The 46,833-nt window shown below is 72.2% G+C and carries 50 protein-coding genes and 1 riboswitch (1 of these 51 running past the window's edge); of the genes, 23 read left to right on the top strand and 27 right to left on the bottom strand.

The features are described from left to right. The first annotated feature begins 217 nt into the window (after positions 1-217). Both ACFQS7_RS20345 and ACFQS7_RS20340 read left to right on the top strand, forming a co-directional pair. Entirely contained in the window at positions 218-1,438 is a 1,221-nt protein-coding gene (locus ACFQS7_RS20345) for an ABC transporter substrate-binding protein (RefSeq protein ID WP_380068959.1), read from the top strand. Continuing rightward, positions 1,435-2,373, top strand: coding sequence for an NAD(P)-dependent oxidoreductase (locus ACFQS7_RS20340; protein WP_380068958.1), 939 nt, complete (start codon positions 1,435-1,437; stop codon positions 2,371-2,373). Before ACFQS7_RS20345 ends, ACFQS7_RS20340 begins: the two co-directional genes overlap by 4 nt. An 83-nt stretch (positions 2,374-2,456) precedes the next feature. Here the strand turns inward: ACFQS7_RS20340 and ACFQS7_RS20335 are convergent, their stop codons facing one another. After that, entirely contained in the window at positions 2,457-2,789 is a 333-nt protein-coding gene (locus ACFQS7_RS20335) for a YdhR family protein (RefSeq protein ID WP_380068957.1), read from the bottom strand. A gap of 11 nt (positions 2,790-2,800) precedes the next feature. Further along, a complete protein-coding gene (locus tag ACFQS7_RS20330; RefSeq protein WP_380068956.1) occupies positions 2,801-3,055 on the bottom strand; it encodes a VOC family protein in 255 nt (84 codons plus the stop codon). Between the two features lie 232 nt (positions 3,056-3,287). On the opposite strand from ACFQS7_RS20330, the gene ACFQS7_RS20325 reads away from it, so the two are divergent. From ACFQS7_RS20325 to ACFQS7_RS20315, 3 genes are read left to right on the top strand one after another with little or no spacing between them, the layout of a single operon-like run. Continuing rightward, positions 3,288-4,040: a DUF2786 domain-containing protein gene (locus tag ACFQS7_RS20325; protein ID WP_380068955.1), complete on the top strand. Its 753-nt coding sequence runs from the start codon at positions 3,288-3,290 to the stop codon at positions 4,038-4,040. Then, complete coding sequence (locus ACFQS7_RS20320) at positions 4,037-4,471, top strand: hypothetical protein (RefSeq protein WP_380068954.1); 435 nt, start codon at positions 4,037-4,039, stop codon at positions 4,469-4,471. The genes ACFQS7_RS20325 and ACFQS7_RS20320 overlap by 4 nt, the downstream gene beginning before the upstream one ends. A 42-nt stretch (positions 4,472-4,513) precedes the next feature. Then, positions 4,514-5,578 (top strand): ketopantoate reductase family protein, encoded by a 1,065-nt coding sequence (locus tag ACFQS7_RS20315; RefSeq protein WP_380068953.1) that lies wholly within the window; start codon positions 4,514-4,516, stop codon positions 5,576-5,578. Positions 5,579-5,885: 307 nt separating this feature from the next. Here ACFQS7_RS20315 and ACFQS7_RS20310 read toward each other — a convergent pair whose 3' ends face one another. From ACFQS7_RS20310 to ACFQS7_RS20280, 7 genes are all read right to left on the bottom strand, one after another. Beyond that, positions 5,886-6,335: a host attachment protein gene (locus ACFQS7_RS20310; protein ID WP_380068952.1), complete on the bottom strand. Its 450-nt coding sequence runs from the start codon at positions 6,333-6,335 to the stop codon at positions 5,886-5,888. Continuing rightward, positions 6,335-8,767: a phosphoenolpyruvate synthase gene (gene ppsA, locus ACFQS7_RS20305; RefSeq protein ID WP_380068951.1), complete on the bottom strand. Its 2,433-nt coding sequence runs from the start codon at positions 8,765-8,767 to the stop codon at positions 6,335-6,337. The genes ACFQS7_RS20310 and ppsA overlap by 1 nt, the downstream gene beginning before the upstream one ends. After that, positions 8,764-9,840, bottom strand: coding sequence for an NAD(P)-dependent alcohol dehydrogenase (locus ACFQS7_RS20300; protein ID WP_380068950.1), 1,077 nt, complete (start codon positions 9,838-9,840; stop codon positions 8,764-8,766). The genes ppsA and ACFQS7_RS20300 overlap by 4 nt, the downstream gene beginning before the upstream one ends. 374 nt (positions 9,841-10,214) lie before the next feature. Further along, complete coding sequence (locus ACFQS7_RS20295; RefSeq protein ID WP_380068949.1) at positions 10,215-10,856, bottom strand: ABC transporter permease; 642 nt, start codon at positions 10,854-10,856, stop codon at positions 10,215-10,217. Between the two features lie 393 nt (positions 10,857-11,249). After that, positions 11,250-12,137 (bottom strand): prephenate/arogenate dehydrogenase family protein, encoded by an 888-nt coding sequence (locus ACFQS7_RS20290; protein WP_380068948.1) that lies wholly within the window; start codon positions 12,135-12,137, stop codon positions 11,250-11,252. Continuing rightward, on the bottom strand, positions 12,130-13,224 hold the full coding sequence (hisC, locus tag ACFQS7_RS20285) for a histidinol-phosphate transaminase (protein ID WP_380068947.1): 1,095 nt from the start codon (positions 13,222-13,224) through the stop codon (positions 12,130-12,132). The genes ACFQS7_RS20290 and hisC overlap by 8 nt, the downstream gene beginning before the upstream one ends. Next, positions 13,224-14,069: a chorismate mutase gene (locus tag ACFQS7_RS20280; protein ID WP_380068946.1), complete on the bottom strand. Its 846-nt coding sequence runs from the start codon at positions 14,067-14,069 to the stop codon at positions 13,224-13,226. The genes hisC and ACFQS7_RS20280 overlap by 1 nt, the downstream gene beginning before the upstream one ends. A gap of 126 nt (positions 14,070-14,195) precedes the next feature. Here ACFQS7_RS20280 and ACFQS7_RS20275 point away from each other — a divergent pair, with 126 nt between their 5' ends. From ACFQS7_RS20275 to metW, 3 genes are all read left to right on the top strand, one after another. After that, entirely contained in the window at positions 14,196-15,350 is a 1,155-nt protein-coding gene (locus ACFQS7_RS20275; RefSeq protein WP_380068945.1) for a homoserine O-acetyltransferase, read from the top strand. 2 nt (positions 15,351-15,352) lie between these two features. After that, complete coding sequence (locus ACFQS7_RS20270) at positions 15,353-15,829, top strand: ankyrin repeat domain-containing protein (protein ID WP_380068944.1); 477 nt, start codon at positions 15,353-15,355, stop codon at positions 15,827-15,829. 94 nt (positions 15,830-15,923) lie between these two features. Beyond that, a complete protein-coding gene (gene metW / locus ACFQS7_RS20265; RefSeq protein ID WP_380068962.1) occupies positions 15,924-16,523 on the top strand; it encodes a methionine biosynthesis protein MetW in 600 nt (199 codons plus the stop codon). 69 nt (positions 16,524-16,592) lie between these two features. Here the strand turns inward: metW and ACFQS7_RS20260 are convergent, their stop codons facing one another. Further along, positions 16,593-16,823, bottom strand: a complete 231-nt coding sequence (locus ACFQS7_RS20260) for a hypothetical protein (protein ID WP_380068943.1) — start codon at positions 16,821-16,823, stop codon at positions 16,593-16,595. A 191-nt stretch (positions 16,824-17,014) separates the two neighbouring features. Further along, positions 17,015-17,683, bottom strand: a complete 669-nt coding sequence (locus ACFQS7_RS20255; RefSeq protein WP_380068942.1) for an SDR family NAD(P)-dependent oxidoreductase — start codon at positions 17,681-17,683, stop codon at positions 17,015-17,017. A 109-nt stretch (positions 17,684-17,792) separates the two neighbouring features. On the opposite strand from ACFQS7_RS20255, the gene ACFQS7_RS20250 reads away from it, so the two are divergent. Then, the gene (locus ACFQS7_RS20250; RefSeq protein WP_380068941.1) at positions 17,793-18,032 is read left to right on the top strand and encodes a hypothetical protein; all 240 of its coding nucleotides are present in this window, start codon (positions 17,793-17,795) and stop codon (positions 18,030-18,032) included. A 22-nt stretch (positions 18,033-18,054) separates the two neighbouring features. Here the strand turns inward: ACFQS7_RS20250 and ACFQS7_RS20245 are convergent, their stop codons facing one another. The 3 genes from ACFQS7_RS20245 to ACFQS7_RS20235 form a co-directional block, all read right to left on the bottom strand. Then, on the bottom strand, positions 18,055-18,465 hold the full coding sequence (locus ACFQS7_RS20245; protein WP_380068940.1) for a hypothetical protein: 411 nt from the start codon (positions 18,463-18,465) through the stop codon (positions 18,055-18,057). Then, positions 18,441-19,091, bottom strand: a complete 651-nt coding sequence (locus ACFQS7_RS20240) for a chemotaxis protein CheB (protein WP_380068939.1) — start codon at positions 19,089-19,091, stop codon at positions 18,441-18,443. The genes ACFQS7_RS20245 and ACFQS7_RS20240 overlap by 25 nt, the downstream gene beginning before the upstream one ends. A 111-nt stretch (positions 19,092-19,202) precedes the next feature. Next, positions 19,203-20,333, bottom strand: a complete 1,131-nt coding sequence (locus tag ACFQS7_RS20235; protein ID WP_380068938.1) for a M20 family metallopeptidase — start codon at positions 20,331-20,333, stop codon at positions 19,203-19,205. Between the two features lie 90 nt (positions 20,334-20,423). Between ACFQS7_RS20235 and ACFQS7_RS20230 the strand changes: the two genes are divergently transcribed. Continuing rightward, entirely contained in the window at positions 20,424-20,894 is a 471-nt protein-coding gene (locus ACFQS7_RS20230) for a MaoC family dehydratase (protein ID WP_380068937.1), read from the top strand. Then, entirely contained in the window at positions 20,891-21,877 is a 987-nt protein-coding gene (locus tag ACFQS7_RS20225) for a bifunctional riboflavin kinase/FAD synthetase (protein ID WP_380068936.1), read from the top strand. The genes ACFQS7_RS20230 and ACFQS7_RS20225 overlap by 4 nt, the downstream gene beginning before the upstream one ends. 102 nt (positions 21,878-21,979) lie before the next feature. Here ACFQS7_RS20225 and ACFQS7_RS20220 read toward each other — a convergent pair whose 3' ends face one another. Together ACFQS7_RS20220 and ACFQS7_RS20215 are read right to left on the bottom strand one after the other, a co-directional pair. Next, entirely contained in the window at positions 21,980-22,462 is a 483-nt protein-coding gene (locus ACFQS7_RS20220; RefSeq protein ID WP_380068935.1) for a GAF domain-containing protein, read from the bottom strand. Further along, positions 22,455-23,435 carry a Bug family tripartite tricarboxylate transporter substrate binding protein gene (locus ACFQS7_RS20215; protein WP_380068934.1) on the bottom strand — a complete coding sequence of 327 codons (981 nt, stop codon included), beginning with the start codon at positions 23,433-23,435 and terminating at the stop codon, positions 22,455-22,457. The genes ACFQS7_RS20220 and ACFQS7_RS20215 overlap by 8 nt, the downstream gene beginning before the upstream one ends. A 147-nt stretch (positions 23,436-23,582) precedes the next feature. Then, positions 23,583-23,661, top strand: a riboswitch (SAM riboswitch). Between the two features lie 61 nt (positions 23,662-23,722). Between ACFQS7_RS20215 and metZ the strand changes: the two genes are divergently transcribed. Further along, complete coding sequence (gene metZ / locus ACFQS7_RS20210; protein WP_380068933.1) at positions 23,723-24,943, top strand: O-succinylhomoserine sulfhydrylase; 1,221 nt, start codon at positions 23,723-23,725, stop codon at positions 24,941-24,943. Positions 24,944-25,070: 127 nt separating this feature from the next. Next, positions 25,071-25,487 (top strand): Co2+/Mg2+ efflux protein ApaG, encoded by a 417-nt coding sequence (apaG, locus tag ACFQS7_RS20205; RefSeq protein ID WP_380068932.1) that lies wholly within the window; start codon positions 25,071-25,073, stop codon positions 25,485-25,487. Between the two features lie 68 nt (positions 25,488-25,555). Here apaG and ACFQS7_RS20200 read toward each other — a convergent pair whose 3' ends face one another. From ACFQS7_RS20200 to ACFQS7_RS20180, 5 genes are read right to left on the bottom strand one after another with little or no spacing between them, the layout of a single operon-like run. Beyond that, entirely contained in the window at positions 25,556-26,176 is a 621-nt protein-coding gene (locus ACFQS7_RS20200; protein WP_380068931.1) for a hypothetical protein, read from the bottom strand. Then, positions 26,173-27,195: an MlaD family protein gene (locus tag ACFQS7_RS20195; protein WP_380068930.1), complete on the bottom strand. Its 1,023-nt coding sequence runs from the start codon at positions 27,193-27,195 to the stop codon at positions 26,173-26,175. The genes ACFQS7_RS20200 and ACFQS7_RS20195 overlap by 4 nt, the downstream gene beginning before the upstream one ends. Before the next feature lie 46 nt (positions 27,196-27,241). Next, positions 27,242-28,009, bottom strand: a complete 768-nt coding sequence (locus tag ACFQS7_RS20190) for an ABC transporter ATP-binding protein (RefSeq protein ID WP_380068929.1) — start codon at positions 28,007-28,009, stop codon at positions 27,242-27,244. A gap of 3 nt (positions 28,010-28,012) precedes the next feature. Continuing rightward, positions 28,013-29,143, bottom strand: a complete 1,131-nt coding sequence (locus ACFQS7_RS20185; protein WP_380068928.1) for an ABC transporter permease — start codon at positions 29,141-29,143, stop codon at positions 28,013-28,015. After that, a complete protein-coding gene (locus tag ACFQS7_RS20180; RefSeq protein ID WP_380068927.1) occupies positions 29,140-29,922 on the bottom strand; it encodes a TrmH family RNA methyltransferase in 783 nt (260 codons plus the stop codon). The genes ACFQS7_RS20185 and ACFQS7_RS20180 overlap by 4 nt, the downstream gene beginning before the upstream one ends. 63 nt (positions 29,923-29,985) lie before the next feature. On the opposite strand from ACFQS7_RS20180, the gene ACFQS7_RS20175 reads away from it, so the two are divergent. Next, on the top strand, positions 29,986-30,444 hold the full coding sequence (locus ACFQS7_RS20175) for a DUF3237 domain-containing protein (RefSeq protein ID WP_380068926.1): 459 nt from the start codon (positions 29,986-29,988) through the stop codon (positions 30,442-30,444). 9 nt (positions 30,445-30,453) lie between these two features. On the opposite strand, the gene ACFQS7_RS20170 is transcribed toward ACFQS7_RS20175, so the two are convergent. The 3 genes from ACFQS7_RS20170 to ACFQS7_RS20160 all read right to left on the bottom strand — a co-directional run bounded on the left by ACFQS7_RS20170 (position 30,454) and on the right by ACFQS7_RS20160 (position 34,494). Further along, a complete protein-coding gene (locus tag ACFQS7_RS20170) occupies positions 30,454-31,425 on the bottom strand; it encodes a Bug family tripartite tricarboxylate transporter substrate binding protein (RefSeq protein ID WP_380068925.1) in 972 nt (323 codons plus the stop codon). Between the two features lie 216 nt (positions 31,426-31,641). Beyond that, the gene (locus ACFQS7_RS20165) at positions 31,642-32,574 is read right to left on the bottom strand and encodes an NAD(P)-dependent oxidoreductase (RefSeq protein ID WP_380068924.1); all 933 of its coding nucleotides are present in this window, start codon (positions 32,572-32,574) and stop codon (positions 31,642-31,644) included. Positions 32,575-32,826: 252 nt separating this feature from the next. Continuing rightward, a complete protein-coding gene (locus tag ACFQS7_RS20160; protein WP_380068923.1) occupies positions 32,827-34,494 on the bottom strand; it encodes a stimulus-sensing domain-containing protein in 1,668 nt (555 codons plus the stop codon). Between the two features lie 574 nt (positions 34,495-35,068). On the opposite strand from ACFQS7_RS20160, the gene ACFQS7_RS20155 reads away from it, so the two are divergent. Beyond that, positions 35,069-35,254, top strand: coding sequence for a hypothetical protein (locus ACFQS7_RS20155; protein WP_380068922.1), 186 nt, complete (start codon positions 35,069-35,071; stop codon positions 35,252-35,254). 39 nt (positions 35,255-35,293) lie between these two features. Here the strand turns inward: ACFQS7_RS20155 and ACFQS7_RS20150 are convergent, their stop codons facing one another. Further along, positions 35,294-35,995, bottom strand: a complete 702-nt coding sequence (locus ACFQS7_RS20150; protein ID WP_380068921.1) for a response regulator transcription factor — start codon at positions 35,993-35,995, stop codon at positions 35,294-35,296. Positions 35,996-36,090: 95 nt separating this feature from the next. Here ACFQS7_RS20150 and ACFQS7_RS20145 point away from each other — a divergent pair, with 95 nt between their 5' ends. From ACFQS7_RS20145 to ACFQS7_RS20135, 3 genes are all read left to right on the top strand, one after another. Continuing rightward, positions 36,091-36,816: a HugZ family protein gene (locus ACFQS7_RS20145; RefSeq protein ID WP_380068920.1), complete on the top strand. Its 726-nt coding sequence runs from the start codon at positions 36,091-36,093 to the stop codon at positions 36,814-36,816. 147 nt (positions 36,817-36,963) lie between these two features. Further along, a complete protein-coding gene (locus tag ACFQS7_RS20140; RefSeq protein WP_380068919.1) occupies positions 36,964-38,559 on the top strand; it encodes a phosphoenolpyruvate carboxykinase in 1,596 nt (531 codons plus the stop codon). Then, positions 38,559-38,972, top strand: a complete 414-nt coding sequence (locus ACFQS7_RS20135; protein WP_380068918.1) for a DUF2237 family protein — start codon at positions 38,559-38,561, stop codon at positions 38,970-38,972. Before ACFQS7_RS20140 ends, ACFQS7_RS20135 begins: the two co-directional genes overlap by 1 nt. Positions 38,973-39,119: 147 nt before the next feature. Here ACFQS7_RS20135 and ACFQS7_RS20130 read toward each other — a convergent pair whose 3' ends face one another. Next, positions 39,120-40,610: a SulP family inorganic anion transporter gene (locus ACFQS7_RS20130; RefSeq protein ID WP_380068917.1), complete on the bottom strand. Its 1,491-nt coding sequence runs from the start codon at positions 40,608-40,610 to the stop codon at positions 39,120-39,122. A 186-nt stretch (positions 40,611-40,796) separates the two neighbouring features. After that, a complete protein-coding gene (locus ACFQS7_RS20125) occupies positions 40,797-41,639 on the bottom strand; it encodes a prephenate dehydratase (RefSeq protein WP_380068916.1) in 843 nt (280 codons plus the stop codon). A gap of 74 nt (positions 41,640-41,713) precedes the next feature. On the opposite strand from ACFQS7_RS20125, the gene hisN reads away from it, so the two are divergent. The 5 genes from hisN to ACFQS7_RS20100 all read left to right on the top strand — a co-directional run. After that, entirely contained in the window at positions 41,714-42,487 is a 774-nt protein-coding gene (hisN, locus tag ACFQS7_RS20120) for a histidinol-phosphatase (RefSeq protein ID WP_380068915.1), read from the top strand. A 48-nt stretch (positions 42,488-42,535) separates the two neighbouring features. Beyond that, positions 42,536-44,422 carry an extracellular solute-binding protein gene (locus tag ACFQS7_RS20115; protein WP_380068914.1) on the top strand — a complete coding sequence of 629 codons (1,887 nt, stop codon included), beginning with the start codon at positions 42,536-42,538 and terminating at the stop codon, positions 44,420-44,422. A 4-nt stretch (positions 44,423-44,426) separates the two neighbouring features. Further along, the gene (locus ACFQS7_RS20110) at positions 44,427-45,533 is read left to right on the top strand and encodes a microcin C ABC transporter permease YejB (RefSeq protein ID WP_380068913.1); all 1,107 of its coding nucleotides are present in this window, start codon (positions 44,427-44,429) and stop codon (positions 45,531-45,533) included. Continuing rightward, positions 45,530-46,561 carry an ABC transporter permease gene (locus tag ACFQS7_RS20105; protein WP_380068912.1) on the top strand — a complete coding sequence of 344 codons (1,032 nt, stop codon included), beginning with the start codon at positions 45,530-45,532 and terminating at the stop codon, positions 46,559-46,561. The genes ACFQS7_RS20110 and ACFQS7_RS20105 overlap by 4 nt, the downstream gene beginning before the upstream one ends. A gap of 148 nt (positions 46,562-46,709) precedes the next feature. Further along, positions 46,710-46,833 carry the start of an ABC transporter ATP-binding protein gene (locus ACFQS7_RS20100; RefSeq protein WP_380068911.1) on the top strand. Its footprint extends 1,505 nt past the window's final position, so the window shows 124 of its 1,629 coding nt (coding positions 1-124); its start codon is at positions 46,710-46,712; its stop codon lies off the right edge, out of view.

Below are 46,833 nucleotides of genomic sequence, written 5' to 3'. Positions count from 1 at the left end.
CGAGGCGGACGTGCGCACCGTAGTCGCCACAGCCCGCCTCGCGCCGAACACCAGCGTCTTTGGCGCCATCCTGACGACTGTCACGGCCTGACCGCTACGTCGCAGAAGTCAGGGGGTGGGTAATTACGTGGCCCGGCCCTATCCAGCGGCCGTTGCGGTGCTAGTCTGCCGCGGCAAGGCGTGCAGCACGACGCGCCCATCGGTCCTGGAGGAACACATGTCCAAGTTCAGGGGCGCGGCCGCCGCGCTCGCCATCCTGCTCGCGCCCGGCATCGCCCCAAATCCCGCCCTGGGGCAGGTCTCCGACGAGGTCGTCCGCATCGGCGTGCTCACCGACCTGTCCGGCCCCTATGCCGATTTCGCCGGGCCGGGCTCGGTGCTCGCCACCCGCATGGCGATCGAGGACCATGGCGGGAAGGCGCTCGGCAAGCCGGTCGAGGTGGTCAACGGCGACCACCAGAACAAGCCGGATGTCGGCGGCTCGCTGGCGCGGCGCTGGATCGACACCGACCGCGTCGACATGATCATCGACATGCCGAACTCCTCCGTGGCGCTGGCCGTGCAGCAGGTCGGCCGGGAGCGCAACCGGATCATCATCAACTCCTCGGCCTCGACCACGGAACTGACGGGGCGGCAGTGCTCCCCCGTCGGGTTCCACTGGACCTCCGACAGCTATGCGCTGTCGTCCGGCACCACCCGCGCCGTGATGCAGCAGGGCGGCAAGTCCTGGTACTACCTGACGGTGGACTACGAGGGCGGCTACGCGCTCGAGCGCGGCTCGGAAGGCGTGGTGAAGGCCGAGGGCGGCACCGCGCTGGGCCGGGCGCGGCACCCGCTGAACTCCTCCGACTTCTCCTCCTTCCTGCTGCAGGCGCAGGCATCCAAGGCGCAGGTGGTGGCGCTGGCCAATGCCGGCACCGACACCATCAACGCCATCAAGCAGGCCGGCGAATTCGGCCTGACCAAGGGCGGCCAGCGGCTGGTCGGCATGTTCGTCAACGTCAACGACGTCAAGGCGCTCGGCCTGCAGACCGCGCAGGGCGTGGTGACGGTGGAGGCCTGGTACTGGGACCAGTCCGACGAGACCCGCGCCTTCGCCAAGCGCTTCGCCGAGCGCAACCGCGGCACGGTGCCGAGCCAGTACCAGGCCGGCATCTACAGCGCGGTGCGGCACTACCTGAAGGCCATCGAGGCCGCCGGCACGGATGAGGCGATGGCGGTCGCCGCCAAGATGCGCGCGCTGCCGGTCAACGACGTCTTCACCAAGGACGGCGTCGTCCGCGCCGATGGGCGGCACGTGCACGACCTCTATCTGGTCGAGGTGAAGAAGCCGGCGGAATCGACCGGCCCCTGGGACCTCTACAAGGTGCTGGCGACGGTGCCGGCGGCGCAGGCCTTCAAGCCGCTCGATCCCGCCTGCCCGCTGGTGAAGCAATGAGCAGCGCCGCGGACCCGCGGAGCGGCTTGACCACACTCGGCTTCGTCGGCCTCGGCGCCATGGGGGCGCCGATGGTCCGGCGGCTGCTCGGCGCCGGCCACCGGGTGCTGGTGCACGACCTGAACGCGGTGGCGGTCGCCGCCGCCGTCTCGGCCGGGGCGGAGGGGCGGGGCAGCCCCGCCGCCGTGGCCATGGAAGCGCAGGTGGTGCTGGTCAGCCTGCCGACGCCGGACGTGGTCCGGGCGGTGGCCCTCGGCGCCGGCGGCCTGGCCGAGGGCGGCGCGCTGCAGGTCTATGTCGACCTGTCCACCACCGGGGCGCAGGTGGCGGTGCAGGTGGCCGCGGGCCTGGCCGCGCGTGGCGTGGTGGCGCTCGACGCGCCGGTCTCGGGCGGCGTCGCCGGGGCGGAGGCCGGGACGCTCTCGGTCATGGCGGCCGGCGACCCGGCGGCCTTCGAGCGCGTCCGCCCGGTGCTGCAGGCGATCGGGTCCAACACCGTGCTGGTCGGCGAGAAGGTCGGGCTCGGCCAGACCCTGAAGCTGGTGAACAACCTGCTGGCCGCGACCACCTGGGCCGCGGCCTGCGAGGCGCTGGCGATGGGCGCCAAGGCCGGGCTCGACCCCGAGCTGATGGTCGGCGTGATCAACAAGTCCTCCGGCCGCAGCTTCCCGACCGAGCGCTTCGCCGCCGGCCCGGTGCTGACCCGGCGCTTCGACTTCGGCTTCCGGATGGAGCTGATGGCCAAGGACATGCGGCTGGCCCTGCAGGAGGCCGAGGCGCTGGGCCTGGTGATGCCGACCAGCCGCGCGGCGCAGATGCTGTACGGGCTGGCGATGGCCGGCGGCGGCGGCAAGGGCGACGTGACCAAACTCGCCCGCGTCACCGAGGGCTGGGCGGAGGTGGAGATCGCCGCCAGCCGACGCAACGAAGGCTAGGAACGTCGGCACCCGCCGCGCGGCAGGTGCCAAGCCCACAAGAATAGAGGTGGGGTCTGGGGCGGATACCTCCGCCCCAGCCTTCACTCCGCCGCCAGCTTGCCGAAGTCGATCGGCGCCCGGGTGATCTCGCTCATCCGCTGCCGCACGGCGAAGACCCGCACCGAGACATCCGAGAAATCCGGGTTCGCCTTGATCCGTGCCGCGATCGGCCCGTTCGCATAGGCCTCCGCCGAGGCCTGGTCGGCGAAGAGGTAGATGCCGCCCGCCAGCCGTTCGGCGTCGCCGTCCAGCCAGATCTTCCAGAGCAGCCCGGGCACCTCGAGGAAGGGCTTCGCCCGGTCGTCGGTGTAGCGCGCCTCCCATTCGGCCTTCGCCATCTCCGGCCGGCGGTAGTTGATCTGGACGATGTGCATGGCGTGTCTCCTCAGGCCGGCGTCCGCTCCAGCAGCTCGATGGCGATGTTCTGCGGCCCCTCGATGAAGCAGATGCGCACGCCGGGGCGGGCCTGCTTCGGCTCCATGGTGAATTTCACGCCCTTGGCCTTCAGCTCCGCCACCGCCGCGTCCAGCCCCTGCACCGCCAGGCCGAAATGGTCGATCCCGTTGTAGGGCGACAGGGGCGGCGCCGCGACGCGGCTGTCGGAGGCCGAGATGAACAGGTCGAGCCCGCCGAGCGTCATGTCGATGCGCGGCGCCCTCGACGCGGCGGGCGACCTCGGCGCCGAGCTTGTCCTGGAACCAGGCGGCGGTCGCCTCCAGGTCGGGGCTGCGCAGGTGGATGTGGTCGAAGCCGTAGCGGGCCATGGGGTTCCTCCGTCGGTCTTTCGCCGAAGCCTAGGCCCGAAGCCCGCCGGCTGGACAGGGGGCACCGCCCCTTGACCACCGGCGCCCGGCCCGGGCACCACTCGCGCCATGGACCAGCAGACCGAACTCGCCAAGGTGAAGGGCCGCATCCGGGCGCTGGCCGCCCGGACCGTGGAGCGCGGCTGCTCCGAGGCCGAGGCGCTCGCCGCCGCCGCCAAGGTGGGCGAGCTGCTGGAGGTCTACGGGCTGTCCATGTCCGAGGTCGCGCTGCGCGAGGAAGATTGCATCCAGCACCGCGTGACCGTCCCCGGCCCGCAGCGCCTGGCGCTGCGCTGGCTCTACCCCGCTTTGCTGCGCTTCACCGACTGCCGCGGCTGGACCGACGGGCGGGCCGATTTCGTGCTCTATGGGCTCGAGCCCGACGTGCAGATGGCGGAATACCTGCTGCGCGTCGCGGAAGCTGCGCTCGCCTACGAGGAAGCCCGCTACCGCGCCACCGCCGACTACCTGCGCAGCCGCGCCACCCCGCAGACCCGGCTCCGCAGCTTCCGCTACGGCTTCGCCGACCGGCTCGGCAAGCGGCTGGAGGAGATGACCGCCACCCGGGCCGCGGCGGCCGAGGCGCGCCGCGAGGCCGCGCCTGCGAGCCAGGCATCCGCCTCCACCGCGCTGGTCCTGGCCAAGGAGAAGAAGGTCGAGGAAGGCTTCCGTGGCCTCGGCGTGCGGCTGAGGACGGTCTATTCCACCGCCACGGTGCGCGACCGCGGCGCCTATGGCCGCGGCCAGGCGGCCGGCGGCCGGGTCGGACTGGAACGGCCGGTGGGCGCCGGGCCGGGCGCCAGGGCCCTGCCGCGAAAATGAGCCGGGGCGACGCCGCTGCGCGGCGGCTCTATGCCTGGGAGGATGCCGAGGTCGGGCCACGCGACACCTCCCGCGTCCCCTTCGCCCGGCTGCAGGCCCTGGTGGACCATGTCTGGGCGGCCGAGGGGCTGCGCTTCCCGCCGCGCATCCGTCCGCTGCCCCGCCAGGCCCGCCGCACCGTGGCGCGCGCCACCCGCCTGGCGATCGAGGCGCCGGCCGAACTGCCCACCTGGGTGCTGCTGCACGAGCTGGCGCACAGCCTGACCAGCACGGCCGAGGGCGGCAGCGACGGCCACGGGCCGCGCTTCGTCGGCCTCTATGTGCATCTGCTGGTGCGCCACGCGCGGATGCCGGAGGCGGCGCTGGTGGCCTCGCTGCGCGCCGCCGGCATCGCCTTCGATCCCGCCGCCCGGCCGGCGTTCCTCGATTGAGCCGCCCGCGCTAACCTGGCGCCGCAGCGGGAGAGAAGCGGGATGCGTCCAAGAATCGCCTTCGTCGGGGCCGGCGCGGTCGGCGGCTATCTCGGCGGCCACCTCGCCCGGCTCGGCCACGACGTCACGCTGATCGACGCCTGGCCGGCGCATGTCGAGGCGATCCGCGCCCAGGGCCTGAAGCTCACCGGCATCGAGGACAGCCAGAACGTCACCGTCCAGGTGCCCGCGCTGCACCTGTCCGACGTGCAGTCGCTGTCCAAGGGCCCGCCGATCGACATCGCCTTCGTCTCGGTGAAGTCCTACGACACCACCTGGGCGACCCAGCTCATCGCGCCGCACCTGGCCCCGGGCGGCTTCGTCGCCAGCCTGCAGAACTGCATCAACGAACCCGCCATCGCCGCCGTGGTCGGCTGGGGCCGCACCATCGGCGTCATCGCCGGCACCTATTCGGGCGAGCTGGTCGCCCCCGGCGAGGTGATGCGCACCGTCCCACTCGGCGGCACCCAGCGCGTGGTCTATGCGGTGGGCGAGGCGCATGGCCGCCTCACCGCCCGCGTCGAGCAGGTCCGCGCGCTGATCGCCGCCATCGACAGCGTTGCCGCCACCACCAACCTCTGGGGCGAGCGCTGGTCGAAGCTGTGTGTCAACGTGATGCGCAACGGCGTCAGCGCCGCCTCCGGCCTCTCCGGCAACGAATGCGACCGCGACGGGCGCATCCGCCGCTTCTCCATCCGGCTCGGCGCCGAGGCCGTGCGGATCGGCCAGGCGCTGGGCTATGCGCTGGAGCCGATCCAGAAGATCGCGCCCGAGGTCCTGGCCGCGGCCGGCGCCGGCGATGCCGCGGCGCTGGACCAGGCGGAAGGCACCATCCTGGCGACGCTGGCCGCCGGCCAGCGCAGCGCCAAGCAAAGGCCGTCCATGGGCCAGGACATGATGAAGGGCCGGCAGACCGAGATCGACCAGATCAACGGCTTCGTCGTCGCCGAAGGCGCCAAGGCAGGGCTGGCGGCGCCGGCCAATGCGGCGCTGACGGCGATGGTGAAGCGGGTCGAGCGCGGCGAGGTCGCGGCGCGGGCGGAGAACATCACGGGGATCAACGCGTAGGCCGGAGGAAGTCGCGGGGGCGGCCACGCCACAACGCGAGCGCACAGCGCGCGGCGAGGGTGGCCGCATCCGCCGGGCAGTGGTGCCGAAGGCACCCTGCCCTTCAGCCACGCCGCCGAGCGGCCGCTGCCTGGCATTGACCTTGGCAGGACGTCGTGGCTGTCCGTCGGCGGCGACCCGCCCGCCTGGCCAGGAGCTCGATCGCCTCCGGCTGGCCCTGCACGGGGAACACCCCGCCGCGGACCGGCGCGCGGGCGGCGACCCAGGCCTTTGGCGCCATCCCCGATCCCTTCATCCCCGCGCCCGCTCAGGCCGGCCGGTGCTCCGGCAGGCGGGCGACGATCTCGGCGAGCGGCGCCTTGGCCAGGTCGAGGTCCAGGCTGCCCCGCAGCCGCTGCCGCGTGGCATCGCCGAGCGCCTCGCGGAGATGGCCGAGGAAGGCGGGCGGCGCCACCAGGATCAGGCGGGCGAAGCGCCTCGCCCCGGCCGCGGCCTCGAGCCGATCGGCCAGGTCGCGCGCGAAGGCCACCTTGCGCGCCGCGTGCGCATCCTGCCGTGGCTCGATCGCATGGCGGGCGCCGCCGACGCTCTCCTGCGTGCGGCCGGGACGCTCGGTTCCCAGCGCATGCGAGGGCGGATCGAAGACCTGCTGCGCCTCGGCCTCGAGTTCCTGCCACTGCTCGGCCAGCGAGAGCCGCTCGAGCACGCGCGCCCGCTGGCCGTCGGCCACCAGCACCCAGGCGATTTCCTGTCGCATCACCCTTGTCCCTCGTTCTCCGGTAGGGGGTGGCCGGACCGTCCCTGTGGCAGGCGCGCCTCGGCCTCCGCGACGCGACGCAACGTCGCGGCGAAGCTGTCCGGGTTGAGCGACATGGAATCGATCCCCTGCTCGACCAGGAATTCCGCGAAGTCCGGATGGTTGCTCGGCGCCTCGCCGCAGATCCCGACCTTCGCACCACAGGCCTGGGCCCGGCGGATCACGTCCGCGATCATGCGCTTCACCGCCGGGTCGCGCTCGTCGAACAGCCCGGCCAGCTCGGCCGAATCGCGGTCCACCCCGAGCACCAGCTGCGTCAGGTCGTTCGACCCGATGGAGAAGCCGTCGAAGCGGGCGGCGAATTCCTCCGCCAGGATCACGTTGGCGGGGATCTCGCACATCACATAGACCTGCAGCCCTGCCTCGCCACGCCGCAGACCGTGCCCGGCCATGATGGCCAGGACCTGGTCCGCTTCCCGCAGCGTGCGGCAGAACGGCACCATGACGATGATGTTGTCGAGGCCGATCTCCTCCCGCGCCTTGCGGATGGCGCGGCATTCCAGCACGAAGCCGTCGCGGTACCGGTCGGAATAGTAGCGCGAGGCGCCGCGCAGCCCGAGCATCGGGTTCTCCTCCACCGGCTCGAAGGCGGCGCCGCCGATCAGGTGGGCATATTCGTTGCTCTTGAAGTCGCTCAGCCGCAGGATCACCGGCCGCGGGTGGAAGGGGGCGGCGATGCGCGCCACGCCGCGCGCCAGCGTATCGACGAAGTAGGAGGCCTTGTCGGGGAAGCCGCGCGTCAGCGCCTCGATCTGCCGCCGCGCCTCGCGGTCCCGCACCTGGTCGAACCGCAGCAGCGCCATCGGGTGCGCCTTGATGAGGTTGCCGACGATGAACTCCATCCGCGCCAGCCCGACGCCCTGTGCCGGCAGCCGCCACCAGCGGAAGGCGGCGGCGGGACTGGCCAGGTTCAGCATCATCGCCGTACGCGTCTTCGGCAGGCTGTCGAGGTCGATATCGGTCGCGGCGAAGGGCAGCGCGCCGTCATAGACCTGCCCCGCATCGCCCTCGGCGCAGGACAGCGTCACCACCTGCCCATCGCGCAGCAGGCCGGTGGCGTCCTGCGTGCCGACCACCGCCGGCAGGCCGAGCTCGCGGCTGACGATCGCCGCATGGCTGGTGGCGCCGCCATGGTCGGTGACGATGCCGGCGGCCCGCTTCATCAACGGCACCCAGTCCGGATCGGTCGCCTCGGCGACCAGCACGGCGCCCTGCGGGAAGCCCTCGATATCGGCCGCGTCGCGGACGACGCGGACCGGGCCGCTGGCGATCGCCTCGCCCACCGCGGCGCCGCGCAGGATCGGCTTGCCCTTCGCCTGCAGGCGCCAGCTGCGCAGCACCGCGGCGTGCCGCGTGCCATGCACCGTCTCCGGCCGGGCCTGGACGATGAACAGCGCGCCGGTCTCGCCGTCGCGGGCCCATTCCAGGTCCATCGGCCGGCCGTAATGCCGCTCGACCGCCACCGCCCAGCGGGCCAGCTGCAGGATCTCGGCATCCTGCAGCACGAAGGCCTCGCGCTCGCGCCGGCTGGTGTCGACCAGGGCGGTCCGGGCGGTACCGCCGCTGGCATGGACCATCTTGCGCGCCTTGCCGCCGAGCGCCTTCTCGAGGATCGGCACGCGCCGCGGGTCGCCGAGCGGCGGCTTGAAGACCAGGTAGCGATCCGGATCGACCGAGCCCTGCACGATCGGCTCGCCGAGGCCCCAGACGGCGCTGATGACCACGACGCCGGGGAAGCCGCTCTCGGTATCGATCGAGAACATGATGCCGGAGCCGCCGAGGTCGGCCCGCACCATCGCCTGCACGCCGATCGACAGCGCCACCTTCAGGTGGTCGAAGCCCTGCATGTCGCGGTAGCTGATCGCCCGGTCGGTGAAGAGCGAAGCATAGCAGTGCCGGCAGGCGTCCAGCAGCGCCGCCTCGCCGACGACGTTGAGGAAGGTTTCCTGCTGTCCGGCGAAGCTGGCATCCGGCAGGTCCTCGGCGGTTGCGCTGCTGCGCACCGCGACCGCCGGGTCCGCGACGCCTTGGCGCGCGGCCAGCATGCGGTAGGCCGCCCGGATCTGCTCCGCCAGGGCCGCGGGGATGCCGGCGTCGAGGATCAGCCGGCGGATCGCCGCCCCCGTCTCCGCCAGGCTTGCCGCGCCGCGCCGCAGCGCGTCGAGCCGCGCCTGCATCGCGCCGCCGATGCCGCTGCCGGCCACCAGCGCGCGCCAGGCGGCGGCCGTGGTGGCGAAGCCCGGCGGCACCCGCACGCCGGCGCCGGACAGCGCGCGCACCATCTCGCCCAGCGAGGCATTCTTGCCGCCGACGCGCGGCACGTCGGCGGCGCCGACCTCTTCGAGCCAGAGGATGCCGGGATCGCCGCTCATGGCACGATCGCCACCTTCAGCACGCCGTCGCGCTGCTGGCCGAACAGTTCATAGGCCTCGGCAATGTCCCGCAGCCGGAAGTGGTGGGTGACCAGCGGCCGCAGGTCGACCCGGTTGCCCTCGATCGCCGCCATCAGCCGCCGCATGCGCTCCTTGCCACCGGGGCAGAGCGTGGTGACGATGCCGAGGTCGCCGAGCCCGGCGGCGAAGGCATCGAGCGGGATGTGCAGGTCGGTCGAGTAGACGCCGAGGGAGGAAAGCCGGCCACCCGGCCGCAGCACCCGCAGCGCCGCCTCGAAGGTCTGCTGCAGGCCGAGCGCCTCGATCGAGACATCGACGCCGCGGCCATCGGTCAGCCGGCGGATCGCCTCGACGGGATCCTCCTTCGAGAAGTTCACGACATGGTCGGCACCGAGTTGCCGCGCCATCGCCAGCCGCTCCGGCACGCGGTCGACGGCGATGATGCTGGTCGCGCCCATCAGCTTCGCCCCGGCGGTGGCGCAGAGGCCGATCGGTCCCTGGGCGAAGACCGCGACGCTGTCGCCGATGCGGATGCGGCCGCTCTCGGCGCCGCCGAAGCCGGTCGACATGATGTCGGGGCACATCAGCACCTGCTCGTCGGTCAGCCGGTCGGCGACCGGCGCCAGGTTGGCCATGGCGTCCGGCACCAGCAGGTACTCCGCCTGGCAGCCATCGATCGTGTTGCCGAAGCGCCAGCCGCCGAGCGGCTTCCAGCCATGCGCGGTGCCGGCGCCGTCCTGCGCGCCGCAGCCGCAGAGGCAGGCGTTGCTGTGGCCGGAGGGGGTGATGGCGCCGGCGATCACCCGCTGGCCCTCGCCGTAGCCCTGCACCGCGCTGCCGAGGCGCTCGATCACCCCGACCGGCTCGTGGCCGATGGTGAGGCCGGGCGCGACGGGGTATTCGCCTTTCAGGATGTGGATGTCGGTGCCGCAGATCGTGGTGGTGGTGATCCGCAGCAGCGCGTCCAGGGGGCCGATCTCGGGCACCGGCTTCTCGCGCAACGCGATCCGTCCCTTCTCGACGAACACCGCAGCCTGCATGGTCCGTGGCATGGCGTTCTCCTCCGTGGCGGCAGCACAGCCTGGCCAGGCCGGGAGTGCCTTGCGCGACCTCAAGCTGCGCGGCGCGGCCTGCATCACAAAGCCGTTCTCGATAGGGTGGATGTGGCCGCGGATCCCGCTGCGGCAGGACTGGCGCGCAGCGCTTCCCGGCCGCGCGCAACGGACGCCGCAGCGGCGACGGCTGGCCGTGATGCGCGACCCCTGCCCGCGTCACGTCGGTGGCTGGACCAAGGCCGCCTCGGCCCTGCGACGGGGCCCGCCGCAGGGGATCGCACCAGCGCCGCATGCAGGCAGCGTCGGGAGGCGAGCCCGTCGCGCCGTGCGACGACCTGATGCGAGATGAAGCCGGAACGCCGCGGCGATCCCTATCCGACGGCCCGGGCCATGGCGATGCGGAACCGCGGCAGCGCCGCCGCCATCACGAGCGCACCGATCGCGCCGGTGGCGAGGAACTGCGGCCAGATGATATCGAGCCCGGCACCACGATAGAGGATGGCCTGTGCGAAGGCGACGACATGGGTCGAGGGAAAGGCGCTCATGATGATCTGCAGCGCGGGCGGCATGCTTTCGAAGGGCGGGTTGCCGCCCGACAGGATGCTCATCGGCAGGACCAACAGGATGAACAGCAGGCCGAGCTGGGGCATGGAACGCGCGACCGTGCCGAGCCGAAGCCCGACCGCCGTGGCGAAGAACAAATGGAGCGCGACGCCGAGCAGGAAGGCGGGGATGGACCCGGCGATCGGCATGCCGACGGCCTGGTGGACCACGAACCAGAGGGACAGGCCGGTGGCGACGGTGATGACCAGCCCGTTCGCCCGCGGCTTGGCGAGGGCGATCTCCGGCGGCGAGACCGGCATGACCAACAGGTGGTCCAGCGTGCCATGCTCGCGCTCGCGGATCACCGCCGCGCCGGCCGGCAGCACCGCCAGCATCGTGACGTCGTTGATCAATCCCACGACGCCGACGAACCAGCGCGACGGGATCGCCGAGCGCGCCGGCCGCCGCATCCAGCGCCGCCTCGAGGATGCAGCCATCGTCCGCGCCGCCGACATCGGGGGGCCAGGACGGCGGCGTGCCGCTGACGGGCCCGCCGTGCGGCCACTACCGCGTCCTGCTGGCGCCTGGCGCCGACGGCAGGTATCGGGGCGCCGACATCCAGGCCGGGCTGCGCACGGCCTGTCGCCAGATCGACCTCGGGATCGTCAAGCGATCCGCGTTGCGTCAGTTCGTCGGGCTGCCGAAACGCCGGATCGTCGAGCGCACCATCGCCTGGCGCAATCGCTGCCGAGGATCGGCCGGAGCACCGGGAGTGCCTGGACCGCCGCGCGCCTGGCCTCCTGCGACGGACCCTGGGCGGAAGGGGAGCGACCCGTCAGGTCCAGGACAGCGCAGCTGCCATGCTAGGCCTGCTTCCGCTCGATCAGCCCGCGCCGGATCCGCCGCCCCCGCCGGATGCGGTCCTCGATGAAATCCGCCTGGCCGTAGCGCACGGCGCGCGCCAGCGCGTGGCTGTCCTCGGTGAACCGCGCGAGCATCTCCAGCAGCGCGTCGCGGTTGTTCAGGAAGATGTCGCGCCACATGTCGACGTCGCTCGACGCGATGCGGGTGAAGTCGCGGAAGCCCGAGGCCGCGAAGCGCAGCACCGCCTCCCGCGTCTCCTCCGCCAGGTCGTCCGCCGTGCCGCAGATGGTGAAGGCGATCAGATGCGGCAGGTGGCTGACGATCGCCACCACCTTGTCATGCGTCTCGGCATCCATGCGCTCGACCATCGAGCCGCAGCGGCGCCAGAACTCGGCGATCCGCTCGACCGACGCCGCATCGCCGCCCGGCACCGGGGTGACGATGACGTAGCGGTGCTCGAACAGCTCGGCGAAGCCGGCATCGGGGCCACTGTGCTCGGTGCCCGCCATCGGATGCGCCGGCACCAGCTGCACGCCCGCCGGCAGCAGCGGCTTCAGGTCGCGGATGACGCTGCCCTTGGTCGAGCCCGCATCGCTCAGGATGCAGCCCGGCGCCAGATGCGGCGCGATCTGCCGCATCACCCCGGCATAGGCGCCGACGGGGACGGACAGGATGACGCAATCGGCGCCCTCGACCGCGCGGCCCGCATCGGCTTCCACCACGTCGGCGAAGCCCAGCTCCTGCACCCGCGCCAGCGTCTCCGGCCGGCGGGTATGGGCGACGATGGTGCGGGCGATGCCGCCCTTGGCCTTGGCCGCCCGGGCGATCGAACTGCCGATCAGCCCGACGCCGATGAGGCAAAGCCGCTCGAAGAGGAATTCAGCCATCCGTGCCGCGCAGGAAGGCGCCCAGCGCGTCCAGCACCATGCCGCATTCCTCGGCATTGCCGATGGTGATGCGCAAGGCTTGCGGCAGGCTGTAGGAGCCCATGGCGCGCACGATCAGGCCGCGCGCCTTCAGCGCCGCATCCGCCGCCCGGGCTTTCTCGGCGGTGCCGAAATCCGCCAGGATGAAGTTGCCCTCGCTCGGGGTGACGGTGAGCCCCAGGGCCCGCAGCCCGTCGCTGACCTTGGCGCGCCAGGCGTCGTTGTGCGCGACCGAGGCCTCGACCCAGCCCGGCTCGGCCAGCGCCGCGATGCCGGCGACCATGGCGGGGGCGTTCACGTTGAACGGCCCGCGCACCCGGTTGAGGATGTCGGCGACATGCGGCGGCGCGTAAGCCCAGCCGAGCCGCACGCCGCCCAGGCCGAAGACCTTGCTGAAGGTCCGCGTCATCACCGTGTTGGTGCCGGCCTCGACCAGCGCGACGCCCGGGTCGTAGTCCGGCCGGGTGACGTACTCGGCATAGGCGCTGTCCAGCACCAGCAGCACGTCCTCGCGCAGGCCGGCGCGCAGCCGGTTGACCTCGGCGGCCGGCAGCATGGTGCCGGTCGGGTTGTTCGGGTTGGCCAGGAACATCAGCTTCGTGCGCGGCCCGACCGCGGCCAGCATGGCGTCGACGTCGGCCGTCAGGTTCTTCTCCGGCACCTTGATCACCTGGCAGCCGGCATAGCGGCCGGCGATGTCGTACATGACGAAGCCATGCGCGCTCATCACCAGCTCGGTGCCCTCGCCGCCATAGGACAGGATCAGCGCGCCGATCAGCTCGTCCGACCCGTTGCCGCAGACGATCTTCGCCGGGTCGAGCCCGAAGCGGGCGCCGATCGCCTCGCGCAGCGCGCGGGCGCCGCCATCGGGGTAGCGGTGCAGCTCGGTCGCCAGCTTCGCATAGGCCGCCTGCACGCCCGGCGGCACGCCGAAGGCGCCCTCGTTCGAGGACAGCTTGACGATACGGTTGACGCCGGGAATCTTCGATTCGCCGCCGACATAGGGCTCGATCGAGAGGATCGAAGGGCGGGGCATCAGGGCAGGCATCAGCCTTGGTCTCCTCTCTCGGGCACCGCGTAGAAACCCAGCGGCAGGGCACGGTCGAAGGGCAGGGCGGCGAGCCGCGGATCGCCCTCCGCCACCACGCCATCCACCTCGGCCAGGGCCCGCACCACGCCGCCGTCGCGCCGGGTCAGCAGGCTGCGGGGGGTCAGGCCGGCGGCGGCCAGCGCCCCCATGATCTGCGCCCGGCCCCGGTCATCCGCCAGTTCCAGCCGCAGCAGCGACCGGTCGGCGCCGCTCGGGTCGGCGGCACCCGGGGTCACGGCATAGGCTTCCGGCAGGTTCTCGGCATTCGCCGCCCAGAAGGGCAGCCGCGCCACCACCTGCAGCCGCGGCGCGTCGAGCCCCATCCACCAGGCCCGGTCCAGCGGCTCGCCCTCCTCGGGCAGCGGCAGCACCGCCACCTGCGCCTCGCCGGACCCCACGGCGGCGAGCGCCCGCGCCGCGGTCGGCATGCTGCGCACCGGGGTCGCGCTGCCGAAATGATCCCGCGCCAGCCGGGGCTGCTCCGGGTCACGGGCATAGACCGCGACGGTGAAGCCGCCCTGCATGGCGCTGCTGGAGGCCAGGATCTCCCGCCAAAGCCGCACCAGGGCGCCCGGCGGCAGGTCGCCGTGGTGGCGGCCGAGCAGGCGGCGGAGGATCATCGCCTCCCGCCCCGGGCGCAGCGGGCTGGCGCCGCCCTTGACCCGGCTGGCGGCGAGCGAGGCGACGACCTCGGCCCGGCGCATGACCAGGTCGTGCAGCTGGTCGTCGAGGCGATCGATCTCGCCCCGCAGGGCCGCGAGGGGATTTTCGGGCGGGGGCGCGGTGTCGGCGGCTGAGGTCATTGTCCGAAGGTTCTTTCCGGACTGCTTTAGACGCGGCTGCGCCCGCCGCCAAGCCGATCACGGCGCCGCGCGGTTCCGGCGGACGGCGATCTGCTCTATGCAGGCAGCGTGAGGATCACGCCCACCATGTCAGCCCCCGTCGCCCCCTTCCCGCAGGTGGACCACCAGCGTGCCGTCTTCGCCGACGGCCTGGCGCTGGACTGCGGGATGACGATCGCGCCGCTGGCGGTGGCCTACCGCACCTACGGCACGCTGAACGCGGCGCGCAGCAACGCGGTGCTGGTCTGCCATGCCCTGACCGGCGACCAGTACGTGGCCGAGACCCAGCCGCTGACCGGCAAGCCCGGCTGGTGGGAGACCATCATCGGCCCGGGCAAGCCGCTCGACACCGACCGCTACTTCCTGATCTGCGCCAACGTGCTCGGCGGCTGCATGGGCAGCACCGGCCCGCGGGAGGAGATGACGGATGCCGAAGGGCACGGCCTCGGCCGGCCCTGGGGCACGGATTTCCCCAACATCACCATCCGCGACATGGTCCGCGCCCAGCAGCGGCTGGTCGAGCACCTGGGCATCACCCGGCTGCTCGGCGTGGTCGGCGGGTCGATGGGCGGCATGCAGGTGCTGGAATGGGCGGCGACCTTCCCGGACGCGGTCTATGCCGCGGCGCCGATCGCCACCGCGGCCTATCATTCCGCGCAGAACATCGCCTTCGACGAGGTCGGCCGCGCCGCCATCCAGTCCGACCCCGACTGGAAGGGCGGGCGGTACTGGGCGGACGGCCGGGTCCCCGCCCAGGGCCTCTCGGTGGCGCGGATGGTCGCCCACATCACCTACCTGTCCGAACAGGCGCTGACCCGGAAATTCGGCCGAAGGCTGCGCGGCGCCTCGGCGCTGACCTTCCTCGAGGACGTCTTCGAGGTGGAGAGCTACCTGCGCCACCAGGGCAGCACCTTCGTCCGCCGCTTCGATGCCAACAGCTACCTGACCATCACCCGGGCGATGGACTACTTCGACCTGTCCGCCGAGCACAACGGCGACCTGGCGGCCGCCTTCCGCGGCACCAGGACGCGGTTCTTCGTCGCCTCCTTCTCCTCCGACTGGCTGTTCCCGACGACCGAGAGCCGCGCCATCGTCCGCGCCCTGAACGCCGCGGCGGCCAACGTCTCCTTCGTCGAGATCGAATCCGACAAGGGCCACGACGCCTTCCTGCTGGAGGAGCCCGACTTCCACCGCGCGCTGGGCGGCTTCCTCGCCGGCTGCGCCGACCGGCTGGGGGTCTGAGCATGGACGCCGCCTTCGACCTGGCGCGGGAGGGCGAGGCGGCGCCGCTGCGCGACCTGCTGGACCAGGGCCTGCCGGCCAACCAGCAGAATGCCCGCGGCGACAGCCTGCTGATGGTCGCCGCCTATGCCGGGCGGCAGGCCACGGCCAGGCTGCTGCTCGACCGCGGCGCCGATCCCGGCCTGGCCAATGCCAAGGGGCAGTTGCCGATCGTCGGCGCCGCCTACCAGGGCGATGCGCGGATGGTGGCGCTGCTGCTCGACCACGGCGCGGGGCTGGACGCTGCCGGGCCGGATGGCCGGACCGCGTTGCTCACCGCGGCGCTGTTCGACCGCGCCGCGGTGGTGGAATTGCTGCTCGCCCGCGGCGCCGACCCGCGACGGGTGGATGCCAAGGGGATGACCCCGCTGGCGGCGGCGCGGGCGATGGGCGCGCGGGTGACGCCCGCCTTGCTGGAACAGGCCCTGGGCCCGGCCTGACCCCGGCGCCCGCCCTCCCTGCCCCGAACCGCAACGCCCCAGGCCGACCACCATGCCCGACACCCACCACCCCGTCCGCTACGTCGCCAAGAACATGCGGCTCGACCTCCGCCTGATCGCGGAGATGGTGCCGCACGGCCAGACCGTGCTGGATATCGGCTGCGGCGACGGCGCCCTGCTGGCCCACCTGTCGGCCGAGAAGGGCGCCGACGCGCGCGGCATCGAGATCGACATGGCGCAGGCGACCCAGGCGGTCGCGGCGGGCCTCGCGGTGATCCAGGGCGATGCCGACCACGACCTGGCCTTCTACCCGGACGGCGCCTTCGACTACGTCATCCTGTCCCGCACCCTGCAGGCGGTGGAACGTCCGCGGGAGGTGCTGCGGCAGATGCTGCGCATCGGCCGGCACGCGATCGTCTCCTTCCCCAATTTCGGCCATTGGCTGCTGCGCTGGCAGCTGGTCAGCACCGGCAGGATGCCGGTGACCGAGACCTGGCACCGCGAATGGTACGAGACGCCGAACATCCATCCCTGCACCATCAAGGACTTCTTCGACCTGTGCCGGCTGGAGGATTACGTGGTGGAGCGCTGGCTGGCGGTCGACGACCAGGGGCTGAAGGCGCCCTGGCGGCGATCCCCCCGGCTGGCCAACCTGTTCGGCGAGCAGGCGTTGTTCCTGCTGCGGCGGGGCTAGGACGCCCCCCGCACCATCCTTGGCCTGGCCCTGTCGGCGGCCCTGCCCCGCGGCGAGACCGGCCGCGATTCAGTGCAGGCGGGCACCCCGCGGCCGGCGGATGACGGGCGGGGGCGCGTCGGACCCGGGGGACCGCGGTGCCGCTTCGGACATCAACGAGGCCGCCAGCGCCGCATGGCGCGCGGCATCGGTGGCACCCATGCGCAGGCACTCCGCCTCGACATAGGATAGCATCAGGCGCAGGGCCGACTGGTCGGTGGTTTCGGCCTCGACTTCGGTAGGCTGGTGCGCAATGCGCATCGAGCGGCTCCGGACATTGTGATCAGGCTTGACACACATACAAGTGACAGCCTAACGCGGCAAGCAGGAAGTCGTTGCCGGGAAGCTCCAATTGGCCGGCCGGTCCTTTCCACGGGCCAGCTTCGCCCGGAATCGATTAACAATACGATGATTTTCTACCTGTGATTATTGAAGTCGCGGTGCCGGACAGATCAGAATTGTTCCATCCAGGGCCGCACCGCGATCTCCCAGCTCCAGGCGCTGCGCGGCTGTCGGATCAACTGCAGATAGGTCTCGGCGATGGCGTCCGGGTCCAGCAAGGTGTCGTCGCCCTTTTCCGGCCGGCGGGCGCCGCGGATGCCGCCATCGATGACGACATGCGCCACATGCACCCCCTTTGGATGCAGCTCGCGCGCCGCCGACTGCGCCAGGCCGCGCAGGGCGAACTTGCCCATGGCGAAAGCCGCGCTCAGCGGATAGCCCTTCACCCCGGCCGAGGCGCCGGTCAGCAGGATGGTGCCCCGCCCCCGCGGCAGCATCCGCCGCGCCGCCTCCCGCACCGCCAGGAACCCGCCGAAGGCGCAGACCTGCAGGCTTTTCTGCACCTCGGCCGGGTCCAGCTCGGCGACCGGGCCGCGGGTGCGGTAGCTGGGGTTGTACACCACCACCTCGGCCTCCCCCGCCGCGGCGAACAGCGCCGCGACCTGCGCCGCATCCGCCGCATCGCAGGCATGGGTCGTGGCGCCGGTCTCCGCCGCCAGCGCCGCCAGCTTGGCCGGGTTGCGCGCGGCGAGTGCCACGCCGTAGCCCTCCCGCGCCAGCCGCCGCGCGAGCGAGGCGGAAAGCCCGTCTCCCGCGCCGATGATCAGGGCCTGTGGCATGCGTCCACCTCCGGCCGCGAGGCTAGACCCGTTCGCGCCCGGGCGGGAAGCCGCGGTGGCGGCGCCGCCCATGCGCTATGCTGGCCGGAACAACCACCGGACACCCGTCATGCCGATTTCCGTCGACCCAGAGAACCGCCGCGTCACCGACGACCTCTATGCCGCCGGGCGCGCCGCCTTCCAGGCCGGGGCCTCGGTGATGGAGAACCCGCTGCCGGGCAGCGGCAATTACGGCCGCGCCTGGTTCGCCGGCTGGCTGGACGGGCTGGCCGATCGGCTGGATGGCGGCGACCGGCCCAGCCGCGCCTACCCGCTGCTGCTGGCCGACGACCGCGCGAATTTCTTCTGAAACCCTCCGCCGGGCGGGCGGCTCAGCCACCGGGCGCCGCATCCAGCGGCACGGCGACCTCGGCGCGCAACCCGGCCGGCGCGAAGTCGGACGAGACGGTGCCACGCAGGTCGTGCCGCACCTGCCGCCCGATCAGTCCGGAGCCGAAGCCGCGCCGCAGCGGCGCGACCACCGGCGGCCCTCCCGCCTCGATCCAGCATAGCCGCAGGGTCCGCGCTTCGCTCCCCTCCAGGGTCCAGCTGATCGTCACCCGCCCATGCGGCACCGACGGCGCGCCGTATCTCAAGGCATTGGTCGCCGGCTCGTGCGGCACCATGCCCATCGCCAGCGCGATCCGTGGCGGCACCGCGACCGCTGGCCCTTGCAGCGGGATGCGCACCTTGCCATCGGCATGGGGATCCAGCTCCTTCAGCGCCAGCTCGCGCAGCGGCACCGGATTCCAGCCCGCGGCCGAGACCATCTCATGCGCCCGGGCCAGCGCCGGCAGCTGCCGGGTCGGCGCGCCGGCCGCCAGCACCAGGTCGACCAAGCCGCCGCCGATCGCGCTCTCGGCATCCCCGGACAGGCCGGCACGTCGTCCTTGCCGCCCGGGCTGCCCCCCGGGGCCAGGGTCAGCCCGCCATTCGCCTTGATCGCCGTCAGCCCGAGCGTGCCGTCGCTGCCGGGGCACGAAAGCAGGATGCCGGCGGCGACCTCGCCCTGGTCCCTGGCCGGGGAGACCAGGAAGATGTCGATCGGCCGCGGCTCGCGCGGCGCCGCGGCGTCATCCGGCCGGAGCTGGAACCGGCCGCTGGCGACGATCAGCCTGCCGTTGGTGGTCGGCACATAGGCGCGGCCCGGCTCCAGGACCTGGCCGTCTTCCATGGCAAGAACCGGCAGGGACCCGCCATCCTGCAGGATGGCGGGCAGCACGCTGGTGTGGTCCGGGCCGATATGGGTGACCACGACCAGCGCCGCCGCCAGATCGGCCGGCATGGCCAGGACCGGCGACTTGCGCGCTTCGACGCCCCCCGCCGAGGCGCCGATCCCAAGGACGGGGAAGCCGGACCGGGCACGCATGCCGTGTCTTCCAAGAAACCGCCGCATGACGAGCGCACGACACGAATACCGCGTGGCATCCGATACGCGCGAAGCCCGGTTGCAACCACGACAAATCGACGGTTGAGACCGTCAGTCCAGCGTCTCCAGCAGCTCGCACAGCACGGCGCAGCGCGGCGCCAGGTCGGCCCAGCGGATGTGCTCCTCCGGCGCATGCGCCCCGGCGCCGGTGCAGCCGAGCCCGTCCAGCGTCGGGATGCCCATGGCGGCGGTGAAATTGCCGTCCGAGCCGCCGCCGCGATGCTGCTTCGGCAGGTCGAAGCCGATCCGCGCGGCGATCGCCCTGGCGGTCTCGAACAGCGCCAGGCCTTCGGCGGTTTCCTCCAGCGGCGGCCGGTTCAGCCCGCCCTCGAGAGTGATGCGGATGCCGTCCGCCTCGCCGCCCAGCGCCCGGATCGCGGCGATGACGCGTTCGGCCTCGGCCAGGCTGGGCGCGCGGAAGTCGATCCGGCAGCCGGCCGCGGGCGGGATGACATTGGGCCTTGTGCCGCCCCAGACCGGCGCGACATTGGTGGTGACGCCGCGGGGCAGGTCGGTCAGCGCGTGGATCGCCAGGATGGCGCGGGACAGCGCCACCACGGCGCTCCGCCCCTCCGACCAATTGCCGCCGGCATGCGCGGAGCGGCCCTCGACGGTCAAGGTGAAGCCGCCGGTGCCCTTGCGGCCGGTGACGCAGGCGCCCTGCGGACCGCCGGCGGGTTCGGGGATCAGCACCGCCCGCGCCCCGCGCGCCGCGGCCTCGATCGGCGCGCGGGAGGTCGGGCTGCCGACCTCCTCGTCCGGGGTCAGCAGCAGGGTGATGGGGCGCCTGGTCTTCGTGCCCTGGCGCAGGATCTCCCGCACGCTGTGGAAGGCGAAGAAGCTGCCGGCCTTCATGTCGTAGATGCCGGGGCCATGGGCGCGCTCGCCCTCCACCCGGAAGGGCATGGAGCCGGCCAGCGTCCCGTGGTCCCAGACCGTGTCGAGGTGCCCGGCCACCACCACCGGCGCGCCTTCGCCCGGCGTCCGGGCGACCAGCGTGTCGCCGAAGCCGCGGCTGCCCGGCAGCCGCTCGATCGCCGCGCCCACCGCCCGCAACTCGGCCTCGGCCGTGTCCAGCAGCCGGTTCACCGCGGCGCCGTCCGGCGTCGGGGTCTCGTGCTCCACCCATCCCCGCAACTCGGCGAGCAGGCGGTCGGAGGTGCCGATATCGGTCACGGGCATGCAGGGGTCCTTTGTGTGGTGGGGGCGGCGCCATCCTTGTCGCTGGAGGGGCCGAGGGCTAGACCGGCCGGGCACCAGGCAAGGTTCCCCATGTCCGACGGCATGTGTTTCGAGGATCTCTCGGTCGGCCTCACGGCCAGCTTCGGCAAGACCATCACCGAGGCCGACATCGTCCTGTTCGCCGCGGTCACCGGCGACACCAACCCGATGCACCTCAACGCCGACTATGCCCAGACCTCACCCTTCGGCGAGCGCATCGCGCATGGCATGCTGGCGGCCGGGCTGATCACCAAGGTGCTCGGCACCCAGCTGCCCGGCCCGGGCACCATCTACATGTCGCAGACGGTGAAATTCCGCGCCCCCGTGCTGATCGGCCAGACGGTGACCGCGACGGTCGAGGTGCTGGCGCTGCATCCGGAGAAGCACCGCGCCACGCTGCGCACCGTCTGCGCCGTGCGCGGCGTCCCGGTGCTGGAGGGCGAGGCCTTCGTCTCGGTGCCGACGCGTGCCGCCCGGAGGACCCAAGCCGAGGCGCTGGCACAGGCGCTGGCGGCGGAATGACGCCCGCCATCAGCGCCTCCGATGACCGGAGGGCGGCAGCCCGCAGGTCTGAATCGGCGGCGCCCGCCATCATCACCGACTGGCGCGCCGTGCCGGCCGGGCTGCGCGGCGCCAGCATCGCGCTCGGCAACATGGACGGGGTGCATCGCGGGCACCTGGCGGTGCTGCAGGCGGCGCATGCCGCCCGGCCCGGCGCCAAGCTGGCCGCGCTGACCTTCGAGCCGCATCCGCGCGAGCATTTCCGCCCCGAGGACCCGCCCTTCCGGCTGACCCTGCTGCCGGCCAAGGCGGCGGCGCTGGGCGCCGCCGGCGCCGCGGTGGTCTATGCGCTGCGCTTCGACGCGGCACTGGCGGCGATGCCGGCCGAGGCCTTCTTCCGCGACGTGCTGCAGGACGGGCTCGGCGCCGCGCACCTGTCCTGCGGCCAGGACTTCGCCTTCGGCCACCGCCGCGGCGGCGATGCCGGGACCATCGCCCGGCTGGCGGAGGCCGCCGGGATCGGCACCACCATCGTCCCCCCGCTGGTCGATGCGCAGGGGCCGGTCTCCTCCACCCGCATCCGCCGGGCGCTGCAGGACGGCTACCCGGAACGCGCGACGGCGATGCTCGGCCGGCCGTGGGAAATCCGCGGCGAGGTGGTGCATGGCGACAAGCTCGGCCGGGTGCTGGGCTGGCCGACCGCCAACATGTGGATCGGCCGGCACCTGGAGCCGGCGCGCGGCGTCTATGCGGTGACCGTGGCGCTGCCGGACGGGACGGAGGCCAAGGGGGTGGCCAATGTCGGGCGCCGGCCGACCCTCGGCGGCGACCCGGAGACGCGGCTGGAGACCTTCATCTTCGACTGGTCGGGCGACCTCTACGGCCGGGAGATCGGCGTGCGGCTGGTGAAATTCCTCCGGCCGGATGCGAAATTCGCCGGGCTGGAGGAGCTGAAGCTGGCGATCGCGCAGGACGCCCTGAATGCGCGGCAGGCTTTGGGGTGAAGGCCAGGGGGCGCCGCCCCCTGGACCCCCGCCAAAGGCCGAAAGGCCCTTGGAACCCTTGGGTTGGGGCGGAGGGGGCGGCTGCCGTCCCCCGGCCTTCCTTCACGCCCAGTCAGAAGCCGCCACCAGCCCGAGCAATCCTGCCAGCGCCACCCATTCCGGCCGCACCGCTGCCTCCGGCCAGAGGAAGTTCAGCGTGCCGCGGCATTCCCCGCGCAGCACCACCGGGATGTTGACGATGCTGCGCAGGCCGAGTGCGGCGATCAGTGCATGGTCGGCGAAATGGGCGCGGATCGCCGCCTCGCCCTCGCCGACGAAGACCCGGGCCTCCAGCAGCACCTGGCGGCCCCAATCGGTGTCGCGCTTCGGCTTGGCGCCACCGACCGGATAGGCCACGGGGTCCGAGCTGTGGATCCGCCGCACCGTCATCGCCGCGGCGTCGAAGCGCATGGCGGTGCAGAGGCCGTGGCCCATCGCCTCCCGCGCGGCGGCATCCGCCGCGCGCAGCAAGGCCAGCGGCGCCGGGTCGCGCGCCGCGGCGGCGAGCCGGGCGAGCTGCGCCGCGGAAAGCCGCGCCTCAGGCATCGCCCGCCGTCACGCCCAATTCGCGGATGACCTGGCTCCATTTCGCCGCGTCGGCGCGCATCCGGGCGGCGAAATCGGCCGGCGTCTCCGGCGCCACCTCGACGCCGATCGCCGCCATCTTGCCCTTCACCTCGGGCAGCAGCAGGGCGCGGTTGATCTCGGCATTCAGCCGCGCGACCACCGCCGGCGGCATCCCGCGCGGGCCGAGCACGCCGTACCAGACCGCCATGGCATAGCCGGGCAGCGATTCCGCCACCGTCGGCACCTCGGGCAGCAGGGCGCTGCGGGTCGCCTCGGTCACCGCCAGCAGGCGGAGGCGCCCGTCGCGCACATGCGGCAGGGTCTGGGTGCCGGCCGAGAAGAACAGCTGCACCTGGCCCGCGACCGTATCCAGCACCGCCGGCGCGCCGCCGCGATAGGGCACGTGCACCATCTCGACGCCGGCCATGCGGCAGAACATCGCCGCGCACAGGTGGTTGGTCGAACCCGGGCCGGCCGAGGCATAGCTGAGCTTCCCCGGATTGGCCTTCAGGTGGGCGATGAATTCGGGGACCGTCCGCGCCGGCACCGAGGGGTGGACCACCATGGTGTTCAGCACGAAGGCCAGCAGCGCGATCGCGGTGAAGTCCTCGACCCCGTCGAAGGGCATGTCCTTCATGAGCGCCGCGTTCATCGCATGCGTGCTCATCGTGGCGAAGAGCAGCGCATGGCCGTCGGGCGCGGCGCGGGCGACGGCGGCCGAGCCGATATTGCCCGAGGCGCCGGAGCGGTTCTCCACCACCACCGGCTGGCCGAGCGCCGTGCGCAGCGGCTCGGCCAGGGTGCGCGCCAGGATGTCGGTGGACCCGCCGGGCGCCCAGGGCACGGTGATGGTGACCGGCCGGCTGGGCCAGGCGTCCTGCGCCCGGGCGGGGGCAGCAAGGGCGGCGGCGGCAAGCACCGCCCGGCGTGTCGTTCGGAATGGCCTTGTCATCGTCGATATCCCGGCATCGCCGCATCCTCGCGCAGAACCCCCGGTTTCCAAAGGCCTCCGGGCCTTTGGTGGGGTGGCCTGGAGGGGCGACGCCGCTCCAGCCTTGACCCCGCGCCACCCCTGGACGTATGCCTGTGGCCGGCGGCCCCGGCCGTTCCTCGCGATTTGTCCGGCCAGCTTGCGGCGAGGTGAAACAAGCGCGCTAAACGGCCGTCGGGGGTGACCCGTCGCCCCCTGCCCCGTCCAACGGGCCGGACACCGTCGTTGCCACCAAGGTGTCCCACCGCATGTCCAAGACCCTGCCGCCCCGCACCCTGCGCCCCGCCACGCTGCTGGTCCGCGGCGGCACCATGCGCACCGACATGGACGAGACCTCCGAGGCCTTGTTCCTCACCTCCGGCTTCGTCTACGACAGCGCCGAGCAGGCCGAGGCGACCTTCGCCGGGACCCAGACCCACTACCAGTATTCCCGCTTCGGCAACCCCACGGTGGCGATGCTGGAGCAGCGCCTGGCCCTGCTGGAAGGGGCCGAGGCCTGCCGGATGACGGCGACGGGGATGGCGGCGGTGCATGCCGCGATGCTGTCGCACCTGAAGACCGGCGACCGCGTGGTGGCCTCCCGCGCGCTGTTCGGGTCCTGCCACTGGATCGTCTCCACCCTGCTGCCGCGCTACGGGATCGAGAGCGTCTTCGTCGATGGCGGGGATCTCGCGCAATGGCGCGAGGCCCTGTCGAGGCCGACGGCGCTGGTGCTGCTGGAGACGCCGTCCAACCCGATGCTCGACGTCATCGACCTGGAAGCGGTGGCCGACCTGGCGCACAAGGCCGGCGCCATCGTCGTGGTCGACAACGTCTTCGCCACGCCGCTGCTGCAGCGGCCGCTTACCCTTGGGGCGGATGTGGTGGTCTATTCCTGCACCAAGCACATGGACGGCCAGGGCCGGGTGCTCGGCGGCGCCGTGCTCGGCAGCAAGAAGTGGGTCGAGGAGGTGCTGCAGCCCTTCACCCGCAACACCGGGCCGGCGCTCAGCCCGTTCAACGCCTGGGTGATCCTCAAGGGCCTCGAGACGCTGAGCCTGCGGGTCAACGCGATGTGCCGCAGCGCCGCGCAGGTCGCCGACTTCCTCGCCGAACGGCCGGAGGTCGCGCGCGCGCTCTACCCGTTCCGCGCCGACCACCCGCAGCAGGCGCTGGCGTGTCGGCAGATGTCGGGCGGCGGCACGCTGGTGACGTTCGAGCTGAAGGGCGGCAAGGACGCCGCCTTCCGCTTCTGCAACGCGCTGCGGGTGATCGACGTCTCCAACAACCTCGGCGATGCGAAGTCGATGGTGACGCATCCGGCGACCACGACGCATATGCGCATCGGGGCGGAGGAGCGGGCGAAGCTCGGCATCACCGACGGCACGATCCGGCTCTCGGTCGGGCTGGAGGACGTGGCCGACCTGATCGACGACCTGGCCGAGGCGCTGGACGCCGCCGGCGTCCCGGTGGCGCGCGCCGCCGAATAGCCGCCGCTGGCGGCGGCTTCGCGGGCGTGGCATCCTCCCGGCAAATCGGGGGGAGTTGCCATGGCCTATATGTCCGGGGGCCGCGACGCCGCCGCCATCGCCCAGACCCGGGCGGGTGCCTGACGCCATGCCGGAGCCCCGCATCCCGGAATGGACCGCGGTGACGCAGGAGGTCCGCGTCACCGTTCGCACCTACTACCTGGCCGACCAGTCGGAGCCCGGGCGCAGCCACTATGCCTGGGCCTATCGCGTCACCATCGCCAACGAGGGCCGCCGGACGGTGCAGCTGCTGAAGCGCACCTGGCAGATCACCGACGGCCAGGGCCGCACCCAGCGGGTGCATGGCGACGGGGTGGTGGGCGAGCGCCCGGTGCTCGATCCCGGGGAGAGCTTCGAATACACCTCCGGCACCCCGCTGGCGACACCGTCCGGCTTCATGCGCGGCACCTACCACATGCTGGCGGTGGAGACCGGCGAGGCCTTCGACGTGGCGATCCCCGGCTTCAGCCTGGACAGCCCGCACCAGCCCAGCGCGATGCACTGACGCGGCAGGCGCCAACGTGGCGCAATAGATGAGAAGCCCTGGGAGACTGCCTTCCCCCCCGGACTTGCCTACCTGATCGCCCGCACCAGCGCTGCCTCGAGCCGCCCCAGCGCATCCCCCAGCGCCGCCGACATCGCCGCCGCCGCGGCATCGGCCGCCACCTTGCCGTCGGCGCGCGGACCGCCCGGCAGCGGCGCGGTGCCGTCGGCCAGGAACTGCCCCAGCACCCGGCTGGTGCCGCCGGTGCCATCCGCCAGCAGCAGGGCGGAGAGCGAGGCGCGGGCGATGCCGGCCGCCGGCTCGGCCTGCAGCCGGGTCAGCTCGGCTTCCAGGATCACCCCCGCCCGCAGGCGGGAGCCCGGGGCGGTGACCGCGGCGAAGCGGCCGCTGGCCAGCAGCCAGCGGCGCAGCGCCTCCTCCGCCAGGTCGGCCGGCGGGGCGGTCCATTCGTTCCAGAAATCCACCGTCACGTCGTCCCGCGCGCCGAGCACCCGCAGGCCGCGCTGGTCGAGGCCCGGTGCCGCCCGCATGGTCCGCAGCAGCAACACCGGGCCGCGCTTCGCCGGCGCCGGTCCAGGCGGGCGGTCCGGCGCCAGGACGAAGCGCTGGGTCTGCTGGTAGGGGCGGTCCGGCAGCACGCTGCAGGCGGGCAGCGCCAGCGCGGCAAGGATCAAGGCACGGCGGTTCATCGGCGGGGTTCCATGGGCGCGGGTGGCGGCGCGCCGAAGATCGCCTGCGACGGGTAGCGGCGCAGCTGCTCGGTGGTGTCGCGCAGGTTGGCCACCGCCGCGCGCAGGTCGCGCAGGATCGGCGCCAGCTCCGCCTGGATGTCGGTGGTGGCGCTGCGGGCCGACCGCAGCGAGGCGTCGAGGCTGTTCATGCTGGCCGGCAGCCGGGCGGTGACACCGCGCAGGTCGGCGGTGGCCGCGGCGGCATTGGCCAGGGCCTGCGTCACCTCGCGGCTGGCCAGCAGCCGCCTGGCATCCGCCGCGGTGCCCTGCAGCTCGGCGACCATGCCCGGCACGTCGGCCTGCGTCGCCGCGGCGCGCAGCGTGCGCATCAGGTCGGCGGCCTCGCGCAGGGTCACCGCCAGGTCGCCCTCCTTGACCTGGCCGCGCAGGTCGCCCACCAGGCCGATGACGTTGTCGAGCAGCGCCGGCAGGTCGACCGCCTGTAGCTTCTGCAGCAGCTGTTCCGCCGCGCCCTGCACCTGGGCGACGGTCGACGGGATGGCGGGCACGTAGGGGAAGCGCGGCTCCCAGGGCACGGCGCGGGGCGGGAAGCGGGTCGGGTCGACGAAGTCGAGCTCCAGGTAGTTCACCCCTGTGATGCCCTGCGCGGCGATGCGGACGCGCAGGCCCAGCTTGACCGCCTCCTCGACGTTCGGCGTCTCGCCGATGCGGGCGTTGTCGACGGCGAAGCGGACATAGACCAGCTGGAAGGCGGCGCCGAAGGGGTCGCCCTCCGGCCGGCGGTATTCCGCCGAGACCAGCCCGACCTCCGAGATCCGGCCGATGCTGACGCCGCGGTAGCGGACCGCCGCGCCGACCTCGAGGCCCTGCACCGATTCACGGATGTAGGTCTCGAACTGCCTGCTGTCGCCGCCGAGCCGGTCGGCGGTGAGGAAGAGGATGAAGCCGACGCCGAGCGCCAGCCCGGCCAGCACCAGCGCGCCGACGCGGAGATAGAGGCCACGGGCCTGCGGCATCAGGCCTGATCCCCCGGGCCGGGGTGGGCTGGCATGGTCAGCATCATCACGCCATCACCTCGCGTCGGAAGAAGGCACGCACCACGGGGTTCTGGCTCTCGTCGCGCAGCCTGCGCGGGTCGCCTTCGGCGATCATGCCCTTGGCTTCCTTGTCCAGCATGATGCAACGGTCGCCGATCGCCAGGATCGACTGCAATTCGTGCGTCACCACCACGAAGGTGGTGCCGAGGTCACGCGCCAGCTGCCTGATCAACGCGTCGAGCCCGGCCGAGGTGATCGGGTCGAGCCCGGCCGAGGGCTCGTCGAGGAACAGGATCGGCGGATCGAGCGCCATGGCCCGGGCGATGCCGGCCCGCTTGGCCATGCCGCCGGAGATCTCGGCCGGCAGCCGGGTGGCGGCGTCCGCAAGCCCCACCAGGCCGAGCTTGACCTGCGCCACCATGGCCCGCGCCTCGGCCGGGAGATCGGTGTGCTCCTCCAGCGGCACGCCGATATTCTCGGCGAGCGTCGAGGAGCCGAACAGCGCGCCCGACTGCCACATCACGCCGATCCGCCGCAGCAGCGCGACGCGCGCGGCGCCGTCCAGCCCATCCATCCGCACGCCGAGGATCTCGATGCTGCCCTCGGCCGCGGGGTAGAGGCCGATCATGTGCTTCAGCAGCGTGGACTTGCCGCAGCCGGACCCGCCGAGGATGACGAAGACCTCGCCGCGGCGGACGTCGAAGCTGACATGCTCGAAGATCGTGCGGCCATCGAACCGCGCCGCCAGGTCGCGCACGCGGATCACGGTCTCGGCGCCGGGGTCCTCCGCCATGGCCTACCAGCCCAGCCGGAAGAACAGCACGGCGAAGATGCCGTCGAGCAGCACGATGGAGACGATCCCGCCGACCACGGCCGAGGTCGCCGCATCGCCCACCGCGCGCGGGCCGCGCCCGGCGGCCAGCCCGGCCCGGCAGCCGACCAGGCCGATCGCCAGGCCGAAGGCCGCCGCCTTGGCCAGCCCGCCGGCGAGGTCGCCCAGGTGCACCCAGGCCTGCAATTGATTGACCACGGCGACCAGCGGGAAGCCCAGCGTGCCCATCACCACGCTCATCCCCAGGAGGCCGGCCAGGTTCATCAGCAGGGCGAGGACCGGCATCACCAGCATCGCCGCCAGCAGCCGCGGCAGCACCAGCCAGGCGATCGGGTCGATCCCCATGATGCGGAGCGCGTCGATCTCCTCGTTCACCGTCATGGTGCCGAGCTCGGCGGCATAGGCCGAGCCGGTGCGGCCGGACAGGATCACGGCCGCCATCAGCGGGCCGAGCTCGCGCAGCAGCGAGATGCCGACCAGGTTGGGGATGAATATCTCGGCGCCGAACTGCTTCATCGGGATGGAGGACTGGAAGGCCAGGATCAGCCCGATCAGGAAGCCGAGCAGGATGGTCAGCCCGAAGGCGCGCAGCCCGGCCTCGTCCAGGTGGCGGAGGATCTCCGACCAGCGCAGCCGCCAGGGTGCGCGCACCGCGCCGAGGCTGGCCACGATCGCCTCGCCGAGGAAGGCGATGCGGACGACCATGCCCTTGCCCTGGTCCAGCGTCGCCTGGCCGACCCGGGCGAGGAAGGGCAGTGTCGGCTGCGGCGGCGGGCCGGGGCGGTCCAGCGCCGCCCGCGTCCGGTCCAGCAGGGCCTGCAGCGGGCCACCGGCAAGGCCCCGCCATTCGGCCTGATGCGCCTCCCGCTCCAGCCGCAGCAGCAGCACGGCGCCGGCGGTGTCCAGCCCGGTGACGCCGGCGAGGTCGAGCACCAAGGGGCGCGCGCCGCGGGCGGTGCGCATCGCCTCCGGCCAGAGCCGCGCGGCCGCGCCGGTGTCGAGGCTGCCGCGGAAGGCCAGCCGCCGGCCGGCGCCCTCCGGCTTGGTCTCCAGGCTGGCGGGCCCAGGGGCAGGATCGGGGGCGCTGGCGCTCACGCGGTCGTCCGGGGAAGGGCCCCGAGGGCATGGAACAGCACCGCCGCGGCCTGCGCAACATTCAGGCTTTCCACCATGCCGCTGCCCGGCAGCGTGATGCGCGCCTCGCAGGCATCGAGCGTGGCCTGCGGCATGCCCTGCTCCTCGTTGCCCAGGACCAGGGCGATCGGGCGGTCGCGCGGGATCGCCTCGGGCGGGGCGCCGCCGGCGGCGACCGCGGCCACCGTCAGGTACCTGCCGCGCATGCCGCGCAGCAGGTTGGCCAGGTCGCGGGCGCGGAGGACCTCGAGGTGCTCCAGCCCGCCCTCGGCGGTGCGGTAGGCGGCGTCCGACAGGTCGGCCTGGCGCGGGTCGCCCGACAGCAGCAGGGCGCGGCTGCCGAAGAAGGCGGCGGACCGCGCGATGGCGCCCAGGTTGTGCGGGTTGCCGATGCCGTCCAGCACCGGCAGCAGCCGGGCCTGCGGCAGGTTGGCCGCCCAGTGGGAGGGCAATGCGTGGCCGGGCAGCGGCTCGGCGAAGCGGGCGACGGTGACGGCGCAGATCCCGCCATGGTGCCGGGTGCCGGCGATCCGGGTCAGCTCCTCCGGCCCGACTTCGCGGTAGGGCCGGCGGGTGCGGGCGAGGTGCTTGCAGAGCGGGCCGGCGAGCTGGCGCCAATCCTCGGTATAGAAGAGCCGGAGAACCTGCTGCGGCCGGCGGAGGAACAGCGCGCGCACCGGGGCCGGGCCGCAGATGCGGTGCGGGTCGGGCGGCCGGGGCAGGAAGGGGGCGTCAGACATGGGCGGTTATAGGCACGCCGGCGTATCTTGGCACGCAAGGGGCCGGGGCGAAGGGGGGCGGAGATGACAACGGGGCCAGCGCTGGCGTTCATCGGACAGGTCGAGGTGGCGGTGGCGCCGCCGCAGGTGGTGGGCGCCGGGCCGCTCGGGGAGCGGCGGATCGTGCCGATCCTCGGCGGGCGCGTGAGCGGGCCGCGGCTGGCGGGGGAGATCCTGCCGGGCGGTGCCGACTTCCAGCTGATCCGGCCGGACGGGGTGACCGAGATCGTCGCCCGCTACACGCTGCGGCTGGACGACGGCGTGCTGGTCTATGTGGTGAACCGCGGGATCCGGCACGCGGCGCCGGAGGACATGGCGCGGTTGCTGCGGGGCGAGGCGGTGCCGCCGGAGCGGGTCTATTTCCGCACCACGCCGGTCTTCGAGACGGCGGCGGCGGGGTACGGGTGGCTGCACCGCAGCATTTTCGTGGGCTTCGGGGAGCGGCAGCCGGCCAGCGTGCTGGTGCGGATCTTCGCGGCATGAGGGGGCGGCCTACTCGATCGCCTTGAACCCCGTCGCCCGCACCACCTCGGCCCAGCGCAGCCGCTCCGCCGCCATCATCGCGCCGAAGGGGCCGGCGCCGCGGGCATCGGGGCGGAACCCGGCCTCCTGCAGCCTCGCCAGCAGCGCGGGCGTGGCGAGCGCGGCCAGCACCGCCGCCTCGATCGCGGCCAGCACCGGCGGGGGCGCCGCCGCCGGCGCCACCAGGCCGAACCAGGCGCTGAAGCCCAAGGCCGGGCGGCCGAGCTCGGCCATGGTCGGCACCGCAGGCAGCACCGGGGACCGCGCCGGGCCGGTCACCGCCAGCGCTTTCAGCCGGCCGGCCTTCACATGCGGCGCCACCACCGCGACGGTGCCGAACATGCCCTGCACCGTGCCGTTCAGCACCGCGCCCATGGCATCGCCGGTCGAGCGGAAATGCACCGGCTCCACCGCCAGACCGGTGGCCTGGCCCAGCATCGCCGCCCCGAAATGCCCCGGGGTCCCGGCGCCGAAGGTGCCCATGGAGAGCTGCCGCTGCGCCTTGCCCCAGGCGAGGTAGCCGGCGAAATCCTCCACCGGCAGCGCGGCCGGGACGACCAAGCCGAAATCGGCGGCGGCCAGTTGCGCCACGGCGGCGAAGTCGCGCGCCGGGTCGTAGGGCAGCCTGGCATAGGTGCTCGGTGCCATCGCCAGCTGACCGACCTCGCCCAGCAGCAGCGCGGTCCCGTCGGCCGGCGCCGCCCTCGCCACCTCCTGCGCCGCGATCAGCCCGCCGGCGCCGGGCCGGTTGTCCACGATCACGCCGGCCGGCAGCGCCTCCTTCAGCGCCTCGGCGACCAGCCGCGCCAGCACGTCCGGCCCGCTGCCGGCGGCGAAGCCCAGCACCAGGCGCAGCGGCCGGTCGGGCAGCGCGGCCCACGCCACGGGGGGCAGCAGGGCGGCGGCGAGTGCGGCGCGGCGGCCGATCATGCGCGTGGTCATGGCTGCGTCCCCCGGGGTGTCATGCGGGCGGCGTACCGAAGCGCCGCGGCGGGGTCAACGCAGGTGGATGGCAGGCAAGGCAGCGGAGGGGAAAGTGTTCCCTCCCCGAGCCCCGCCCTTCCTTCCCGTGCGCTGGCACGGCCGCGCGTCGGGTGTCGGACGCCCGGAAACCGGGGAGTCTCGAGCGAAGCTAACCCCCTCCCCGGCCTTGCCTTCTCAGCACATCGCCAGCGCCACCAGCACCCTTGCCGCGATGAGGGAGGAGACGCGGGCGTTGCTCTCGACCGTGGCGCCGGCGACATGCGGCGTCAGCAGCAGGTTGGGCACCCCGGCCAGCGGCGAGCCGGCGGGCACCGGCTCGGTCTCGAAGACATCCAGCGCGGCGCCGCCGAGCCGGCCCGCCCGCAGCGCCGCGGCCAGCGCCGCTTCGTCCACCACCCCGCCGCGGGCGGCGTTCACCAGCACCGCGTCCGGCTTCATCAGCGCCAGTTGCGGCGCCGAGAGCAGCCCCCGCGTTTCCGGCCCCAGTGGCACGTGCAGGGTCACCGCATCGGCCCGGGCCAGCAATTCCTCGAGCCCCACCATCTCGGTCCGCGTCTCGGTCCAGTCGGTGTGGGTGGCGGCGATCAGCGGGTCGTGGCCGAGGATGCGCATGCGGAAGGCCTCCGCCAGCCTGGCGACGCGGCGGCCGATATCGCCGAAGCCGACGATGCCGATGGTCTTGCCCGCCATCTCCCGGCCGCCGATCAGCCGGTCGCGCGGCCAGCCGCCGGCGGCGACCTCCGCCGTCGCGCCGAAGGCGCCGCGCAGCAGGGTGCCGATCGCCAGGATGACATATTCGGCGACCGAATCGGCATTGGCGCCGGAGGCGGGGATGACATCGATCCGCCGCGCCTGGCAGGCCGGCAGGTCGATGTTGTAGAGCCCGACCCCGAGCCGGCCGAGCACCTTGAGGTCCGGGGCCGCTGCCAGCAGGGCGGCGTCCACGCGCGTCTGGTTGCGGACGATCAGGGCGCGGGCCCCCGCCAGGGCGGCGTGCAGCGCCGGTGGATCCTCGAACAGGCGGGGCTGATAGAGGGTGTGGTGGGCGGCGCGCAGGCTCTCGACCGCGGCCTCCTCCATGAATTCCGCGATGACGATCTGGCCCATGCCGTGGCTGTTCCCGGTTTCCTGGCAGCCTGATCGTGCGGCGCCGGCGGTGCTGTCCCGGACTGCATATAGGCAGGTGAAGGCCGTGGGGCACAGGCCTGCATTGAGATGTGCCGCCGATTCGTGCAGGACAGGCTGCGCAGCCGGCCGCACCGCGACCGGCAGCGTCACGCCACGTTCCACGCGCCGCGAAGCCGGCCGCTACGCGACCGGCAGCGTCACGCCCCGTTCCACGCGCCGCGAAGCCGGCCGCTACGCGACCGGCAGCGTCACGATGAACCGCGCCCCGGTCACCTTCCCCGCCGCGTCCCGGCGGTTCTCGGCGGCGATGCGCCCGCGCAGGCCCTCGACGATCTGCCGGCAGATCGACAGGCCCAGCCCGGAATGCTGGCCGAAGCTCTCGCCGCTCGGACGTTCGGAATAGAAGCGCTCGAAGATGCCCTCGAGCTTGGCTTCGGGGATGCCGGGCCCCTGGTCCTCCACCACCACCTCGACCATCGGCCCGGCCGGGCGGGCGCGGACGGTGACGCGGCCCTCGGCCGGGCTGAAGGACAGCGCGTTGCCCAGCAGGTTGCGCAGCACCTGCACCACGCGGCCTTCGACGCCGCGCACCACCAGCCCCTCGGCCGGCGCCTCCAGCAGCACCGCCGGGTCGTCCGGCTTGCGCGTCGCCGCGTGCAGCTCGGCCAGCGTCGACAGGATCGGCGCGATGTCGACCGGCACGGCCACGGTGCGCGACAGCTCGGCATCGACGCGCGAACTGTCCGAGATGTCGGCGATCAGCCGGTCCATGCGCACCGCATCCTCGGCGATGATCGCCAGCAGGCGGTTGCGCTGCTCGGGGTTCTCGATACGCCGCAGCGTCTCGATCGCGCTGCGCACGCTGGTCAGCGGGTTGCGCAGCTCGTGCGCCACATCCGCCGCGAAGCGCTCGTTGGTGTCGATCCGGGCCCAGAGGGCGCGCGCCGCCGATTGCAGGTCACGCGCCAGGATGCCGATCTCGTCCTCCCGCGCCAGCAGCGCGGGGGGCACGCTGCCGCTGCGGCCCTCGCCCTGGCGCATGGCGGCGGCGCTGCCGGCCAATTGCATGATCGGGTTGGCGAGCGTCTGCGCCAGGTAGAAGGACAGCGCCACCGTCAGCGCCAGCGCCACGCCGAAGATGCCGAGCACGCTCGCCCTGATCTCGAACAGCCGCTGGTCGACCTCGCGCGCCTCCCGCGTCAGCAGCACGATGCCGACCGACTGGTTGCCGCGCCGGGCGGGCTCGGCCACGCTCACCAGCAGGCGGCCATCCGCGGTGCGGCGGATATAGGGGGTGACGCCGCCTTCCAGCGCCAGGCGCAGTTCCTCCCGCCGGTCGGGGCCGAGGTTGGGCTGCCAGTCGAAGGAGGGCGCGTCGGGGTTGACGTCCACCTCGACATCCGGCCGGCTGCCGCGCGGCACCACCGACAGCACCCGGTCATAGAGGCCGGAGACGGTGAGCGAGAAGGCGCCGCGCGGCTGGGGCGGGGCCAGCGGCTCGGTCACCACCGCGCCGCCGGCGCCCTCCCGCACCCGGCTGTCGGCGACCACCAGGCCGGTATTGTCGAACAGCCGCGCCTGGGTATTCGGGGAGGGGTCCACCAGCCGGCGCAGCAGCGGCCGGGCGGCGTCCGGCACCAGCACGGCGCGGTCGTCCTGCAGCCGGGTCGCGGCTTCGGCGATGGCGCCGGCATAGATCCGGGCCTGGGTCCGCATCGCCTCGACCTCGGCCGCCAGCAACCCGTTCTGGTACTGGTCGAGGTAGAGCATGGCGGCCGCCAGCAGCGCCGGCGGCAGGATGTTCAGCAGCAGGATGCGGCGCAGCAGGGGCGAGACCCAGCGCCGCCGCGGCGGCCGGGCGATATCCGGCTGGATCTGCGGCAGGCCGATATCGGGCATGGGGACGGGGCGCTTTCGCGGAGGGCTGACGCAACATGCGCCGGGCGGGCCCTTCGTAGCATGGATGGGGTGGCGAAGGAGCGGCGCCGCGGAGGAGGCGGCGGCGGCGCAGCACGCACGGTTGTCGCGCCCAGGCCGTTCGCGCCGCTGCCGCCGCCGGGGCAGGAACGCCGGGCAGCCATTCGCCGCCTTCGAAGCCGCAGCGCCGTCCGTCCCATGCGCTGTGCCACCCGGGCAGTCACCGGCCGTGCGCCAGGTCGCGCCCCGATCCTGGCCGGGAGGCCAGGGCGTTTCGCTTGCGGCTCACGGTTTGGAAACGCCGGCGATCTCATGACACCTCAGGTAGTTTGCCGCCTCGAGCGGGAGCCGGTTGGCCTAGCCATGCCTGTCGCGCTTCCCATCCCTCGCCGAGTTGCCTGGACCCGCCCGCGGCCAAGCCTGACGAGCGCGCTTGGCGGGCATGCCGGGGCCGGGCCTGTCGCAGCCTGCGCTGTCCTTGCTCCTGGTGGCGGCTGTCGCCTGCCGATGCTGGTGCTGCTGATCAGCGGCGTGCCGTCCTGGCGGGTGCGCCGCCATGCGGGCCGAACCGCGTGGCACCTATCCAGAGCGGCTGGAATCGCGGCGCAAGGTGACGGGCTGGCCGGTCTTCACGCCGCGGCCGCGTGCCGCGGTAGCGGCGGCGTGGCGGGCGCAGATGATGCCGCAACTGCATCCCGCGCTTGCGGTGCCCTTGCCGCAGCCCGGGCTGTCGGCCGGCTGAGGCGCGGCCCGGTCGCCGGACCCTGGCCCGGCGCCGGCCTCAGCTTTCCTTGTAGCGGTAGCCGATCCCATACAGCGTCTCGATCTGGGCGAAGTCGTTGTCGACCTGGCGGAATTTCTTGCGCACCCGCTTCACGTGCGAATCGATGGTGCGGTCGTCGACATAGATGTTCTCGCCATAGGCGGCGTCGATCAGCTGGTCGCGGTTCTTCACCATCCCGGGCCGCAGCGCCAAGGCCTTGACCAGCAGGAATTCGGTCACCGTGAGCTGGATGTCGGTGCCCTTCCAGACGCAGGTATGCTTGGTCTCGTCCAGCACCAGGTCGCCGCGGACGATCACGCCGCCGGCCGGCTGGCCATTGGCCTCGGCCCGAGTCGCCTCGTTCCGCCGCAGCAGGGCGCGGATGCGTTCCAGCAGCAGGCGCTGGCTGAAGGGCTTGGTGATGTAGTCGTCGGCGCCGAGGCGGAGCCCCATCAGCTCGTCCACCTCCTCATCCTTGCTGGTCAGGAACACCACCGGCATGGCGCTGCGCTGGCGCAGCCGCTGCAGCAGCTCCATCCCGTCCATCCGCGGCATCTTGATGTCCAGCACCGCCAGGTCGGCCGGCCGGGCCAGCAGCCCCTGCAGCGCGCTTTCCCCATCGGTGTAGGTGCGGACGACGAAGCCCTCCTGTTCCAGCGTCATGGAGACGCTGGTCAGGATGTTGCGGTCGTCGTCCACCAGGGCGATCGTGGCAGCCATGCGTTGCTCTCCACCGGGACTGGCCCGGCATTCAATCCGGGGATGATGGCACCCCATATGGTGCGGGATTGTGGCGCAACCCGGACGGGAGCGAGATGGTGACGGACAACCCGGCTTTCGAGGCAAGGATCCTGGTCCGCGGCGCCGCCTCGGCGACCCTGGCGACCCAGGCCGCCGGCCAGCCCTTCGCGAGTTTGGTCACCCCGGCGGCGGCCCCGGACCTGACCATCCTGCTGCTGCTGTCCTCGCTGTCCGAGCATACCCGCCAGTTGCGGGCCGAGCCGCGCTGCGCCCTGCTGTTCCAGGGCACCGCCGCCGAGGCCAATCCGCAGACCGCCCCCCGGGTGACCCTGACCGGCCTCGCCGCCCCGGTGCCCGAGGCGGAGGTCCCGGCGCTGAAGGCCCGCTTCCTGGCGAAGCACCCCTATGCCGCGCTCTATGCCGATTTCGGCGATTTCGCGCTATGGCGGATCACCCCGGCCGCGGCGCAGCTGGTCGGCGGCTTCGCCCGGGCGCTGCGGCTGCGCGGGACGGACCTGTTGCCCGACCCGGCCGCGGTCGCAGCCCTTGCGCCGGCGGCGGCCGGCATCCTCGACCACGTGAATGCCGACCACGCGGAATCGGTGGCGGCGATCGCCACCCGCCGGCTCGGCGGCCCGCCCGGCGCCTGGCGGATGGTGGCGCTGGACCCGGACGGCGCCGACCTGGCGCTGGAGGAGCGGGTGCTCCGGCTTAATTTTAACGCTCCGGCGGCCGATCCGGCCGGGGTCCGCGCCGAGTTGATTCGCGCTTCCCGTGAGGCAGGCGCAGGATTGGCATGACTTTTGGTTGTAGAGCCCGCGGCCGGTTGCATTGCCATTCGTAAGCCACCGCCGTAATTTAGCCTCTGACAGCATGGACACCGCGGGTCTGACCCGGCGCCCCAGGAATGGCGGGCGATCCGGGATACCCCGCCTGGAGGAACGCATATGAGCCTGCCCGAGACCGCCCTCGCCGGCACGGGTGTGACCACCGGGTCCACCGTCCATGCCAACCTGACGGCCCCGGGCCTGGTGGACCATGCGCTCCGCCGCGGCGAGGGCCGGCTCTCCGCCGATGGTGCCTTCATGGCGGTCACCGGGGTGCATACCGGCCGGTCCGTGCAGGACAAGTTCGTCGTCGACGACCCGGAAGTCCATGACGAGATCTGGTGGGGCAAGATCAACCAGCCCATGGCGCCGGAGAAATTCCGCGGCCTGCGCTCCAAGGTCCAGGCCTGGCTCGGCGCGCGTCCGGTGCTCTTCACCCAGGACCTCTATGCCGGCGCCGACCCGGCGCACCGCATCAAGGTGCGGCTGGTCACCACCAATGCCTGGCACGCGCTGTTCGCCCGCAACATGTTCATCCGCCCAGCCGTCGAGGACCTCGCCGGCTTCACCCCCGACTTCACCATCCTGCACGCCCCGGAATACGAAGCGAACCCGGCCGAGGACGGCTGCCGCAGCAACACCTGCATCGCGCTGTCCTTCGCGGCGAAGACGATCCTGATCGCCGGCACCAGCTATGCCGGGGAGATCAAGAAATCGATCTTCACCGTGATGAACTGGCTGCTGCCCGCCAAGGGCGTGCTGCCGATGCATTGCAGCGCCAACCAGGGCCCGGCCGGCGACACCGCGCTGTTCTTCGGCCTGTCCGGCACCGGCAAGACCACGCTGAGCAGCGACCCGGAGCGCAGCCTGATCGGCGACGACGAGCATGGCTGGTCGGATACCGGCGTCTTCAACTTCGAGGGTGGCTGCTACGCCAAGGTCATCCGCCTGTCGCGCGAGGCCGAGCCGCAGATCTGGGACGCCAGCCATCGCTTCGGCGCGGTGCTGGAGAACGTGGTGGCCGATGCGCGCGGCAACCTCGACCTGAACGACGGCTCGCTGACCGAGAACACAAGGTCCTGCTACCCGCTGGAGTTCATCCCGAACATCATGCCGGGCGGCCGCGCCGCGCTGCCGAAGAACGTGGTGATGCTGACGGCGGATGCCTTCGGCGTGCTGCCGCCGATCGCCAAGCTGTCCTCGGCCCAGGCGATGTACCACTTCCTGTCGGGCTACACCGCCCGCGTCGCCGGCACCGAGAAGGGCCTGGGCAAGGAGCCGCAGGCGACGTTCAGCACCTGCTTCGGCGCGCCGTTCCTGCCGCGCCACCCGGAGGTCTACGGCAAGCTGCTGTCCGAACTGATCGAGCGGCACGGCGCCGATTGCTGGCTGGTCAACACCGGCTGGTCGGGCGGCGCCTATGGCACGGGCAGCCGGATGTCGATCAAGGTGACCCGCGCCCTGCTGCGCGCGGCGCTCGACGGCAGCCTGGCCAAGGTGGATTTCGAGTGCGACCCCTTCTTCGGCCTGCAGATCCCGAAGGCGCTGCCGGGCGTGCCGTCCGAGGTGCTGAACCCGCGCAACACCTGGGCCGACAAGGCCGCCTACGACCGCACCGCGGCCGACCTCGTCTCACGCTTTGAGAAGAACTTCGAAGGCTTCTCGGGCGGCGTGAGCGAGGACGTGCTGGCGGCGGCGATCCGGGCGGCCGCCTGATGCCCGACGGCGGGCTCGGCCCGGGGCGGCGCGAGCCTGGGGGGCAACCCCCGGCCAGCAACGTCCTGGGCGGGGTGCTGCTGCCGTGTTCCGTCGCGCCGCTGACCGGCTTCTTCCGGGATGGCTGCTGCAATACCGGGCGGGACGACCTCGGCCTGCATGTGGTCTGCGCCGAGATGACCAAGGGGTTCCTGGCCTTCTCCAAGGCGCGCGGCAACGACCTGTCCACGCCGCGGCCGGAATTCGGCTTCGCCGGGTTGAAGCCCGGGGACCGCTGGTGCCTCTGCGCGGCGCGGTGGGAAGAAGCCCGATCGGCCGGAATGGCGCCGAAGGTGCTGCTGGAGGCGACGCACATCGCCGCGCTGGAAGTGTGCAGCCTCGAGGATCTGAAGGCGCACGCGGTCGAAAGCTGAAGAAAGCAAGGCCGGGGAGAAGGTATTCCCCCCCGGACCCCTTATCTATTTCTGCAAGTCTGGCACCTGCCGCGCGGCGGGTGCCAGACCCACAGAAAGGAAGGGTTGGGGAGGGAATATTTTTCCCTCCCCAACCCTTCCTTTTCATCAGTGCCCCGCCATCACCGCCCCCGGCTTGTCGTGCTGCGCCAGCCGGTCGACCATGGTCTGGCTCGCCTCGTTCATCCCGATGATCTCCACCGGCACGTCGTGGTGGCGGAATTTCAGCACCACCCGGTCCAGCGCGTTGATGCCCGTGATGTCCCAGAAATGCGCGGCATGGACATCGATCACCACGCCCTGCGGCGCCTCGCGGAAGTCGAAGGCGCCGTGGAAGGCCTCGGCCGTGGCGAAGAAGAGCTGCCCGGTGACCCGGTAGGTGCGGATGCCGGTCGCCTCGTCCAGCACCGACTCCACGCCGAAGAAGCGGGAGATCTTCTGGGCGAAGAACAGCCCGCTGAGGACCACGCCGACCAGCACGCCCTTCGCCAGGTCATGCGTCCCCAGCACCACCGCGACGGTCGCCAGCATCACCACGCTGGAGCTTCTCGGGTGCGTCACCAGGGTCCGCAGCGAGCGCCACTGGAAGGTGTTGATCGAGACCATGACCATGACGGCGACCAGCGCCGGCATCGGGATCTGCTTCACCCAGGGGCCGAGCACCACGATCAGGAACAGCAGGAAGACGCCGGCCCACAGGCAGGAAAGCCGGCCGCGCCCGCCGGAGGAGACGTTGATCACCGACTGCCCGATCATCGCGCAGCCCGCCATGCCGCCGAACAGGCCGGAGGTGATGTTGCCCAGCCCCTGCCCGGCGCATTCGCGGTTCTTGTTCGAATCGGTGTCGGTCATCTCGTCGATGATCGCCGCCGTCATCAGGCTTTCCAGCAGCCCGACCATGGCGAGCGTCAGCGCGTAGGGCAGGATGATCCGCAGCGTATCCAGGTTCAGCGGCACCATCGGCCAGGCGAAGAACGGCAGCTCGCTCGGCAGGGCGCCCATGTCGCCGACCTTGTGGAAATCCATCCCCGTGGCCATCGAGAAGACGGTCAGCAGGACGATGGCGACCAGCGGCGAGGGCACCGCGGTGGTCAGCCGCGGCAACAGGTAGATGATGCCGAGCCCGACCGCGACCATGGCATAGACCGGCCAGCCCATGGGCTGCCATCCGGGGCCGAACAGCTCCGGCAGCTGCGCCATGAAGATCAGGATCGCCAGCGCGTTGACGAAGCCGGTGACGACGGAGCGCGAGACGAAGCGCATCAGGTCGCCGAGCCGGAGCGCGCTGGCGACCAGCTGCAGCAGCCCGGTCAGGATGGTCGCGGCAAAGAGGTAGTTGATGCCGTGGTCCCGCACCAGGGAGACCATCACCACCGCGGTCGCCCCGGTGGCGGCCGAGATCATCGCCGGCCGGCCGCCGGCGATGGCGGTGACGACGGCGATGCAGAACGACGCATAGAGGCCGACCTTGGGGTCGACCCCGGCGATGATCGAGAAGGCGATCGCCTCCGGGATCAGGGCGAGCGCGACGACGGTGCCGGCCAGCAGGTCGCGCGTGATGTTCGGCGACCATTCGGCGCGCAGATTGGACAGGGACATGGGGCAGCCTTCAGCGGGCGGCCATGCCCTTCGGCGGCCACCGGTTCATGCGGGAGCGATCGGCATCGGCAGCGGGCCGGCGGTTAAGGCGGCACGGTCCCTGCGGCGATCGGCATCGGGTGAGAAGGCATGCCGCGACCCTGCCGCATCCCATGCTGCGGCGCAACCGGCGATGCGCGGGCGGGTCTACCGCCCCTGATGCGCCAGCCGATAGGCATGCGCCGGATAGGCCCCCAGCACCTTCACCTCGCGGGAGAAGAACGCCAATTCCTCCAGCGCCCGCGTCACGTTCGCATCGTCCGGATGGCCGTCCACGTCGGCCAGGAACTGCGTCGCGGTGAATTCGCCGTCCAGCATGTAGCTTTCCAGCTTGGTCATGTTCACCCCGTTGGTGGCGAAGCCGCCCAGCGCCTTGTACAGCGCCGCCGGGATGTTCTTCACCCGGAAGACGAAGGTGGTGATGCAGGGGCCGCGGAAGGGCGCCGCCTTCTCCCGCGAGCAAATGTAGAAGCGCGTGGTGTTGTGCGCCGCGTCCTCGACGTTCCGCCGCAGGATCTCGAGCCCGTAGGTCTCGGCCGCCAGCGCGCTGGCGATGGCCGCGTCCTCGATGCCGCCGCGCTCGGCGATGATCTGCGCGGCGCCGGCGGTGTCGGCCTCGATCACCGCCTGCAGCCCCAACTCCTTCAGGATCAGCCGCACCTGGCCGAGCGCCACCGGATGGCTATGGGCACGTTTCAGGGTGGACAGCGTGGCACCCTTCGGCGCCAGCAGGCAGTGCTCGACCCGCTCGAAATGCTCGCCGATGACGGACAGGCCGCTGTCGGGCAGCAGGCGGTGGATGTCGGGCACCCGTCCGGCCAGCGAGTTCTCGCAGGGCAGCATGGCGAGCTTCGCCTCCCCGGCGCGGACCGCGTCCATCGCCGCCTCGAAGGAGGGGCAGGGCAGCGTGTCCCAGCCGGGATAGGCGGCGCGGCAGGCGAGATCGGAATAGGCCCCGGGCAGGCCCTGGAAGGCGATGAGGTTCGACATGCGGGCCGCCGTGGACAGGAATGAGCGCGGTGTCTAACCAACCACCCGGTGCGGCGCAAACCAGGAGCCCGGGCGTGCAGGAATTCATCGAGGCCGCCGAGGCCGCGGCCGAGGCCGCCGGCGCCATCATCCGCCCGCTTTTCCGCTCCCAGCTCCTGGTCGATTCGAAGGGTGACGCCAGCCCGGTGACCGAGGCCGACCGGGAGGCCGAGCTCGCCATCCGCGCGCTGCTGGCGGCCCGCTTCCCCGGCCACGGCATCTGGGGGGAGGAGTACGGCCCGGAGCGGGCCGATGCGGACTATCTCTGGGTGCTCGACCCGATCGACGGGACGCGGGCCTTCGTCACCGGCCGCCCGCTGTTCGGCACGCTGATCGGCCTGCTCCACCGCGGCCGCCCGGTGCTGGGGATGATCGACCAGCCGGTGACCGGCGAGCGCTGGCTGGGCCTGGACGGCCAGCCGACCCGCTTCCGCGCACCGCTCGGCGGCACCCCGCGCTGCCGCCCCTGCCCCACCCTCGGCGATGCCGAACTCTCCTGCACCAGCCCCGACATGTTCGAACCGGCCGACCGCCCGGGCTTCGAACGCCTTCGCAGCGCCGCCCGCCGCGTCACCTGGGGCGGCGACTGCTATGCCTATGGCCTGCTGGCGCTCGGCCTGGTGGACGTGGTCTGCGAGGCGACGATGAAGCCCTGGGACTGGGCGGCGATCGTCCCGGTGGTGGAAGGCGCCGGCGGGCGGGTGACCGGCTGGGACGGCAAGCCGCTGACGCTGGCAAGCGACGGCCGGGTGCTGGCGGTGGGCGACGCGGCGATGCTGGCCGAGGCCGTGGCGCTGCTCGGCGGCTGAGCGGCGGCAAAGGTTGTCGCCGCCGGTCCGAACCCCCATCCTGCGGGGATGAACCGCCGCGACCTGCTGGCCATCGGGCCGACCCTTGGCCTCGCCCTTCCCGCGCTCCTCCGCGGCCGGGGCGCCCGCGCCGCCACCCCGGCCGGCAGCCCCGGGCCGGACGGGATCACCCGCACCCATGCGCTCTCCCTGTTGGGGGAGCCCGCCTTGCCGGCCGGCTTCGCCCATTGGCCCTGGGTGAATCCCGACGCGCCGAAGGGCGGCGAGTTGGTGCTCGGCGGGCTCGGCAGCTTCGACAGCTTCAACCCCTTCATCCTGCGCGGCACGCCGGCCATCGGCATCGGCCGGATCTGGGACACCCTGCTGCGCGACAGCGACGACGAGCCGAGCACCGAATATGCCCATCTGGCGCAGCGGATCGACCTGCCGGCCGACCAGCGCTGGGTGGGCTTCGAGCTGAACCCGGCGGCGAAGTGGCACGATGGCCGCCCGGTGACCGCCGAGGATGTGGTCTGGACCTTCGAGACGCTGCGGACCCAGGGCCGGCCCAACTACCGGTCCTACTATGCCGACGTGGCGGAGGTGGTGGCGGAAGGCCCCCGCCGCGTGGTGTTCCGCTTCAAGAACAACGAGAACCGCGAGCTGGCGCTGATCCTCGGCCAGCTCACCGTGCTGCCCAGGCACTGGTGGGAAGGCCGCGACTTCAGCAAGCCGCTGCAGGAGATCCCGCTCGGCTCCGGCCCCTACCGGCTGGAACGCTTCGAGTCGGGCCGCAGCCTGGTCTACCGCCGGGTGGAGGACTACTGGGGCCGCGACCTGCCCACGATGAAGGGCACGGCGAATTTCGGCACCATCCGCTACGAGTACTTCCGCGACTCGACGGTGGCGCTGGAAGCCTTCAAGGCCGGGCAGATCGATTTCCGCACCGAGAACATCGCCAAGGAATGGGCTACCGCCTACGACTTCCCGGCGGTGCGGAAGGGCCTGGTGAAGCGCGACGAGATCCGCCACGAACGCCCGACCGGCATGCAGGCCTTCGCAGTCAACCTGCGCCGCCCGCTGTTCCAGGACGCGAGGGTCCGCCGTGCCCTGATCGAGGTCTTCGACTTCGAGTGGATGAACGCCAACCTGTTCTACGGCAGCTACACGCGGACGACGTCCTACTTCTCCAACTCCGAGCTGGCGTCGAGCGGCCTGCCGCAGGGGCGGGAGCTGGAGATCCTGGAGAAGTTCCGCGGCCGCATCCCCGACCGCGCCTTCACCGAGGCATACACGCTGCCGGTCACCGACGGCTCCGGCAACAACCGGGACGGCCTGCGCCGCGCGCTCGACCTGCTGCGCCAGGCCGGCTGGGTGGTGAAGGACCGCAAGCTGGTCAATGCGAAGGGCGAGCCCTTCGCCTTCGAGATCCTGCTGAACGGGCCGAGCTTCGAACGCGTCGCCCTGCCCTATGTCCAGGTCCTGCAGCGCCTGGGGATGGAGCCGCGCGTGCGGACCATCGACCCGGCGCAGTACGAGGTCCGCACCGACGCCTTCGACTTCGACATGACGGTTGGCGGCGCCGGCCAGTCATTGTCCCCAGGCAACGAGCAGCGCGACTTCTGGACCTGCGCCGAGGCGCAGAAGCCGGGCAGCCAGAACCTGTCCGGCATCTGCGACCCGGCGATCGACGAGCTGGTCGAGCTGCTGATCGCCGCCCCCGACCGCACCGAACTGATCGCCCGCACCCGCGCGCTGGACCGCGTGCTGCTGTGGCACGACTACATGATCCCGCAATGGCACAGCCGGACCTTCCGCGTGGCCTATTGGGACAAGCTCGGCCGGCCGGCGCGCAACCCGCGCTACAACCTGGCGCTCGACACCTGGTGGATCGAGCCCGACCGGGTCGGCGCGGTCGAGCAAGGCCGGCGGGACGTCCAGCAGGCGCCGCGATAGCCGGATGGGGGCCTATCTCCTCCGTCGCCTGGCCCTGGTGGTGCCGACCCTGCTCGGCATCATCCTGATCAATTTCGCCGTGGTGCAGTTCGCCCCCGGCGGCCCGGTCGAGCAGATGCTCGCCGAGATCAAGGGCAATGCCGGCAGCACGCTGGGGCGCCTTTCGGGCGAGAGCCAGGGCGAGACCCGGCCGCAGGACCGGCGCGACAATGCCGGCAGCGGCGAGGGCAGCCGCTACCGCGGCGCCCGCGGCCTCGACCCGGCGGTGGTGGCGGAGATCGAGCGGGCCTTCGGCTTCGACAAGCCCTGGCAGGACCGGCTGTGGACCATGCTGGCCGGCTACGCGCGCCTCGACCTCGGCCGCAGCCTGTTCCGCGACAAGCCGGTGGTCGACCTGATCCTCGAGAAGATGCCGGTCTCCATCTCGCTCGGCCTGTGGTCGACGCTGATCATCTACCTGGTCTCGATACCTTTAGGCATCCGCAAGGCGGTGCGGGACGGCTCGCGCTTCGATCTTTGGACCTCGGCGGTGGTGCTGGTGGGCTATGCGATCCCCGGCTTCCTCTTCGCCATCATGCTGGTGGTGCTGTTCGCGGGCGGCAGCTTCCTGCAGTGGTTCCCGCTGCGCGGCCTGCTGTCGCCAGGGATGGAGGGGGCGCCCTTCGCCGCGCGGGCGCTCGACTATGCCTGGCACATGGTGCTGCCGACCATCGCGCTGGTGATCGGCGGCTTCGCCGGGCTGACCATGCTGACCAAGAACTCCTTCCTTGAGGAGATCAACAAGCAGTACACGGTCACCGCCCGCGCCAAGGGCGCCGGCGAGACCCGCGTGCTGTACGGCCACGTCTTCCGCAACGCCATGCTGCTGATCATCGCCGGCTTCCCCGCCGCCTTCATCGGCATCCTCTTCACCGGGGCGTTGCTGGTGGAGATCATCTTCTCGCTCGACGGGCTCGGGCTGCTCGGCTTCGAATCGGCGATCCGGCGCGACTACCCGGTGATGTTCGGCACGCTCTATATCTTCACCCTGCTCGGGCTGGTGATGCAGATCGTCGGCGACTTCGCCTATACGCTGGTCGACCCGCGCATCGACTTCGAGGCGCGCCGGTGACACCGCTGACCCAGCGCCGCCTGGCGAATTTCCGCGCCAACAAGCGCGGCTGGTGGTCGCTGTGGATCTTCGCCGCGCTCTTCCTCGTCACCCTCTTCGCCGAGTTCATCGCCAACGACCGCCCCCTGGTCGCCAGGCTGGACGGCAAGTGGTTCGTCCCGGTCCTGGCCGACTATGCCGAGGAGGAGATCATCCCCGACGGCCTGCCGACCGAGGCGAACTGGCACGACCCCGAACTGGTGCGGGAGATCGCCGCGCGCGGCTGGATCCTCTGGCCCGCCATCCCCTACGCCTACAACACCGTGGTGCTCGGCCTGCCGCAGCCGGCGCCCTCCCCGCCCACCGCGCAGAACTGGCTCGGCACCGACGACCAGGCGCGCGACGTCATGGCCCGCGTCATCTACGGCTTCCGCATCTCGGTGCTGTTCGGCTTCACCCTGACCATCGTCGCCTCGGTCATCGGCGTCGCCGCCGGCGCGGTGCAGGGCTTCTACGGCGGACTGACCGACCTGCTGTTCCAGCGCTTCATCGAGGTCTGGTCGGGCATGCCGCAGCTCTTCATGCTGATCATCCTGGCCTCGATCATCGAGCCGGGCTTCTGGACCCTGCTGCTCTTCCTGCTGCTGTTCTCCTGGATGGGGCTTACCGGCGTGGTGCGGGCCGAATTCCTGCGCGGCCGCAACCTGGACTACGTCCGCGCCGCCCGCGCGCTCGGCGTCTCCGACACCCGGCTGATGCTGCGCCATATCCTGCCCAACGCCATGGTGGCGACGCTGACCTTCCTGCCCTTCATCCTGTCGGGGTCGGTCACCGTGCTCGCCTCGCTCGACTTCCTCGGCTTCGGCCTGCCGCCGGGATCGCCCTCGCTCGGGGAATTGCTGGGCCAGGGCAAGAACAATTTGCAGGCGCCCTGGCTGGCCTTCACCGGCTTCGTGGTGCTGGGGGGCGTGCTGACCTTGCTGATCTTCGTCGGCGAGGCGGTGCGGGACGCCTTCGATCCACGGAAGCTGCCGGGGGGTGGGCGATGACGGGAAGGAAGATCGGGGGAGACGGTATTCTCCCCCGAACCCCCTCATCTATTTCTGGGAGTCGGCACCCGCCGCGCGGCGAATACCAACCCACAAAAATAGATGAGGGGTCTGGGGAGAATACTTTCTCCCCAGCCTTTTCCTCGCCATGACCCTGCTCCGCGTCGAGGACCTCTCGATCGCCTTTGGCGCCCGCACCGTCGTGCGCGGCGTCTCCTTCCATGTCGACCCGGGCGAGACCGTGGCGCTGGTCGGCGAATCCGGCAGCGGCA

The sequence above is a fragment of the Dankookia sp. GCM10030260 genome (assembly GCF_042666655.1).
GTDB lineage: Bacteria > Pseudomonadota > Alphaproteobacteria > Acetobacterales > Acetobacteraceae > Paracraurococcus.
The sequence above is the reverse complement of the archived record's forward strand: the minus strand, read 5'-3'. Positions and strand labels throughout refer to the sequence as shown.

What these genes read in the sequence shown, in the direction of transcription:
- ACFQS7_RS20155 (WP_380068922.1), top strand. Translation starts at nt 35,069, where the DNA reads ATGCGGGCCGAACCGCGTGGCACCTATCCAGAGCGGCTGGAATCGCGG.
- ACFQS7_RS20200 (WP_380068931.1), bottom strand. Translation starts at nt 26,176, where the DNA reads ATGAACCGCCGTGCCTTGATCCTTGCCGCGCTGGCGCTGCCCGCCTGC.
- ACFQS7_RS20215 (WP_380068934.1), bottom strand. Translation starts at nt 23,435, where the DNA reads ATGACAAGGCCATTCCGAACGACACGCCGGGCGGTGCTTGCCGCCGCC.
- ACFQS7_RS20190 (WP_380068929.1), bottom strand. Translation starts at nt 28,009, where the DNA reads ATGGCGGAGGACCCCGGCGCCGAGACCGTGATCCGCGTGCGCGACCTG.
- ACFQS7_RS20130 (WP_380068917.1), bottom strand. Translation starts at nt 40,610, where the DNA reads ATGTCCCTGTCCAATCTGCGCGCCGAATGGTCGCCGAACATCACGCGC.
- metW (WP_380068962.1), top strand. Translation starts at nt 15,924, where the DNA reads ATGCGGCTCGACCTCCGCCTGATCGCGGAGATGGTGCCGCACGGCCAG.
- ACFQS7_RS20260 (WP_380068943.1), bottom strand. Translation starts at nt 16,823, where the DNA reads ATGCGCATTGCGCACCAGCCTACCGAAGTCGAGGCCGAAACCACCGAC.
- ACFQS7_RS20195 (WP_380068930.1), bottom strand. Translation starts at nt 27,195, where the DNA reads ATGCCGCAGGCCCGTGGCCTCTATCTCCGCGTCGGCGCGCTGGTGCTG.
- ACFQS7_RS20220 (WP_380068935.1), bottom strand. Translation starts at nt 22,462, where the DNA reads ATGCCTGAGGCGCGGCTTTCCGCGGCGCAGCTCGCCCGGCTCGCCGCC.
- ACFQS7_RS20310 (WP_380068952.1), bottom strand. Translation starts at nt 6,335, where the DNA reads ATGCGACAGGAAATCGCCTGGGTGCTGGTGGCCGACGGCCAGCGGGCG.
- ACFQS7_RS20290 (WP_380068948.1), bottom strand. Translation starts at nt 12,137, where the DNA reads ATGGCTGAATTCCTCTTCGAGCGGCTTTGCCTCATCGGCGTCGGGCTG.
- metZ (WP_380068933.1), top strand. Translation starts at nt 23,723, where the DNA reads ATGTCCAAGACCCTGCCGCCCCGCACCCTGCGCCCCGCCACGCTGCTG.
- ACFQS7_RS20240 (WP_380068939.1), bottom strand. Translation starts at nt 19,091, where the DNA reads ATGCGTGCCCGGTCCGGCTTCCCCGTCCTTGGGATCGGCGCCTCGGCG.
- ACFQS7_RS20230 (WP_380068937.1), top strand. Translation starts at nt 20,424, where the DNA reads ATGTCCGACGGCATGTGTTTCGAGGATCTCTCGGTCGGCCTCACGGCC.
- ACFQS7_RS20275 (WP_380068945.1), top strand. Translation starts at nt 14,196, where the DNA reads ATGTCAGCCCCCGTCGCCCCCTTCCCGCAGGTGGACCACCAGCGTGCC.
- ACFQS7_RS20250 (WP_380068941.1), top strand. Translation starts at nt 17,793, where the DNA reads ATGCCGATTTCCGTCGACCCAGAGAACCGCCGCGTCACCGACGACCTC.
- ACFQS7_RS20125 (WP_380068916.1), bottom strand. Translation starts at nt 41,639, where the DNA reads ATGTCGAACCTCATCGCCTTCCAGGGCCTGCCCGGGGCCTATTCCGAT.
- ACFQS7_RS20255 (WP_380068942.1), bottom strand. Translation starts at nt 17,683, where the DNA reads ATGCCACAGGCCCTGATCATCGGCGCGGGAGACGGGCTTTCCGCCTCG.
- ACFQS7_RS20150 (WP_380068921.1), bottom strand. Translation starts at nt 35,995, where the DNA reads ATGGCTGCCACGATCGCCCTGGTGGACGACGACCGCAACATCCTGACC.
- ACFQS7_RS20115 (WP_380068914.1), top strand. Translation starts at nt 42,536, where the DNA reads ATGAACCGCCGCGACCTGCTGGCCATCGGGCCGACCCTTGGCCTCGCC.
- ACFQS7_RS20270 (WP_380068944.1), top strand. Translation starts at nt 15,353, where the DNA reads ATGGACGCCGCCTTCGACCTGGCGCGGGAGGGCGAGGCGGCGCCGCTG.
- ACFQS7_RS20110 (WP_380068913.1), top strand. Translation starts at nt 44,427, where the DNA reads ATGGGGGCCTATCTCCTCCGTCGCCTGGCCCTGGTGGTGCCGACCCTG.
- ACFQS7_RS20335 (WP_380068957.1), bottom strand. Translation starts at nt 2,789, where the DNA reads ATGCACATCGTCCAGATCAACTACCGCCGGCCGGAGATGGCGAAGGCC.
- ACFQS7_RS20280 (WP_380068946.1), bottom strand. Translation starts at nt 14,069, where the DNA reads ATGACCTCAGCCGCCGACACCGCGCCCCCGCCCGAAAATCCCCTCGCG.
- hisC (WP_380068947.1), bottom strand. Translation starts at nt 13,224, where the DNA reads ATGCCTGCCCTGATGCCCCGCCCTTCGATCCTCTCGATCGAGCCCTAT.
- ACFQS7_RS20165 (WP_380068924.1), bottom strand. Translation starts at nt 32,574, where the DNA reads ATGGGCCAGATCGTCATCGCGGAATTCATGGAGGAGGCCGCGGTCGAG.
- ACFQS7_RS20320 (WP_380068954.1), top strand. Translation starts at nt 4,037, where the DNA reads ATGAGCCGGGGCGACGCCGCTGCGCGGCGGCTCTATGCCTGGGAGGAT.
- ACFQS7_RS20145 (WP_380068920.1), top strand. Translation starts at nt 36,091, where the DNA reads ATGGTGACGGACAACCCGGCTTTCGAGGCAAGGATCCTGGTCCGCGGC.
- ACFQS7_RS20345 (WP_380068959.1), top strand. Translation starts at nt 218, where the DNA reads ATGTCCAAGTTCAGGGGCGCGGCCGCCGCGCTCGCCATCCTGCTCGCG.
- ACFQS7_RS20315 (WP_380068953.1), top strand. Translation starts at nt 4,514, where the DNA reads ATGCGTCCAAGAATCGCCTTCGTCGGGGCCGGCGCGGTCGGCGGCTAT.
- ACFQS7_RS20330 (WP_380068956.1), bottom strand. Translation starts at nt 3,055, where the DNA reads ATGACGCTCGGCGGGCTCGACCTGTTCATCTCGGCCTCCGACAGCCGC.
- ACFQS7_RS20235 (WP_380068938.1), bottom strand. Translation starts at nt 20,333, where the DNA reads ATGCCCGTGACCGATATCGGCACCTCCGACCGCCTGCTCGCCGAGTTG.
- ACFQS7_RS20140 (WP_380068919.1), top strand. Translation starts at nt 36,964, where the DNA reads ATGAGCCTGCCCGAGACCGCCCTCGCCGGCACGGGTGTGACCACCGGG.
- ACFQS7_RS20175 (WP_380068926.1), top strand. Translation starts at nt 29,986, where the DNA reads ATGACAACGGGGCCAGCGCTGGCGTTCATCGGACAGGTCGAGGTGGCG.
- ACFQS7_RS20300 (WP_380068950.1), bottom strand. Translation starts at nt 9,840, where the DNA reads ATGCCACGGACCATGCAGGCTGCGGTGTTCGTCGAGAAGGGACGGATC.
- ACFQS7_RS20180 (WP_380068927.1), bottom strand. Translation starts at nt 29,922, where the DNA reads ATGTCTGACGCCCCCTTCCTGCCCCGGCCGCCCGACCCGCACCGCATC.
- ACFQS7_RS20325 (WP_380068955.1), top strand. Translation starts at nt 3,288, where the DNA reads ATGGACCAGCAGACCGAACTCGCCAAGGTGAAGGGCCGCATCCGGGCG.
- ACFQS7_RS20295 (WP_380068949.1), bottom strand. Translation starts at nt 10,856, where the DNA reads ATGCGGCGGCCGGCGCGCTCGGCGATCCCGTCGCGCTGGTTCGTCGGC.
- ACFQS7_RS20340 (WP_380068958.1), top strand. Translation starts at nt 1,435, where the DNA reads ATGAGCAGCGCCGCGGACCCGCGGAGCGGCTTGACCACACTCGGCTTC.
- ACFQS7_RS20160 (WP_380068923.1), bottom strand. Translation starts at nt 34,494, where the DNA reads ATGCCCGATATCGGCCTGCCGCAGATCCAGCCGGATATCGCCCGGCCG.
- ACFQS7_RS20170 (WP_380068925.1), bottom strand. Translation starts at nt 31,425, where the DNA reads ATGACCACGCGCATGATCGGCCGCCGCGCCGCACTCGCCGCCGCCCTG.
- ACFQS7_RS20225 (WP_380068936.1), top strand. Translation starts at nt 20,891, where the DNA reads ATGACGCCCGCCATCAGCGCCTCCGATGACCGGAGGGCGGCAGCCCGC.
- apaG (WP_380068932.1), top strand. Translation starts at nt 25,071, where the DNA reads ATGCCGGAGCCCCGCATCCCGGAATGGACCGCGGTGACGCAGGAGGTC.
- ppsA (WP_380068951.1), bottom strand. Translation starts at nt 8,767, where the DNA reads ATGAGCGGCGATCCCGGCATCCTCTGGCTCGAAGAGGTCGGCGCCGCC.
- ACFQS7_RS20135 (WP_380068918.1), top strand. Translation starts at nt 38,559, where the DNA reads ATGCCCGACGGCGGGCTCGGCCCGGGGCGGCGCGAGCCTGGGGGGCAA.